Raw genomic sequence first — 57671 nt, forward strand, 5'->3', positions numbered from 1 at the left:
AAACTCAATCGCAAGGTTGATAGCCTTAGCGCGCCTTTGAAGCTCACTCTGTTTCATGTAGTGATAGCTAATCACTACGTGAGAAAGATACAAGCGCTCCTTGTCGGGCGTGTGATGAAATTACAGAAGAATAGAGCAATTAACACGCACGAAACCTTTGGACTATCTGACATGGAATAGTGGAAGCGTTCAATAACGCGGTGTATCACACCGCGTTAAGCTAAGTGGATCTTATTGCGGGAACCACTTGTCGTTAATGGTTTTGTAAGTGCCGTCAGCTTTGATGGCATCCAGCGCTTTATTTAACTTCTCCAGCAGTGCTTTGTCATCGGGGCGAACGGCGATGCCCAGTCCGGTGCCGAAGTATTCTGCGTCAGTCACATGTTCGCCAACCGTTGCCAGTTCAGGGGTCGTCTTGATCCACTCGTTGACGACAGCGGTATCACCGAATACGCCATCAATACGGCCATTCTTCAGATCCAGCACCGCGTTCTGATAGCTGTCATAAGAAACGGTTTGTACTTCCGGATGCTTGTCGTGCATGTATTTCTGGTGCGTCGTGCCGTTTTCCATCCCGATACGTTTGCCTTTCATCGCGGCAAAGTCGCTGAATTTCCCTTTCTGCGCGATAACTACGGCGGAGTTGGCATAGTAAGGCTGCGTGAACGCGACCTGCTTGCTGCGCTCTGGCGTGATGTCCATACCAGAAATCACTGCGTCATAGCGGCGGAATTTCAGCGCAGGGATCAGGCTGTCAAACGCCTGATTGGTGAACGTACAAGTCGCTTGCATTTGCTTACACAGCGCTTTCGCCAGATCCATATCGAAACCGACGATTTCGTTACTGGCATCCAGTGACTCAAATGGCGGGTAGGTGGCTGATGACGCAAAACGGATGGTGTCTGCGGCGGTGGCGCTGAAGGCGATTCCTGCCAGTAACGTGGCGAGCACTAATTTTTTCATTACCTACTCCTGTCTGTTTTTCTTATAGTTCATACCCGTCATACTTCAAGTTGCATGTGCGTTGGCTGCGTTCACGCACCCGAATCACTTACTTATGTAAGCTCATCGGGATGCCTTCTCTTGCCGCCTTCCTGAAACTCGAATTATTTAGGGTATGAATATATGTGCGGAAGGATTCCGACGTCATGGCGATTACCATGCCATTGATTGAATTTATATGCAATTAAAATGATTAATGAGTCGATTTATTGCATGTTTTTACATCAGCACGCCATAAAAAAAGCAGGCTATCAAAGCCTGCTTTCTAAGTGGATAAATGCGATAAGGATTAATTACGGCGTTCGAATGCCAGCGAACGACGCTCGACCCAGCGCATCAGCAGCGTCAGTAACCCGTTGACGCACAGGTAGATAATCCCAGCGGCACCAAACACCATCACATCATACGTCCGACCGTACATTAGTTGGCTGTAGCCCATGACTTCCATCAGCGTGATGGTGTAAGCCAGTGAGGTACTCTTAAACACCAACACCACTTCATTTGAATAAGAAGACAGCGCGCGTTTAAACGCAAACGGCAGCAAAATACGTAATGTTTGCTTCTGATCCATGCCCAACGCTGCACAGGATTGCCACTGTCCGGCGGGAATCGCTTTTACCGCACCATAGAACAGCTGCGTAGTATACGCTGCACTATTGAGCGCCAGCGCCACCATCGCACATAGCCACGGCTGCGAAAGCAGGTTCCACAGCCAGGGGATTTGCTGGATAGAGGTAAACTGTCCGGGTCCATAGTAAATCAGGAAGATTTGCACCAGCAGCGGCGTACCGGTAAACAGCGTAATGTAGCCTTTAGCCAACAGCGATATGACCGGCGTTTTGAGCGTCAGTACGACAGTCAGCAGCAGTGATAACACCAGCGCTACGACGATGGAAACGGCAGTTAAGGTCAGGCTGGTATGCAGGCCTTTTACTAGCTCAGGTAAATAAGCGAGCATCAGGAAGGCCTCCGCTCAAAACGCGTGGTGCGCAGTTCAATGCGTTTCAGCACATACTGACTTAACAGCGTAATAATCAAATAGATCGCCGCCGCGACAACGTACCAGGTGAAGGGCTCCTGCGTTCGTGTCGCAATACTTTTGGTTTGCAGCATTAAATCGTTCACGCTGATCAGCGACACCAGCGCGGTATCTTTTAGCAATACCAGCCACTGATTACCTAACCCCGGCAGGGCGTGACGCCACATTTGCGGCATGATCAGACGGAAAAAGATCGCGGATTTACTGAGTCCCAATGCCTGACCCGATTCCCATTGCCCTTGCGGGACGGCTTTCAGCGCGCCGCGCAGCGTTTGGGAAGCGTAAGCCGCATACAGCAGCGCCAGCGCAATCACGCCGCACAGGAATGGGCTGATTTCAAACATGCCGATATCCAGTTTTACCGGAATCTGCACGATGAAGAGATTCAGAGTAAAACCGTCTGCCAGCATCATCAGCAGTTGAGAAGAGCCGAAATAGATGAACAGCACGACCAGAATTTCTGGCAGGCCGCGCAACAGCGTCACGACGGCGGTTCCCGTCCAGCTAACGGCTTTCCAGCGGACAGTTTCCCAAACGGCAAACAGCATCGCCAGCACGAGGCCGAGCACCAGTGCACAAACGGCAAGGCCGACGGTCATCCCGGCGGCGCTTGCAAGAGGTTGAAATTCAATCATTGAGCGTCAGATTACTGCTGGAACCATTTTTTGTAGATGGTCTCGTAAGTACCATCCTGCTTGATTTTGTTGAGCGCAGTGTCGAATTTCTTCAGCAACTCATCATTGTTCTGGCGCACAGCGATGCCCAGACCGATACCGAAGTAACCTTTATCCGTCACTTTCTGCCCAACGGTTGCCAGCGCATCGTTCTGTTTCAGCCATTCGTTAACCACGGCGGTATCACCGAACACGGCATCCAGACGACCATTTTTCAGATCCAGCACGGCATTCTGGTAGCTGTCGTAAGGCACGGTTTTGATATCGCTATGCTTTTCCATCAGGTATTTCTGGTGGGTGGTGCCATTCTGTACGCCAACGCGCTTGCCTGTCAGCGCGGCGATATCGGCAACTTTCCCTTTCTGGGCAATAAACTGAGCGGAGTTATCGTAGTAAGGCTGAGTGAATGACACCTGCTGCTGGCGTTCCGGCGTAATATCCATTCCCGCGATGACCGCTTCAAAACGACGGAATTTCAGGCCTGGGATCAGACTGTCGAAGGCCTGATTGCTGAACGTACAGGTCGCCTGCATTTCTTTGCACAGCGCATTGGCCAGATCGATATCAAAACCTTGGATCTGGTTATTGGCATCGACAAATTCGAACGGAGGGTAGGACGCTTCGGTCGCGAAACGGATGGTATCTGCGGCGTTAGCAGAGGCGGCACCAACGGCGAATAAGGCTGCAACAATCAATTTTTTCATTATCATTTTCCTGATAGTAATCAATGTGACAAATAACCAGCGAATTCAGGCGTCTGCGGCTGGGTAAAGTGCGTCGCATCCCCTTGTTCAACGATACGGCCGTTCTCCATGTAAACCACACGGCTAGCCGTTTTACGGGCAAATTCAACTTCGTGGGTCACAATCACCTGCGTAATGCCAGTTTCTGCCAATTCACGGATGATGTTGACGACCTGAGCGGTAATTTCTGGATCCAGCGCGGCAGTGGGTTCATCAAATAGCAGAACCTGAGGTTCCATCATCAGCGCACGGGCAATCGCGACACGCTGTTGCTGTCCGCCAGAAAGATGAAGAGGGAAGCGATCGGCAAAGTCATTGAGGCGCAAACGCGTGAGCAACTTGTCCGCCCGCGCTTTCGCTTCTTCTTTACTCAGCCCCAGCACGCGGCAGGGCGCTTCGATAAGATTCTGCACCACGGTCAAATGCGGCCACAAATTATATTGCTGGAACACCATTCCGACGTTCTGACGCAATTCACGGATCGCGCCGTCGGATGGCGTGCGCTGAAAATCAAACTGATTACCGGCGATGGAAAGCTTGCCAGAACGCGGCATTTCCAACAGATTAAGAACGCGTATCAGCGAGCTCTTTCCCGCACCGCTGGGACCAAGGAGCACGAGCGTTTCACCCGCAGGACAATCGAGGGTGATATCAAATAGCGCCTGGTATGCGCCGTAGAAACAGTTAATGCCGTTTAGTTGAATACTCATGCGTAAGAATTGAATAGACATTGATGCGGCGAATGTTAACGTCGGCAGAATAGTTATGCAATCACCGTGGGTTAAAATTTGCCAATAAGCGATTTGTTGGTTAAATAATAGCACAAAATAGCGGCTTACAATCTGGGCGCTTGCTTTCTGATCGCGGGTGCTAACAGTACCGCCGACTTATATTTACGTGTACTTAACATCTATTAGAAAAGCAGTGAAAGGAGACGACATGCAATTATCCACCACGCCAAGTCTGGAAGGTTTCACCATCACTGAATATTGTGGCGTCGTGACCGGCGAAGCCATCCTGGGCGCGAACATCTTCCGGGACTTTTTTGCCAGCATCCGCGATGTCGTTGGCGGCCGGTCTGGTGCCTATGAGAAGGAGCTACGTAAGGCGCGGCAGATTGCGTTCAAAGAGTTACAAGAACAGGCCGAAGATTTAGGGGCGAACGCCATTGTAGGCATCGATCTTGACTATGAAACCGTCGGGAAGGACGGCAGCATGCTGATGGTGACCGTGAGCGGTACCGCGGTAAAAGTTCGCCGCTAGCAGGTTAAAGCATAAAAGTATCTGGCGGAAAATAAGCACAATAGTGGAATAACAATGTTGAAATGGATGGTCTGCATAGCGCTGGGACTGTTGGCGGGTTGCCAATCAGCCTCCTCGTTGAAAGAACAGAATAATTATGTGCTGGAGACCGCAGTGCAGTCGCGGGCGCAGGAGTCCCGTATCCGCTTTCTGGTGATTCACTATACGGCGGAAGACTTTGCCACCTCGCTGAATATTCTGACGGATGAGCATGTCAGCGCCCATTACCTGATTCCAGCACGTCCACCTTTGCAGCGCGGCAAGCCGCTTGCCTGGCAATTGGTGCCGGAATCTCAATCTGCCTGGCATGCGGGAGCCAGTAGCTGGCGCGGATTTAGTCGACTGAATAATTCTTCGATTGGTATTGAGATCGAAAATGCGGGCTATCAGCGCACGCTAACAGGCTATACGTGGGAGTCGTTTACCGCCTCGCAGATTCAGCTCGTGACTGCGATCGCCCGCGATATTGTCGACCGCTACCAGATTGCCCCGCAGAACGTGGTGGCACACAGCGATATTGCTCCACAGCGCAAACAAGACCCTGGGCCGCTGTTCCCCTGGCAGGCGCTGGCGCAAGCAGGCATTGGTGCCTGGCCGGATGCGCAGCGGGTAGCATTTTATTTGAACGGACGACCGACGATGCAGCCGGTGGATGAAGCGGTTCTGCTGGAAAAGCTGGGGCGCTATGGCTACTCGGTGCAAGACACGATGACTGCGCGTGAGAAGCGGCAGGTGATCGCCGCTTTCCAGATGCATTTCCGCCCTGAGAACTATCAAGGCCAGCCCGATGCGCAGAGTGAAGCGATTGTCGACGCGCTGCTGGAGAAATACGGCAGCCGCTAAACCGTTTCCTTCTCTGCCAGTTTCGCAATACGCGCCGCCATACCACGGAAGATAAACAGGTGAGCGGGCATCATTAGGAACCAGTAGACCAGCCCGTTGAACCCGGAAGGGTGCCAGCGGGCGCGGACATCCACGGTTCGGTGAGTGCCTTTGTCCGTGATGGTAAAGTTGAGTTTACCCAGCCCCGGCGCTTTCATGCCGAATAGCAGCACCAACTGACGCTGTGGCTTGATTGAGATAACCTTCCAGCCGTCAATCTTGTCGCCCACTTCCAGCGTCGGACGCTCGGGGCGTCCATAAGTGACGCCGTTGCTGCAGAGATCGTCCAGCCGGGCACGGATATTCCACAGCGTATTCGCGTAAAAATAGCCTTCTTTCCCGCCGACCTGCTGGATGACCTGCCAGAGCGCCTGACTGGAAGCGGGCGTCTCCATCGTATGACCCGCCTGTTTAGGGTAAAAGCCGTAATTGGGCTTCCAGCGCGCGCGAACCTCGGTGTCATCGCCCCAGTCCGCCTGCTGTACGCTCTCCATTTCGCTTTGCAGAGTGAGGCGCACGGCGTCATCAAAGCTCATCAGCGTTTGTGGGATTAATGCCTGCAATTCGCTGCCATCGGCCTGTAAATCGTGTTTTAGCCCCTGAATGAGGGCGCGGGCGATGGAGGGAGGAACCGAGGTCACCAGATGCAAGAACCAGACAGACACCAGATGCGTCGGCATGGGAACGGGGATCAGCAAGCGGCGCTTGCCGCTGATCTGAATGAAACGCTCGAACATGGTCTGGTAGCTGATGTATTCGGGGCCTGCGGCATCCATGATGCGGTTTTCTGTCGCGGGATGCTGCGCGATGCCGATCAGATACACCAGCAGGTTTTCCAGTGCAATGGGGGACGATTTAGAACGCACCCAGCGCGGCGGCGTCAGTATCGGCAGGTTATAGACCATATCGCGCATGATCTCGAACGCCGCCGAACCGGTACCGATAATAATGCCCGCACGCAGTTCTGTGACGGGAATACCGCTGCTGCGTAAAACATCTCCCGTGATCTGGCGTGCCTGCATATGCGGCGAGGTATCGTCTTTCGCCTGAAGCGATCCCAGATAAATAATCTGTTTTACGTTGCTGGAGGCCAGTGCCAACAACAGATTCATGGCGGTCATTCGTTCTCTTGCGACGAAGTCCGCACCGTCACCCATGCTGTGCACCAGATAATAGAGTGTTTCCGCTCCCCACAGACCATCAAGCAGGCTTTCTGGCTTAGCGAGATCAACCTGTTGGCAATCAACGCCCGGCCAATTCCGTGACGCGAGGGATTCGGTATTCCGACCGGCAGCGATGACTCGGTTGCCTTGTTTGCTCAATCGTTCGGTTAAATGGCGGCCAATATAGCCAGTTGCGCCCAGAATCAGGATCGGGGCTGAGGGGGATGTCATGTGCCAGCGGCTCCACAGCAAAATATAACCATGGCTTACTATAATCGCGAAAAGGCAAATCGGGAAAAGACAAATCGGGAAAGGGCAAAAAGCGATGAAAAGTATGAGGTTAATGCTCGCCTGAAACCAAGCGTAATTTAACTCTGCCTACCTGCCCGATAGCCGAGGCTACCGAGCAGAAGGGGGTAAAACGCGGGCGTATCAGGCCAGAACGGTGTCGCCTTGCAGCTGGCAACTACAGGCCAAAACATAGCCCTGTTCGATCTCGGCTGGTGTTAGCGTCATGGTACTGCTGGTGGTGTAATTACCGGATAGCACGCGGGTTTTGCAGCTTCCGCAAACACCGGCACGGCAGGCAGCGACAACCGGCACCTTATTGGCTTCCAACGCGGCCAGCAGACTGATACCTACCGGAACGCGCAGATTTTTCAGCGGGCGACTGATGGTCAGCGTGAGCTGATCGGCGTCTTCATCCAGTACTTCATCTGCCGGGCGGAACTGTTCTTTGAAGATGCGGTTTGAGGCAACGCCAAGCTGCTGACTCAGGGTTTCAATCTGGTTCATATACGGTGCCGGGCCGCAGGTCATCACGGTGCGGCTGGCGATATCCGGCACGTGTTCGATCAGTAGGTCGCCGCTGATGCGTCCAGAGAGGAAGCCGGGCGCAGCGTCAAATTCTGCCATCAGCGTCAGATGCAGCTGTTGTGGATAGCGCTGCACCAGATCCTGCCATTCTTTGGCGAAGATCACCTGTAGCGGATTGCGCACGTTGAAAATAACGTGGATATCGGTTTGTGATTTGTTTGCCAGCAGCCAGCGGCACATCGACATAATCGGCGTGACACCGCAGCCTGCTGCCGCCATCAGGTAGCGATCGCTGACGGCGTTGGCGCAGGTAAACTCGCCCTGTGCATCGGACAGCCACAGATAATCACCGACTTTCAGCGCCTGGGTCAGCCAGCGTGAGCCGACACCGTCGTCGAGCCTTCTTACCGTCAACGTGATAAAACGGCTGAGGCCCGGTGAAGACGAAATCGTATAAGCCCGTAGCGTCTCCGCGCTGTTGGCAATGCTGACTAACGCATACTGACCCGGCTGATACGGATAAAAATCATGATTAACCAGTGAAATCGTCCAGACATCAGGCGTTTCCTGAGTAATCGAGTGTACCTGCATGCGGTTAGAGCAAAGCGGTGTCGGCCCAATCTGTAGTGCGGGCATGGTCATAATCAATCTCCATAACAAACGGGTACGGTGAAGCGTGTAAAAATGGCAGCCCATAAGACCGTGGGCTTAGCGTGAGGCATCAATGCCGACACCTCACGCTGCGTGACGAGGAACGCGCTCCTCCGTCCGCATTGATTCATCAAGCGGCCAGAATGGTGTTCATGTCCTGTTCAACGGTGGTAATCGCCCGCATACCGAATTTGTCGTTCAGAATGGCAAGCAGGTTGTCCGTCAGGAAGCCCGGAGCCGTCGGCCCGGTGTAGATATTCTTCACGCCGAGGGACAGCAGGGTGAGCAGGATGACAATCGCTTTCTGTTCAAACCAGGACAGCACCAGACTCAGCGGCAGGTCGTTCACGCCACAGCCCAATTTTTCTGCCAGTTTCACGGCCAGAATAATTGCCGCGTAGGCGTCATTACATTGGCCGACATCCAGCAGACGTGGCAGGCCTTCCAGCGTACCGAAGTCCAGTTTGTTGAAACGGTATTTACCGCAGGCCAGCGTCATGATCAGGCAGTCTTGCGGAACGTTCAGCGTAAAGTCAGTGAAGTAGCTACGTTCTTCACGGCTACCGTCACATCCGCCAACCAGGAAGACGTGACGCAGTTTTTTCTGTGCAACCAGATCGATGACGGTATCAGCGGCGCTCAGCAGCGTTTCACGACCAAAGCCGACGGTGATCATGTGCTCGATTTCGCTGTATGGGAAACCAGCCAGACCCTGTGCCTGTTCGATAACCGGGCTGAAATCGTCGCCTTCCAGATGGTTCACGCCCGGCCAGCCAACGATGCTGCGCGTCCAGATGCGGTCGCCATAGTTACCCACATTTGGATCGATAATGCAGTTCGAAGTCATGACGATCGCGCCAGGGAATTTGGCAAACTCAGTCTGCTGGTTCTGCCAACCGCTGCCGTAGTTGCCTGCCAGATGCTTGAATTTTTTCAGCTCTGGATAACCGTGTGCAGGCAGCATTTCGCCGTGGGTATAAATATTCACGCCAGTGCCTTCGGTTTGCTCCAGCAGCATGCGCAGATCTTTCAGGTCATGACCGGAAATCAGAATCGCTTTACCCGCAATTGGGCGGACGTTAACGGAGGTTGGCTGTGGATGACCGTAAGCATGGGTTTCGCCATGGTCGAGGATCGCCATAACGTTGAAGTTCATTTTACCGATGCCCATCGCGTTGTTCAGCAGGGTGTCAACATCGGATGGCTGCGTGCCCAGCCATGCCATGAAGGCATGATATTCGGCATAAATCGCGTTGTCATACTGGCCGAGAACGTGGGCGTGTTCCATGTAGGCCGCCGCGCCTTTCAGGCCGTAAAGGTTGAGCATGCGCAAGCCGTGAACGTCGTCACCCACGCTGGCTTTATCGCTGTCCAGCGCAAAATCCGCTGCCTGTTGCAGCAAGGTCGGAATATCGTTGCCAGCCAGTTGCAGGGCTGCCATTGGGTGATCCACGGTCGCGGTGGCATCGTGCAGACGGCAGCGAACAGCCAGAGACTCACGCAGTGTAATGGCTTCCTGTGCGTAGCCAATAATGCGTTGGGAATCGAAGTTAACGTTGGTCAACGTCGAGAAGAAGGCGCGTGGCGCAAAGTTGTCGACATCGTGATCGATGATGTCTAATTCGCGCGCTTTCAGCGCCCAGGCAGAAAGCCCTTGCAGCACAGCAACCAGCAGGTCTTGCAGATCGGAGGTTTCTGCGGTTTTGCCGCACATGCCCTGCGCGTAAGAGCAGCCGTTTCCAACAGGGGTACGAATCGTTTGTTCACATTGCACACAAAACATAATGACTTCCTTTTTTAAGTTGCATTTTAAATGCTTGTTTAAAGCATAGTGTTAGCCGAGGCAGGTAAAAAGGCTTTTTTACTGCAACTTTAGGTAAATTTGATTTAGCGCAAGTTTGGTGATGGGCAATGAAAATCACTCTCAATCACAGCCCATAAACGAGGGGGAAAACGGCGTTTAGTGTGCGCTTATGAAGAAAATAGCGCCATCAATATTGGTGCCGCGAGGCTTAATAAGAAACCGTGTACGATAGCCGCAGGCACGACGTCGATACCCGCGCTGCGCTGCAAAACGGGCAGCGTGAAATCCATCGAGGTTGCACCGCAAAGGCCTAATGCACAGGAGCGATTCCGCTGTGCCAACACGGGAACCAGCATAATCGCCAGTAGCTCGCGAGTCAGATCGTTGAAAAACGCAGTACTGCCGATGACGGGCCCGAGGGCATCGGTTAGCAGAATGCCTGACAGCGAATACCATCCATAGCCGGATGCCATCGCCAGACCGGTTTTCAGCGGCAGACCCAGAATCCACGCAGCCAGCAGGCCGCCACCGAGCGCACTGATACCGACGATGAGCGCGATGACCAGACCGCGACGGTTTAATACGATTTGGCGCAGCGTCATCCCGCTGTTACGCAGTTGAACGCCCACCAGAAAAAGCAGGAAAATCAGGGCATACTCGCTGCCTTTGCTGGCGTAGGTGAATCCCGGCCATTGCGTTAAGCCCAGCAAAAAACCACCGAATACCACGCCACAGAGTTTGAACGATTCAAGGATCATTCGCAGTCTGGACGGCGGAGTCGCGTCTTTGTACTTGCTACGCCATGCGCTGCGTTTTTCCCACAGCCACAGGGCAATGCCGTTTGCCGCGACAATACAGAAGGCGAAGACGGCAGTGTAGCGGAAGATCAGTAACAAATTGCTGCTGAGATTTTCCAGAAAAGCCAGGCTGATGCCCATCAAAAACAGAATAACGTACACCATCCAACTCAGCAGTTGGTTAATCAGCTGTAATCCTTTTTTGCCGCGCAGCGGTACCAGATAGCCAATGATGAGCGGTAATAAAATAATTAATAATCCTGAATACATCACAGAATTGATGTCCTTACGCGAGAAAAACGGCGCTAACCCGTATTTTAGGAGTGGCTGGGGTTGCCGTTGTTAAACCATGAGGCTTTTCTTCTTCAGTTCTACCCCGATAGATATCGACACGGCGGAAACACAAACCGTTCGTTAACAACATCGTCATTAACAATATTGTCATTAACAACATCGTGGGATTCATCGGCTACACTTGGCGGGAAGAAAAACGATAATCTATTAAAATTAAACAAATTATCGGGGTGAGTAAAGCGCTGTCTGGCAGGATATTCTATACGGTGAGCGTTTTTGCAGCAGAAACTCGCAGGCCGCTGCTACAGGAGAGAAGGATGCATCTGGAAAGTATTGAAATCCTAGGGTTTCGGGGAATCAATCGTCTGTCGCTGACGCTGGACGAGAACAATGTACTGATTGGTGAGAATGCCTGGGGGAAATCAAGCCTGCTGGATGCGCTCTCGCTGCTGCTGGCACCGACATTGCCGCTTTATCATTTTGATATGCAGGATTTTCACTTCACGCCGGGGGATGAAAATAGCCGGGAAAAGCATCTTCAGGTTATTTTCACGTTTTGCGAAACGGCACCCGGCCATCATCTATCCCCTCGCTACCGTTCACTAAGCTCCGTTTGGATAGAGGGAAATGAGTCGCTCTACCGCGTTTTTTATCGGCTGGAAGGTGAAGTGGACGAAAGCCAGTCGGTTTTCACCTGGCGCAGCTTTCTGGACGCTGACGGGCACCCGATACCGCTGGATGACATTGATGAACTGGCCAGAGAGATTATCCGCCTGCACCCGGTGCTGCGGCTGCGAGACGCGCGTTTTATGCGGCGCCTGCGTTCCGGGACGCTGGCCGCGACGTTAGATAACAGCAATGAAAAGCTGGCTCAGCAGTTTGAGCAACTGATGCGGGAACTGGTGCAAAATCCGCAGAAGCTGACGGATAAAGAGTTGCGCCAGGGGTTAGTGGCGATGCGGCAACTGCTGGAGCACTATTTTTCCGAGCAAAGCGCCACGGATAATGACCGACGCCATCATCGGCATGCGCGAACGCACAACGGTAAATCGTGGCGATCGCTGGACAACATCAACCGTCTGATTGCTGACCCGAATAGCCGCAGTCGCCGAATTATCCTGCTGGAATTGTTTTCTACGTTGTTACAGGCGAAAGGATCGGTGGCGTTGGATCCCCATGCGCGTCCGCTCTTACTGATTGAAGACCCCGAAACCCGGCTGCACCCGATTATGCTATCGGTCGCCTGGGGGCTTTTGGTGCAGTTGCCACTCCAGAAGATCACAACCACGAATTCAGGCGAGCTACTGTCGCTGGTGCCGATGGAGCAGGTGTGCCGTCTGGTGCGGGAGTCTTCACGGGTGGCGACATATCGCATTGGTCGTCAGGGCATGAACGCAGAAGATAGCCGACGCATTGCGTTTCACATTCGTCTGAATCGACCTGCATCACTTTTTGCCCGCTGTTGGCTGCTGGTGGAAGGGGAAACCGAAGTCTGGATGCTGAATGAACTGGCGCGCCAATGTGGACATCATTTTGAGGCGGAAGGGGTGAAAGTGATTGAGTTTGCCCAGTCCGGGCTCCGGCCATTACTGAGATTCGCACGGCGTATGGGGATTGAATGGCATGTGTTGGTCGATGGCGACGACGCGGGGAAGAAATATGCCGCGACGGCGAAAAGCATGTTAACTGCACAGGATGAGAGCGAGCGCGATCATTTGACCGTCTTGCCCGCATCGGACATGGAACACTACATGTATCGTGAGGGATTCAGTCACGTTTATCACCGCATCGCGCAACTGCCGGAGAAAGTGCCGCTCTCGATGCATAAAATCATCATCAAGGCTATCCATCGTTCATCCAAGCCCGATCTGGCGATTGAAGTGGCGATGGAAGCTGCGGCGATGGGCAGCGATGCCATCCCTCCGCTTATTCGCAGCATGTTCTCTCGCGTGTTGTGGCTGGCTCGCGGGCGTGCGGATTAACGGTATCGACCAATAAAAAAATGCCGTTCGATATGACGAACGGCATTTTGTCGCATTATAGTCGTTTTACTGTTTAGCGTAGCGTGTTCTGAGTAGACGTGTAGGGTGTAGCAGGGGTCAGGATGCGGCCTCGGCGACTTGCGGGACGATCAGGCAGGCATGATTGCCTTTCGGCCCTTGATGAACATCAAACCTGACAACCTGTCCGGCTTTCAGAGTCCGGTAGCCATCCATTTGAATAGTTGAGTAGTGCGCGAAGATATCGTCACCGCCCCCTTCTGGACAGATAAAACCAAACCCTTTGGCATTATTGAACCATTTAACAGTACCTGTCTCCATGCATTGACATCCTTCGCAAGAGTATTCTTTTCAGTAAGGTGTGGTTATTTGGTTACTACGAATACGAATTGATTAAAACCCCATCAATTCATCCGTACACTTTAGTGAAATCGATCCCGGCGTCAAGCGATCCACCGTGCGGTGAGGAGGGCAGTTTGCCAAAGTTTGATGCAGATAACGCTATTGATGAATCCACGATCGCGTTGCGTCATCAAGATATCGGTTACAGGCCTTGAATTTTGCTTTCCGGGAACCATTTAATCCCTCAGGTGGTAAAATAAAAAGCAGACGTGCTACTGTAAATGTAGAGATACCCGTCATCTTTCAAGTCGCAGGCGCTCATTTCCTGCTTCTCGGATCTATTAGGAATAAACAGACCAATGTCGTGAGTCGCGATATTCGTTGCATGATGTGGATAGATAATGGGAAACAACAGTACGTGGTCACAATCTGAGAACCTGACCACTGATAAACAGAAAGAAAAATTGCAGCCGCCTTCCATGTATAACGTGGTGTTGAATAACGATGATTACACCCCGATGGAATTTGTTATTGACGTTCTGCAAAAGTTCTTTTCTTATGATATTGAACGTGCCACGCAGCTTATGTTAACTGTGCATTATCAGGGTAAAGCGATTTGTGGCGTATTCAGCGCTGAAGTGGCTGAGACCAAGGTCGTACAAGTCAATCGTTATGCCAGAGAAAACGAGCACCCGCTGCTCTGTACGCTGGAAAAAGCCTGAAGTCAGGCGATTTATTGGGAGAGGTGCCTATGCTCAATCAAGAACTGGAACTCAGTCTCAACATGGCTTTCGCCAGAGCGCGTGAGCACCGACACGAGTTTATGACCGTGGAGCACCTGCTGTTGGCTCTGCTCAGTAACCCAGCCGCCCGTGAAGCATTGGAAGCCTGCACGGTAGATTTAGCCGCGCTGCGTCAGGAACTGGAAGCGTTCATTGAGCAAACCACACCAACATTACCGCAGAGTGACGACGAGCGCGAAACGCAACCCACGCTCAGCTTCCAGCGCGTACTCCAACGTGCCGTCTTCCACGTGCAGTCCTCCGGCCGCAGCGAAGTGTCCGGCGCCAACGTCTTGGTCGCCATTTTTAGCGAACAGGAATCACAGGCCGCCTACCTGCTGCGCAAGCATGACGTCAGCCGTCTGGATGTGGTGAACTTTATTTCTCACGGCACGCGTAAAGAAGAATCCGATCAGGCACCAAACCCTGAAAGTCCCGTCAATGAAGAACAGGCAGGAGGGGAAGACCGTATGGAAAACTTCACCACCAATCTGAATCAACTGGCTCGCGTTGGCGGTATCGATCCGCTTATTGGCCGGGATAAGGAACTGGAGCGCACGATTCAGGTATTGTGCCGTCGCCGTAAAAATAACCCGCTGCTGGTCGGTGAATCCGGCGTTGGTAAAACCGCGATTGCTGAAGGGCTGGCCTGGCGTATTGTGCAGGGCGATGTACCAGAAGTGATGGCGGAGTGCACCCTGTACTCGCTGGACATCGGCGCGCTGCTGGCAGGCACCAAATACCGTGGTGATTTTGAAAAACGCTTCAAGGCGCTTTTGAAGCAGTTGGAGCAGGATAAAAACAGTATTCTGTTCATTGATGAAATTCACACGATTATCGGCGCTGGCGCGGCGTCTGGCGGCCAGGTTGATGCGGCTAATCTGATTAAACCGCTGCTTTCCAGCGGCAAGATTCGCGTTATCGGCTCGACCACCTATCAGGAATTCAGCAATATCTTTGAAAAGGATCGGGCGCTGGCGCGTCGTTTCCAGAAAATCGATATCACTGAACCGAGCGTGGAAGAAACCATACAAATCATTAATGGTCTGAAGCCGAAATATGAGGCTCACCATGATGTTCGCTATACGTCGAAAGCGGTCCGTGCCGCGGTAGAGCTGGCCGTGAAATACATTAATGACCGTCACCTGCCGGATAAAGCGATTGATGTGATCGATGAGGCCGGTGCGCGCAGCCGTCTGATGCCGGTCAGCAAACGTAAGAAAACGGTCAATGTGAGTGACATCGAATCGGTTGTCGCTCGTATCGCCCGTATTCCAGAAAAAACCGTCTCCGCCAGCGATCGCGATGTGCTGAAAAATCTCAGCGACCGCTTGAAAATGCTGGTGTTTGGGCAGGACAAAGCAATCGAAGCGCTGTCTGAGTCTATTAAGATGAGCCGTGCAGGGCTGGGTCAGGAGCGTAAGCCGGTCGGTTCCTTCCTGTTTGCCGGTCCTACCGGTGTCGGTAAGACGGAAGTGACGTTACAGCTGGCCAAAGCGCTGGATATTGAACTGCTGCGCTTTGATATGTCCGAATACATGGAACGCCATACGGTTAGCCGCTTGATTGGTGCGCCTCCCGGCTATGTGGGCTACGATCAGGGCGGCCTGCTGACAGATGCGGTGATTAAGCATCCTCATGCGGTGCTGCTGTTGGATGAGATCGAAAAAGCGCATCCTGACGTCTTTAACCTGCTGTTGCAGGTGATGGATAACGGTACGTTGACGGACAACAATGGCCGTAAAGCGGATTTCCGCAATGTCATTGTCGTCATGACCACCAACGCGGGCGTGCGGGAAACACAGCGTAAATCCATCGGCATCATCCATCAGGACAACAGTACTGATGCGATGGAAGAAATTAAGAAGGTGTTTACGCCGGAGTTCCGTAACCGTCTGGACGGCATTATCTGGTTCAACCATCTGTCGACCGATGTCATTCAGCAGGTTGTCGATAAGTTTATCGTAGAACTTCAGGCGCAGTTGGATGCGAAAGGTGTGTCGCTGGAAGTGAGCGATGAAGCGCGCGACTGGCTGGCAGAGAAAGGCTATGACAAGGCGATGGGTGCACGACCAATGGCACGCGTGATGCAGGAAAGCCTCAAGAAACCGCTGGCCAACGAACTGCTGTTTGGTTCGCTGGTGGACGGGGGTTCTGTGACGGTGGAACTGGATAAAGAAACGCAACAGCTGACGTATGGCTTCGTGAGTGCGCAGAAGCGAAAAGCAGAAAGCGTTAATTAGTCAATATCGTGTGTTATCTAAGAGGGATGCTGAGGCATCCCTTTTTTATTGGGTCGCCGACCGCTTTGGGTGCGCTATTTCGCATCATGGCCCAGTTAAAAGTACGATTCTTGGATCTTTTCGGATAGGCCAAGATTTTGCACAATCATGACTACCGAGTAGTCGGCCCTGTGCGTTGTCGCAGGCGTGTGGCTGTCTCTCTTCTCTTCCATCCTATCTCGTTTTGGAGTTCACTATGAGCCAACGTCTTGATTACTACAGCAAGTCTCCCGATGCCGCTAAAAAGTATCTGGAGTTCAATAATATTCTGCACAAGAAACCGTTTCTGGCTGAAATAGGCCATCTGGTTACGCTACGCGCTTCTCAACTTAACGGCTGTGCATTTTGCGTTGATATGCACGTTAAAGAAGCCAAGATTAATGGGGAGCGCGAGCTACGCCTGCACCACGTGGCTGTCTGGCGTGAATCACCGCTTTTCTCCTCGCGCGAGCGTGCTGCGCTGGAGTGGACAGAAGTGCTGACTCATCTTCCGCCTCACGGTGTGCCTGACGAGGTATTTACGCGCGTTCGTGAACAGCTGTCAGAAGAAGATCTGGCTGACTTATCTTTCATGATTATTGCAATTAATGGCTGGAATCGTCTGGGCGTCGCGTTTCAGGTCGTTCCCGGCTCCGCAGATAAACTGTACGGCCTGGAAAAAGCCAATCTGAGCTAATTAGCTCCCGTGCTGTTCAAGCTCGGCAAGGATCAACGTGGCAAGCCGCTCTGGTTCTGCCATCGTGGCGCAGTTGGTGAAACTGGCGAGTAGTGCGTTGTCACCGTTTCCTGATACAGCCCAACGTGATAGCGGTTGGACGGCAATCCCCTGAGCCAGCAAGCGGTCGGCAAGCAGCCGATCGTTTATGTTATCCGGCAGGCGTAACACTAAATGCATGCCGCCCGGCTGCGCGTCGATGTGTATACGATCGCCTAAAATACCTTGTAGCGATGTGATGGTAGCGGTGCGGCGCTCGGCGTAAAGGCGTCGTGTACGCTGAATGTGCCGGGCAAAATGGCCTTCAGCGATGAAGCTGGCAACGATAGACTGCGTCATGGTTGGTGATGCGGAAGCGAAGAAAATTCGGCTGATGTGTTCAAAGGTGGCAATCTGCGCCTGCGGTACAACCAAATAAGCCAACCGAATCCCCGGAAATAACACCTTGCTGAAGGTGCCCGCATACAGAACCCGCCCATTGCGATCCAGACTGGCGAGCGCTGGGAGCGGGCGACTGACGTAACGATATTCCCCATCATAATCATCCTCCACTACCCAGGCGTTCTGCTCGGTTGCCCACTGCAATAATGCCTGTCGCCGAGGGAGCGATAACGACATCGACAAGGGACTTTGATGTGCGGGAGTGACAACGGCCATACTGGCGTCATTCGCCAGCGCAATGCCGCGCTCCACGTTAAGTCCTTCGCGATCGACGGTTATCGGAACCGGGCATAAGCCAGATTGTGATAGCAACTGGCGAGTGGGGGGATAGCCGGGATCTTCAACCCAGACGCGCTGCCCGGATTTCAGCAAGGCTAGCGCTGCGAGTTGCAAATTAGCGCGCCAACCTGAGGTGATGAATACCTGATTTGCAGTACAGTCAATGCCACGTGCCACTTGCAGATAAGAGGCGATAGCGTTTCTTAGCGCTGGCAAGCCATAAGGTGCAGGGTAATCCCAATCCGGTAATTGCATGCTGCGAAGATAGCGTGCGCCCAGTCTAGCCCAGAGTTTGCGGGGAAAGGCATCAAAAGCGGGAACTCCCATTTGAAAGGGCAACAGTTGCGATGGACGCCACAGTATGTTCTGTTCATCATCTGGCGCTGAGGGGGATATAGTCGCATCGGTAACGGGCGTTGGCGCTAAGGGTAAATCGGGATTCACAAGCGTTCCTGCTTGCCCGCGTGCCTGAAGATAACCTTCGGCAATCAGCAACGAGTAGGCCTGTTCTATTGTTCCGCGTGCGACGCCGAGCTCTTTTGCAAGCATACGTGCGGAAGGCAGACGGTCACCCGGAGATAATAGGCCTACGCTGATAGCCCGACGCACCCGCTCGTAAAGCTGGCGATAAAGCGGCGTACCTTCCTGAAAGGAAAGGGGGAAAAATAGGGGAGAGTCAGGCTTCATAGGCGGAATCCATGACGAGCAGGCTGTTGACCTTAAAACGGTTGCTCCCCAAAAACAAAAGCCCTTGCCATGAAGGGAAGGGCTGGGGAGGGAGTCACATCCTCATATATCGCTAATAATAGCGATGAGCGAACCGGTTAACGGCTGCGGAAGACAATGCGGCCTTTACTCAGGTCGTACGGGGTTAACTCTACAGTGACTTTGTCACCCGTCAGGATGCGGATATAGTTTTTACGCATTTTACCGGAGATATGAGCGGTAACCACGTGCCCGTTTTCCAATTCAACGCGGAACATGGTGTTGGGCAGCGTATCAAGCACGGTGCCTTGCATTTCAATATTGTCTTCTTTGGCCATCGAATCCTCTAGGTCTAACTACCTTTATTTTTTAACCGCAAGATAATGCCGAAAAACCGACATTATGTAAAGAAGCGTTCACGTTTGGGGCGTTATTTACACGGTTTCCTCTATCACCATGTCGGTTCGGCGAGCTGTTGTGGTAGCCAACAACCGTCATCGACGGCAATATCCTGCCACTGGAAAAGCAGTTGCAGAAAGCGGTCGCGGGGAATTTCACTTACGCCCAGTGACGCCGTATGGGAATTTAACACCTGACAATCAATCAAATGACCGCCGTGGCGAATAAAATGGTGCTGGAACGCCAGCAGTGCATATTTTGAGGCGTTATCCATGCGGCTGAACATTGATTCACCGCAAAATAATCGCCCTTGTTCAATACCATATAACCCACCAACCAGTGCGCCATTGTGCCACACTTCGACGGAATGTGCTTTCCCAACCTGATGAAGCTGGCGATAAGCTGAAATTATGTCTGGCGTAATCCAGGTGCCATCATGATGTTCGTGCGCGCAGGCGTGGATGACATCATCAAATGCCTGATTGAGCGTGGCATGAAAAGTATGACGTTTTAGGAATTTTTTCATGCTGCGGCTGAGATGGAATTCACCGGGAAAGAGAACCGCACGCGGATTCGGAGACCACCATAAGATAGGTTCACCGGGGGAGTACCAAGGGAAAATGCCCTGTCGGTAAGCCGCTTTCAGTCTGGCAACGGAGAGATCGCCGCCAACGGCCAGCAGGCCGTTGGGGTCATCCAGCGCATGATTCGGATCAGGAAACTGAAGTGATTGAGACGATAGCTGGTATAGGCGCATATTTTTCAAAGGTTGTGTTTCACTGAAATTGCCTTAAACGTGTTGGCGGAATTGCCAATAACGACCTTGCTGTGCCATTAAAGCCTGATGGCTGCCCTGTTCGATCACTTTGCCATCGTCCAAAATACAGATGCGATCCATCGATTCTAAGCCGTATAGCCGATGAGTGATGACGATCAGCGTCTTATCGGCACAGTGCTGGCGGAGCAGTTGCAGGATACGCTTTTCGGTTTCTGCATCCAACCCTTCAGTAGGCTCATCCAATAGAACGAGCGGTGCGTCGTGTAATAAGGCACGTGCCAACGCGATACGGCGCTGCTCGCCACCGGACAGCTGTCGACCGCCTTCTCCCAGCCAGGCATTCAGCCCTTCGTTTTCCAGCAGTTTTTCTAACCCAACTTGCTGTAATACCTCGGCCAGTTTTTCATCTCGTGCAGTCGGTGCTGCTAGCAGTAGGTTATCACGCAGCGTGGCGCTGAAAATATGCACGCGTTGTGGCACCACGCTCATCATGGCGCGGAGATCTTCTTCTCGCCAGTCGGCAAGGGGGTGACCATTCAGCGTAATGTCTCCGTATTCACAGTTCCATGCCCGAGTCAGCAATTGTAATAGCGTCGATTTCCCGCATCCGGTACGCCCCAGCAGCGCCAGATGCTCGCCCGGCTGAATGGAAAGAGTAATATTCTGTAGCACGGGCTGGGGTTGACCGGGATACGTGAAACCGACATGTGAGATGTCTAGCGCCGCCTCACGCGAGGTTTCTGGCCCATGCTCTGGGAACGTGACGTCAACGGGCTGGCGAATGATTTGATCGACCCGAGCCGCGGAGGCAATCACTTGTCCCATATGCTGGAAGGCCACCGTGACGGGAGCCAGCGCTTCGAAGGCGGCAAGCGAGGCGAACACAAACAGCGCAATCAATGCACCGGGCTGCGGATTACCACCAACGCCATTGGCTGCCAGCCACAGAATCAAAGTAACGGTCAGTCCGCTGCATAAAATCATCACCGCCTGAGACAGGCCGGTAAGGTTGGCCTGCTGACGCTGGCGACGCAGCCAGTTGATTTCCACCAGAGCCAACTGCTGACGGACGCGACTGAGTGCGCCGAAGACGGTGAGTTCCGCCTGACCTTGCAGCCAGGTCGTGAGCTGAAGGCGGTATTGTGCACGCAGCGCGGTCAAATCCTGCCCGATGCCGTTTCCTGCCCGATAAAAGATAATCGGCAGGCACAGTAGCAGTACTAGCATAATGGCACCCAGCGTCAGAGCCAGTGAGGCATCAATGAAGCTCAGGCCGTAACAGACGATAAGAATGACGGCGAATGCGCTGACGATGGGGGAAATCACGCGAAGATAGAGGTGGTCGAGCGTATCGACGTCCGCCACCAGCCGGTTTAGCAGTTCAGCCTGGCGAAATTGTGCCAGTCCACCCGGAGAGAGCGGCAGAATGCGAGAAAAAGTGAAAACACGTAAGCGCAGCAAAACGCGGAAGGTGGCATCGTGACTGACAACTCTTTCCCCGTAGCGCCCGGCCGTACGGGCGATAGCCGCACCCCGCACGCCAGCGGCGGGCAACATATAGTTAAAGGTGAGCAGCCCGACGATCCCCGCCAGCGCAGCACCCGCCAGAAACCAGCCGGATAAGGCGAGTAGACCAATGCTGGCCAGCAACGTAGCAATGGCCAAGACCACGCCCAGACTCAAATACCAGAAGTGCTGACGATAAAGTGCCAGAAACGGTTTTAATACCTGCATCGTTTTCATCTGAGCCATTACAGCGCCTCCTGTCGTTGTGCCAGTAGCGTCGCGAAGGGACCCGCTTCGGCTCGGAGTGTTTGATAATCACCCTGTTGAACTAACTGAGCGCTGTCCATTACCCAGATCGCGTCATACTCGGCGATCTCGGTGAGCTGATGCGTGACCAGCAGTGTGGTCTGTGAACGTGCCGCGTCGTTCAGCGCCGTCATAACCAGCTCCTCACTATGAGCATCCAGGCTGGCTGACGGTTCATCCAGCAGCAGTAAGTTGCAAGGGTGAATGAGCGCACGAGCAACGGCGACGCGCTGTGCCTGCCCGACAGAAAGGCGTGCCGCACCGTCACCGACTGTCGTTTCCAGTCCTTGCGGGAGCTGCGGTAAAAATTCATGTACATACGCGCGCTCAATCGCATACTGCAATTCCAAGGGACTGGCCTGCGGGTTACCCAGTAGAATATTGCTGCGTAGCGTCTGTTCCGGCAAGTGAGGGTTTTGCCCGACCCAGCTTAACTGCTTACGCCATGATTCAGGCGTTAGCGTGTTCAATGCCTGACCGTTAACGGTGAGTGAACCGCGATAGGGCAGGAATCCCAGCAGGACATTCAGTAGTGAGCTTTTTCCTGCTCCGCTGAGACCGACCAGTGCGATGCGTTCACCTGCGCGAATATCGAACGTCAACGGTTGGGTCAGCGGTGTGCCATTTGGCGCGAGGACAACCAGGTTTTCCGCCCGGATAGTAATGGCGCTATCGCTGCTGAATTCTTGTGTGCCAAAGCCGACCGTCTCGCCTTCCTCTGACAGAAAAGTCACCAGCGATTCTGCTGCGCCGATAGCCTGAGCCTTGGCATGATAGAAGGTGCCCAAATCGCGTAAAGGCTGAAAGAATTCTGGAGCCAGAATCAATACGAGAAAGCCGGCGAAGAGCGTCACGCCCATGCCGTAATGACCAAAATCCAGTTCCCCGAGATAAGAGAAACCGAAATAGACGGCGACAACAGCGATTGAAATGGAGGCGAAAAACTCCAGCACGCCCGAAGAGAGAAACGCCATACGCAGCACTTCCATCGTGCGACTACGGAAATCCTCGGAAGCATGACGGATTTGTTCGGTTTCAGCCTTGCCACGATGGAACAGACGTAGCGTTTCCATCCCGCGCAGGCGATCGAGGAAGTGTCCGCTCAGGCGCGCCAGCGCCAGAAAGTTACGTCGGTTGGCATCTGCCGCGCCCATGCCAACCAGCGCCATAAAAAGCGGGATGAGCGGAGCGGTTAGAAACAGAATCAGACCCGCAGCCCAGTTGAGCGGGAAAATCGTGATCAAGATAAGCAGCGGGATCAGCGCGGCAAGATACATCTGCGGCAGGTAGCGGGCGTAATAATCCTGCATGTCATCAACCTGCTCAAGAATCATCGTTGCCCAACTGCCCGCGGGTTTGCCCTGTACCCAGGCAGGGCCAAGCTGTTGCAATCTATCCAGTACCAGCTTACGAATTTGTTGTCGAACGGCTTGTCCGCAAAGAAAACCAACACGCTCGCGTAACACACTGTTGAGTGCGCGCAGAATAAATGTGGCAATCAGCAGAAGGAAAGGAGTGAGCAGGGATTCGCGCGTGGCATGCTCGATGATCAAGGCATGAAGCAGCGTCGCTAACAGCCAGGCTTGCGCCACGATTAACGCACCGCTCAGGAATCCAAGCAGTAGTGAAATCCGTAGCCAACGTTGCGCCAACTTACTCTGCTGTTTCAGCCAGGCGGTCAGTTCTTGCTGTCGGGTTTTTTTCATCAGGCACCAGTTCGTTATATTGCAGAAACGGGCTTAACAGAAAATAACTCTCATGTAACTGTTAGTTAACAAAATTATCTTCTATCACGCAGAATGAGGCCATGTTACCGCGACAAGGACGCGCTGCAAACGAAAAGGAGAAGGGAAATGGGTGAGGCGATCAATTTTTGTGTTGCGGAAGGAAAACCAGAAGGAAGAAAACGGAACGGCTATTGCCGCTCCGTTATCAGTACACTCTTACTTGTTGACGGTCAGCCCGTCCAGATAGCGTTCAGCATCCAGTGCCGCCATACAGCCGGTACCTGCGGAGGTAATGGCCTGACGGTAGATGTGATCCATGACGTCGCCTGCGGCAAAGACGCCAGGAATGCTGGTCTGTGTCGCATTGCCGTGAATACCGGATTGTACTTTGATATAACCGTTTTCCAGTTCCAACTGACCGCCAAATACGGCCGTGTTCGGGCTGTGGCCGATAGCGATAAACACGCCAGCCAGCTCCAGTTCTTCCGCTGCGTCGCTTTGCGTATCGCGAATACGGACACCGGTTACACCCATGTCATCGCCCAGCACTTCGTCCAACGTACGGTTGGTATGCAGGATGATGTTGCCGTTTTTAACTTTGTCCATCAGGCGGTCGATCAGAATTTTCTCTGAACGGAACGTCTCGCGACGGTGGATCAAATGCACTTCCGCAGCGATGTTAGACAAATACAGCGCTTCTTCAACCGCGGTATTCCCGCCGCCAACGACAGCGACTTTCTGATTACGGTAGAAGAACCCGTCACAGGTTGCGCAGGCAGAAACCCCTTTGCCTTTAAATGCCTCTTCAGACGGCAGGCCAAGGTAACGAGCCGATGCCCCCGTGGCAATGATCAGCGCGTCACAGGTGTACTCGGCGCTATCGCCGAATAAACGGAAGGGACGGTTCTGCAAATCAACACGTTCAATATGATCGAAGATCACTTCAGTATTGAATTTGGTCGCGTGTGCATGCATACGCTCCATTAACCGCGGGCCAGTTAAATCATCGGCATCACCAGGCCAATTTTCTACTTCGGTTGTGGTCGTCAGCTGACCGCCTTTTTCCATACCCGTGATTAATACTGGCTGTAAATTCGCCCGTGCAGCATAAACAGCGGCAGTGTAGCCAGCCGGGCCTGAACCCAGAATCAATAACTTGTGATGTTTAACAGTACCCATGCTTTCCTCATTTCATGACGGCGGATAATGTCCATATGAACGGTCTCTACAACAAACCCGCTTCCTTACTACGAACAGTCTCTACCACGGACAATGCGAACGATTGTAAGGAAATTACAAGAGTAAAAAAAGTATGCAGAAAAGTTGCTGGCTATTTGTTTAATCGTTAATGACGATGAGGATGACAAATCGCTGAAAAATCAGCCACATTCATAAGTAAAATGATTGAAGTCACCTCGGAGAATGGCTCTGGCTTATCCAATCTGGCAGTTTCTTCTGATTTTCGTTGTTTTGCTTTGACAATCGGCTGTGCATTTGCGAAAACATCTGGGTAAGAGGAAATTTTTTGTATGTGAACAGTTAAAAGCTCGGCTTTTTATTCGTTTTTGCGCAGGTAGTAGGCCTTTGGGCCACGGATATGACGTGATGGTCTTTTCGCGGGTGAGCAATACGTGGGGCGAGAACGAGAAGTTAATGACTGTTGATATACAAAATAGGCAGCGTGTCTTCTTTAAGGGTAGCTCTGATACATGAGGTCTATCGGGGTAAAGCGGGTGCAGGGAAAAGTGAAGAGAGACAATAATAATGGTAGACACTAAAAAACGGCCAGGCAAAGATCTCGATCGTATTGATCGTAACATCCTGAACGAATTGCAAAAAGATGGACGTATTTCCAATGTCGAGCTTTCCAAACGTGTTGGGCTGTCGCCAACGCCTTGTCTGGAACGTGTACGTCGTCTGGAAAGACAGGGCTTCATTAACGGCTACACAGCGCTGCTAAACCCGCATTATCTGGATGCGTCACTGCTGGTTTTTGTTGAAATAACGCTAAACCGCGGCGCGCCTGATGTATTTGAACAGTTCAATGCTGCGGTGCAGAAACTGGAAGAAATTCAGGAATGTCATCTGGTTTCCGGTGATTTTGACTACCTGTTGAAAACGCGTGTGCCAGACATGTCCGCTTACCGTAAGCTCCTGGGTGAAACGCTGCTGCGTTTGCCGGGTGTAAACGACACCCGTACCTACGTGGTGATGGAAGAAGTGAAGCAAAGCAACCGTCTGGTCATTAAGACGCGATAAACGTGTGGGTGCAAAACCCGATAAATTCAGCTACACTCCTGTGAATTTATACAGTCCCAGCGCCGGGTTTTCTCGGCGCTTTGTCATAAACCTTACAGGCCCCTGGAGAGACTCTTGAGCCAGGAATATACAGAAGATAAAGACGTTACCCTGAAAAAACTCAGTGGAACACGTCGTTTGCTTGAAGCGATTTTAATCGTTGTGGCACTTTTTGCGGTTTATCTTAGTGTCGCACTACTCAGTTTCAGCCCCTCCGACCCCAGTTGGTCACAGACTGCATGGCATGAACCTATTCACAACCTTGGTGGTGTAGCAGGTGCATGGCTGGCGGATACGCTGTTCTTTATTTTTGGTGTGCTGGCCTACGCCATTCCACCGATTATGTTATCCCTGTGCTGGGCGGCTTTCCGTCAGCGCGATAACCAACAATCTATTGAATATTTTACCTTTTCACTTCGCCTGATTGGGACATTGGCGCTGATCCTGACCTCTTGCGGTTTGGCTGCGTTGAATATTGACGATCTCTACTACTTTGCTTCCGGTGGTGTCTTGGGAAGCCTGTTGAGCAGCTCAATGATCCCACGTTTCAACAGCATGGGCGCGACGCTGATTCTGCTGTGCGTGTGGGGCGCAGGGTTAACGCTGTTTACCGGCTGGTCATGGTTAACGATCGCTGAAAAAATTGGCGCGGGTGTCTTGGGGTGTTTGACGTTTATGTCAAACCGTTCACGCCACGATGAGGACTACCGCGAAGAACACGATCGTGAAGAAGATGAACGTGATGTGCTTAACCTGCGCCACGATGAGGCGTCGGGTGAGGTAGGAACACAACAGCGTGATGATGATGACGTCCTGTTTTCTGCGCCTTACGTGGCTGATGCGGTAAACGACACGGCGTCAGGCACTGAGATAGTTGAGTCATCACCGTTAGCTGAGAACGCGCCGACAGCGACACAACCGGCGATCTCCGCTGAAACGCCAGTGACAGCGTCAACATTGCCTGATGTGGCAACGCCTGATTCCACATTATCAGGAGCCGCATTCTCTGGTTCATCGTCTGGCTCTGGTTCATCGTCTGGCGTTGTGCCGCCCGTTACCCCATCTGCGATTGATTCGACGCCGTCGCTAAATCCACCGCTGTATTCGTTTGAAATCCCTGAAACGCCAGCGATCGCAACCTCTCCTGAGCTCCATAGTAGTGCGTATGTACCTTACGGAAATAGTTACGGAGAGAGTACTGTACCGCCGATTGTCACGGCACCCGTGGTTCAACCGTTTGCTGAGCCACCACAGCTTGCGCGTGATACGGATTCCAATGCGAATAACACCTTTATGCCTGCGTTCAGTGCCGATGGGGATGATAACCCGCAGATTAAACGCGGCGTAGGACCGGAACTGCCGCGTCCTAATCCGGTACGTATTCCTACTCGCCGCGAACTGGCGTCATACGGAATCAAACTGCCGTCGCAGCGGCTGGCTGAAGAGCAAGCAAGGTTGCAGGCGCAGAGCGGTAGTGCAGAAACGGAATTGGCGAATGATGTGTATCAGGAAGAGACGCCGGATGACATCGCCCAGCAGGAAGCGGCATTGCAGCAAGCGTATCTGGATCAGCAACGTCAGCGTTACGGTGATGAGTACCCGTTACAGGAAGACGATGAAGACGCGCGTCTGCAAGCCCAGCTAGCCAGAGACTTCGCTGCACAGCAGCAGTCACGTTATGACGCCAGCGCATTGCAGCACGATGAGGAAATCCCTGCTCCGGTAGCGCCGCCTGTGGTCAGTGCGCCCGTTCAGCCAAATCCTGTCACATCGCATAACGCTTTTTCATTCTCGCCGTTTAGTGCGGAGAGTGAGCGCGAGCCTGAACCGCATACGTTCAGTGAGTCCACCTATTCGCAGCCGTCCTACCGTGCTGAACCCGAGCTTCCGCCGATGCATGCTGGTGAAGATGGGGATGATGACGATGAGCGCAATCCGTTGACGTTTAGTCAGCCAGCGCAACCGACGTCAGCGCCTGTTGAGTCCGTGAAACAGGAAACGGTGGCTACACCAACGCATCATCCGGCAATGGATGGTTTGATTCACCCGTTCCTGATGCGTAACGAACAGCCGTTGCAGAAACCGACGACGCCGCTGCCAACGCTGGATTTGTTGACTCCACCGCCGGCTAGCGAAGCGCCTGTTGATAATTTCGCATTGGAACAGACGGCGCGACTGATTGAAGCACGTCTGGCTGATTTCCGGGTAAAAGCCGATGTGGTCGATCATTCTCCTGGGCCGGTGATCACACGGTTTGAATTGGATCTGGCACCGGGTGTTAAAGCGGCACGTATCTCGAATCTGTCGCGCGATTTGGCACGCTCACTGTCGGTTGTCGCAGTACGTATTGTTGAGGTTATCCCAGGCCGACCTTACGTCGGGCTGGAATTGCCGAACGCGCATCGTCAGACGGTTTATCTGCGAGAAGTACTGGACTGCGATCAGTTCCGGGATAATCCATCACCGCTGTCGATTGTGCTGGGTAAAGATATTGCGGGCGAGCCTGTCGTTGCCGATTTAGCGAAAATGCCACACCTGCTGGTTGCTGGTACGACGGGGTCGGGTAAATCGGTCGGCGTCAACGCCATGATCATCAGTATGTTGTATAAAGCCACGCCGGAAGACGTACGCTTTATCATGATTGACCCGAAAATGCTGGAGCTCTCGGTGTACGAAGGCATTCCGCATTTGTTGACGGAAGTCGTGACCGACATGAAAGATGCGGCCAATGCCCTACGCTGGTGTGTCGGTGAAATGGAACGCCGCTACAAGCTGATGTCAGCGCTTGGCGTACGTAATCTGGCGGGATACAACGAACGGGTAATGACCGCAAATGCAATGGGTCGTCCGATCCCCGATCCGTTCTGGAAGCCGGGTGACAGTATGGATATGACGCCGCCAGTACTGGAAAAACTGCCGTATATTGTTGTGATGGTCGATGAATTTGCTGACCTGATGATGGCGGTGGGTAAGAAAGTTGAAGAACTGATTGCCCGATTGGCGCAAAAAGCGCGTGCGGCGGGGATTCATCTGGTGCTGGCGACGCAGCGTCCTTCCGTTGATGTCATCACCGGGTTGATCAAGGCAAATATTCCGACGCGTATCGCGTTTACCGTTTCCAGCAAGATCGACTCACGAACTATCCTCGATCAAGGTGGCGCGGAGTCGCTATTGGGGATGGGGGATATGCTGTATATGGCACCTAACTCCTCGATACCTGTCCGTGTTCATGGCGCTTTTGTGCGCGATGAGGAAGTTCACGCCGTCGTTCAGGACTGGAAAGCGCGCGGTCGCCCTCAATATATCGATAATATTGTCAGCGGTGGCGACGATGCTGAAGGCGGAAGCCTCGGTCTTGATGGCGATGAAGAACTCGATCCGCTATTCGATCAGGCGGTAGAGTTTGTGGTCGATAAGCGGCGTGCATCCATCTCTGGCGTACAGCGTCAGTTCCGAATCGGTTATAACCGTGCCGCGCGAATCGTTGAGCAAATGGAGGCGCAGGGTATCGTCAGCTCCCCAGGACACAACGGTAACCGCGAGGTATTGGCTCCTCCATCGATGGAATAAGCATGCTGTACTGATTGACGTCACTCCACGATAAGGGCTGCGCGAGCAGCCCTTATGCAAAGAAGCGTAAAAGCGGCAATAAGCAGATAATTCACCTATCACCGTCCGAGTGGGTTCAGATAACATAGATCTATAGATAACGTAGCTCGACGAATAACACCGATCTGTAAAGAACATAGGCGCTAGGCAAAGCGTCTGACCTCGATAGATGAAGGTTCGTTATATTAAGAAATTCAAAGGATTATGCGTATGAAAAAGTGGTTAGCTATCAGTTGCCTGATTGCAGGTGTTACCTCAACCGCTGTCTATGCGGACGCGGCAAAAGATTTGCAGGGTCGCCTTAATAAAGTAAACAGTTTCCACGCCAATTTTAGCCAGAAAGTCACCAGCGCTGACGGTGCAGCGGTGCAGGAAGGGGAAGGCGAACTGTGGTTGAAACGTCCGAACCTATTTAACTGGAAAACCACATCACCTGACGAAAGTACGTTGATTTCTGACGGCAAAACACTGTGGTTCTACAATCCGTTTGTTGAGCAAGTCACGGCAACCTGGCTGAAAGATGCGACAGGAAATACGCCGTTCATTCTGATTACGCGTAACGATGCCAGCGACTGGAATAAATACGATGTGCGTCAGAAAGGCGATGATTTTGAACTTACGCCGAAGTCAGCGAGCGGCAATCTAAAGCAGTTCGCGATTAATGTGACGACAAACGGCACAATCAAGCAGTTTACCGCGACGGAACAAGACGGGCAGCGGAGCACTTATGTGCTGAAGAATCAGCAAAACGGCGCTGTTGATGCCACGCAATTCACGTTTACACCGCCGAAAGGCGTCACGCTGGATGACCAGCGTCAGTGAGGCCAGGGTGAGCAATCTGTCCCTTGATTTTTCCCATAATGAATTCCAACCGCTGGCTGCGCGTATGCGGCCTGCGACGTTGGCACAGTATATCGGTCAACAGCACCTGTTAGGTGCCGGTAAGCCTCTACCACGCGCCATTGAGGCAGGGCAGTTGCACTCAATGATTCTCTGGGGGCCGCCAGGAACGGGAAAAACCACGCTGGCAGAGCTGATTGGGCATTACGGGCAGGCGGATGTTGAACGTATTTCTGCCGTGACGTCTGGTATTAAGGAAATTCGTGAAGCGATTGAGCGTGCCCGGCAAAATCGCAATGCGGGGCGCCGCACTATTTTGTTTGTCGATGAAGTCCATCGTTTCAACAAAAGTCAGCAGGATGCGTTTCTGCCACATATTGAAGATGGAACGATCACCTTTATTGGTGCGACAACCGAAAACCCCTCTTTCGAACTCAATTCCGCGTTGTTATCGCGTGCCCGTGTCTATTTGCTAAAAGCACTTACGGCGGAAGATATCGAACAGGTCTTACTGCAGGCCATGAGCGATAGCGAACGAGGATACGGCGGACAGAATATTGTTCTGCCTGCCGAAACCGTGCGAATGCTGGCCGAATTGGTCAACGGCGATGCCAGACGTGCACTGAATAGCCTGGAAATGATGGCGGATATGGCGGAAATCGACGCGCAGGGTATGCGTGTTCTGACGCCGGCACTCCTCAACGAAATCTCTGGCGAGCGTAGTGCCCGTTTTGATAACAAAGGCGATCGCTATTACGACCTGATTTCAGCGTTGCATAAATCAGTAAGAGGCTCTGCGCCGGATGCGGCACTTTATTGGTACGCGAGAATCATCACCGCCGGTGGCGATCCGCTGTATGTTGCCCGACGACTGTTGGCGATTGCATCGGAAGATGTCGGCAATGCGGATCCGCGTGCGATGCAGGTGGCTATCTCAGCCTGGGATTGCTTCACCCGCGTTGGCCCCGCAGAAGGGGAGCGTGCCATCGCTCAGGCGATTGTTTATCTGGCCTGTGCGCCGAAAAGTAACGCCGTGTATAGCGCGTTTAAAGCCGCGATGCAGGATGCGCGCGAGAGGCCAGACTATGATGTTCCCGAGCATTTGCGCAATGCGCCTACCCGATTGATGAAAGAAATGGGGCTTGGGGCAGAGTATCGGTACGCACACAATGAACCTAATGCCTATGCCGCTGGCGAAAGCTATTTTCCGCCGGAAATGGCCGATACGCACTATTACGCGCCGACCTCACGCGGCCTTGAGGGCAAAATTGGTGAAAAGCTCGCCTGGCTTGCCACTCAGGATCAAAATAGCCCGACAAAACGCTACCGTTGAACTAAGCGTTGCGGTAAGGTTATTGCGGTATTTTCTGAAACCGGCCGCGCAGCGCGCCGTGTAAGCCACCATTTCATTTGATAATCATAAGCACAGGATTAGCATGCTCGATCCCAATTTACTGCGCAATGAGCTAGACGCAGTCGCCGAAAAGTTACTGGCTCGCAGAGGCTTTAAGCTGGATGTTGAGACCCTGCGTAAGCAGGAAGAACGTCGTAAAGTATTGCAGGTAGAAACTGAAAACCTGCAGGCAGAGCGTAACTCCCGATCGAAAGAGATTGGTGCAGCGAAAGCACGCGGTGAAGATATCGAGCCTTTACGTCGTGAAGTTAACACATTAGGCGAAAAACTGGATGCCGCGAAAGCCGAGCTGGATCAGTTGCAGAATGAAATTCGCGATCTGGCGTTAACGATCCCGAACCTGCCGGACGACTCTGTGCCGCTTGGAAAGGACGACACGCAGAATCAGGAAGTGACTCGCTGGGGTGAACCGCGTAAATATGATTTCCCCGTGCGCGATCATGTTGAACTCGGAGAGATGGCTGCCGGGTTGGATTTTGCCGCTGCGGTGAAATTAACCGGTGCGCGTTTTGTCGTGATGAAAGGACAGATTGCCCGTTTGCACCGTGCGCTTGCCCAGTTCATGCTGGATTTGCACACACAGCAGCATGGCTATCAGGAAGCGTATGTCCCTTATCTGGTAAACCACGCCACGTTATATGGTACAGGCCAACTGCCTAAGTTTGGTGAAGACCTGTTCCATACTACTCCGCTGAGCGAAGAAGCGGAAAGCAGCAGCTATGCACTGATTCCGACGGCTGAAGTGCCGTTGACCAATCTGGTGCGTGACGAGATTCTTGATGAAGAATCCTTGCCGTTGAAAATGACTGCACACACGCCGTGCTTCCGTTCAGAAGCGGGCTCGTATGGTCGTGATACGCGTGGGTTGATTCGTATGCACCAGTTTGACAAGGTTGAACTGGTACAAATCGTCCGCCCTGAAGATTCCATGCAGGCGCTGGAAGAATTGACGACTCACGCTGAAACCGTGCTGCAACTGCTGAAATTACCTTATCGTAAGGTCTTGCTGTGTACGGGTGATATGGGCTTTGGCTCCACCAAAACTTACGATCTGGAAGTCTGGTTGCCGGCGCAGGACACGTACCGTGAAATCTCTTCCTGCTCAAACATGTGGGATTTCCAGGCGCGCCGTATGCAGGCTCGCTGCCGCAGTAAGTCCGATAAGAAGACCCGACTGGTTCACACGCTGAACGGTTCTGGTTTGGCAGTCGGTCGTACACTGGTTGCCGTTCTGGAAAACTACCAGCAGGCTGATGGCCGTATTGAGGTTCCAGAAGTGCTGCGTCCATATATGGGCGGGCTGGAATTTATTGGCTAATTGCGGTTACCTGAATAAAGCGCCTAAGGGCGCTTTTTTTACGGTATAGGTTCGGTAATATTTTTTCATCGTAAAAATAATTACTCTCCCTTAAACACCTCGCGTTACTGAAATTTTAAGTTAAAACTTATTTAAAATCAGTGGAGTAGTGGTTTTCTGTTTTTAAGCGTAGCGGGCTTCCTATTTGTGTTGATTAATTCTTTCAATCCATAATTTGAGAAAGGACTTTTAGCACTTTTTGCCCGGATTGACTTTTATATACGCAGTGGCATGATGCGCTCACTCTTCTCCGGTTGTTTGGTTATCCACTTCGCTATGTCTGCTTATTCCCGCCCAGTGCTGTTATTGCTCTGCGGACTTTTGCTGCTGACGGTTTGTATTGCGGTATTAAATACCTTGGTACCACTGTGGCTGAGTTATCAATCTCTTCCTGTCTGGCAGGTTGGCCTTGTTGGTTCATCCTACTTCGGCGGTAATCTGGTTGGAACGTTATTAGCCGGTAAGTTAATCAAACTTTATGGATTTAACCGTAGCTATTATTTTGCGGCTTTATTATTTGGCATCGCAATCGTTGGCCTCGGTATTTCTGGGGATATCGGTAGCTGGCTGTTCTGGCGCTTCCTTGCCGGTATCGGCTGTGCATTAATCTGGGTCGTGGTTGAAAGCGCTTTGTTATGTAGCGGAACGCCGACGCAGAGAGGGCAGTTGCTGGCTGCCTATATGATTGCCTATTACCTCGGTAGCGTAGTTGGACAGCTTCTGCTTGGCATATTGCCGAGCGCATTACTGAACGTGCTGCCGTGGATGGTCGCGTTAGTTATTTTGGCGGTATTACCGCTGCTGTTTACTCGTCTCCCTACGCCGCCAGAGCAGCAAGAAAAGCATGTCAACATGTGGAAAATGCTGACGTACCGCAGTGCCCGTTTAGGCGTTCACGGCTGTATTATTTCCGGCGCAATTTTAGGATCGCTGTATGGTCTGATGCCGCTGTATCTCTCCCATCAGGGAATGAATGATGCGCAGGTTGGATACTGGATGGCGCTGCTGATCAGCTCCGGGATTATCGGACAATGGCCTATTGGACGTATGGCCGATCGTTATGGCCGATTGCTGGTTCTGCGGGTATTGGTCTTTGTGGTGATTATTGGCTGTATTGCTATGTTAAGCATTAGCCACTATGCCATGGCACCGTCGCTGTTCCTGCTGGGATGTGCAGGGTTTACGCTGTATCCCGTTGCCATGTCTTGGGCATGTGAAAAAGTGCGCCCTGACGAACTGGTCGCGATGAATCAGGCCTTGCTCCTCAGCTACACGCTTGGCAGTCTTTGCGGACCAAGCGTTGCTGCGGTATTGATGCAGAGCTATTCCGATCGATTGCTGTTTGTTTTGATCGCTGTTGTTGCCATGATCTACCTGATGATGCTGCTCAGGAAGGCCGATCACCACCCAACGCCATTAGCTGCTGCTTGAGCTAACAACATCGAGGCTGGCCAGCGAACTTTGTCCCGCTTCCACCATGTTATTCCACAGCGCTTCGGCCACTGGGCTAAGGCGCTGTTTCGCGTTTCGCACCAGATAAAATATGCTGGTGAGCTTTAAACGGTCTGGAGCGACTGCAGCAAGCTTTCCTTTTTCAACCCAAGCGTTGGCATAATGATCGGGAAGAAAACCAATATGCGTTCCTGCCAGCAGAAGCAGTAGGCTTCCCTCAAGATGCCAGGCTGTTTGGTGGAAACCTTGCTTTGATACAGGACCTAACTGTTTAGATATTTCGTTGAAGGCATGCCCACCGATTAGCAGTCGACGAGGATTTAATTCACCATTGATCCATTCACGTTCTATAGTTTCAGCATTTTCTGCTAGTGAATAAAAGTAACTGTGTTCAACAAATACAGGCTCATAAAAAATGTCTGAGGGAATATCATCGGGCAGGGCACTGAGAACAATGTCGAGATGTCCGTTTTTTAGCCGCTCCATGAGTGGAAGGTATTCCATAATTTCAAGTTCGACATTAACTTCTGGGCTTTGGGCATAAAGGTGGGTTATCGCCTGAGACACAACATTATTAGGGTGGGTTGCAATGTTATCCAGACAGCCTAATTTGACTTTACCTATAAGCTGGTGCTTGATACGGGCTAGTCTGTTAGCAAAGTCATCAAGTGTGGAAATGACAGATTTTGCCTCCTGATAGACGACCTCACCTTCGGTTGTTAAGGCAAACCCACCACGGCCACGTTCGCACAAGACAAGCCCGAGCGTATCCTCGAGGCGAGACAGGTAGTGACTTAGTACAGGCTGACTTAAGCCTGTTGCGGCTTGTGCGTTAGTAATTCCTTTTTTTTCAACAATTTTACAAAAAAGCTTTAACCAGCGGATCTCCAGTTTATCTAAGCGCATAGCATATCCTTCGCATACATTACATATCTGAATGTTAACATCAAAATATATCTGTATTAATCGATATGAAACCCATTTATCTTATTGTCACGCCACATCACTGATGTGGTTACCACAAATAGTGTGGTTTTATGCGTCACATCAGGGTCTCTCATAAGCACAATGGTGTTGTTAGCTTGCTGACGGCACCATTGTTCTATACGCCGCCAGGCAACCTCTATAAAATATCACAACGATACAATAATTATTTGCTGCTTATTTAATGGAGGAGTTATGTCTCAAGGGAAAGCTGTACCTGAAAAAGAACAACAGGAGCGGCAAATTTATGATTACGAATACGAAAAAGTTCCTGTCGAAGCAAGAAAAAGTTGGTATGTCATTGCCTTGATATGGCTGGCTATAGGGATCGATATCTCTGGTCTATTTCTCGGGTCTTTTCTAAGTAGTGGATTACCATTCTCTCAGGCCATCAGTGCCACGCTTATTGGCTCAGCCTTACTCGGTGTTCTTGCCGCATTATGTGCGAACGTTGGTTATGGCTGTGGGCTATCAACAACGCTACTGAGTATCTCTGTTTTTGGGCGACTAGGTGGGAAAGTGATAGGCGTATTCTCCGCTGTTTCACTGGTTGGATGGTTTGCCTTTCAACTCGATTTCTTTGGTGTGATGTTGCAAAAAGCACTGTCACATTATCAACTGGAACCTGGTCGCTTTTTTATCCTACTTTTTGGTATGGCACTAATGGCATCGACGGCCATTTGGGGCGTTAGGGCGTTAGGGAAACTAAGCGCATTAAGTGTCCCGCTAATGCTTATACTCATCGTCTCAGGAATATATCTCGCCGCTGACGGTCATTCTTCTCCTGCTGAAGTTGTCATTAAAAAGCCGATAAGTTTAGGGAGTGCTATTTCTTACGTTGTTTCTATCTGGATCGTGGCAGCAAGTATCATGTCGCCTGATATCGCTCGTTATTCCAGAACGCGTAAAGATGCCATATTAGGCTCAGGTTTGGGGTTCTTACTGGGAAACAGCGCAACGATTCTTGTCGCACTCATATTGACCCGCATGGTTGGTAGTGACGATTTGGTTGAAATATTTTTCACTATAGGGCTCGGTGTTTCAGCGATTGTGATTTTAATTTTTGCGCAATGGACAACGAATAGTTCTAATTTAATTTCAGCCTCATTAGGCCTCTCTGTTGTTGTCAGAGCGATATCTCGGCCAATACTCGTTGTGTTGATGGCATTTGCGGGTCTGCTTCTGGCTTATAACGGCATGATTAATAACTTCACCCAGTTTCTGTCGTTACTCGGTGTTCTGATTTCCCCTATTGCAGGGGTTTACCTTGCTGAATATTACTTTTTTGATTCCTCGCGTCTAAAGCAGGATGCATCACAACCACCTTTACTGAATATTTGTGCCTCTATCGCATGGTTATGCGGCAGTTTTGTAAGCTTATTAACAGCTACAGATTTCTTTGATTTGTTTACGATCACATCCGTTTCTACATTGGATGGCATAATAATCAGCCTAGTGATGTATATCGCTATGCGGAAAATGTTCCCGCAGTTGGCAGAGTCTGCCCATTCGTTCTCTAAATCCTAGGTTGTTCAGTGGTTATTGGATAAGTAATGGTCCGCTATATTGATTTTGAAATGATAGATGATATCGCTCTGGGAGCTTCAATCCTTGGCACCGGCGGTGGTGGGGATCCTTATTTAGGATCGCTAATTGCGAAAAATGCTTTGCGCCATGGAAAGCCTGTAACGTTGTGCAATCTGGATGACGTAAAGGATAGCGAGCTTTTTATCCCGTGCAGTACGATGGGTGCACCGACGGTTTCCGTAGAAAAAATCATTTCACCGCGGCAAATTCTTCTGGCATTTGAAACAATGGAGAATTATCTCGCTGAATCAGCATCTGGGACTTTTTCTATCGAAGTCGGCGGCATCAATTCACTCATACCATTAGTGGTTGCGGCCGCAAAAGGGTTACCTGTTATCGACTGTGACGCAATGGGGAGAGCCTTCCCCGAAGCGCAGATGGTGACCTTTTTTCTCGATGATTTAACCTCTGCGCCAAATACATTGGCAGATGAGAAGGGCAATGCAGTCATTCTTAATCCTATAGATGGTATGTGGTCGGAACGGTTGGCCCGCGCGATTGTTGAACAAATGGGCGCTGCTTGCGCGATGTGCGATTACCCCTTACGCGGTAGCCAACTTAAGCGTAGCGCTATCAAAGGCACGCTGACGCTGGCGCAGGATATCGGAAGAATGCTACGTCAGGCTCACAAGTCGGGCAGTCATCCAGTACAGTCTCTGCTTACTGTGCTGAATGGCCATATCGTTGCATCAGGGAAAATTGTTGATGTAGCACGGCGCACAACCGGTGGTTTTGCTCGGGGTAAAGTGGTGCTGGATGGTATGGGAAACGACAAAGGCGAGTCGTTTACGGTACTTTTCCAGAATGAACTCCTGCTGGCTTATCGTTCTTCACAGACAACAGAACCTACACAGGATAATCTGCTGGCTGTTGTGCCTGATTTAATCTCCATAGTAGATAGTGAAACCGGACGTCCGATCATCACGGAACATTTACGTTATGGGCAGCGAGTCGATGTGATTGCCTATCCGTGCAATGACAAGTGGCGAACGCCAAAAGGGATTGACGTTGCGGGACCGGAGTATTTCGGTTATCCGGTGCAGTATGTACCGATAGAACTGCTTGCGAATCGCTGAGGCTTTCCCGATGTTACATAAAAATGATTACCGACTCGGGATTGATGTCGGCGGCACCAACACGGATGCGGCAATTTTAGATGCTGATCTACGCTGCATCGCGACGGCCAAATTTCCTACCAGTCTGGATATCTACAGCGGCATCGAACGGGTGATTGCGGAAGTATTGGCGCAGTCTGGCATCGCACCGCAGCATATTCGCTATGCGATGTTAGGTACAACCCAATGTACCAATGCCATTGTTGAGCGGAAAGGGCTGGATCGCGTCGGATTATTGCGCCTGAGCCTGCCAAGTAGCGATAGCGTCCCGCCGCTGTTTGGCTGGGATGACGAGTGGCAAAGGACATTAGGCGAGCATTTCTACCAGATTCACGGCGGCTATGAATTTGATGGTCGAGAGATTCATTCTGTACTGCGGGATGAAGTGCTGGCAGTTTGTGACAAGATGCGCGGCCATGTCGATAGCCTGGCCATTTGTGGCGTATTTTCCCCCGTAAATAATGAGCAGGAACTGCAGGTTGCCCAGTGGGTGAGTGCGGCATTGCCAGAGGTTTCCGTGTCGTTATCCCACCGGATAGGCAGCACGGGATTATTGGAAAGGGAAAACGCGACGATCCTGAATGCATCGTTGCAAAGCACCGCGAACCGCTTTGTTAACGGCTTTACGCAAGCGCTAGTTCGGCACGGCATTAAGGCTACGCCCTTTTTCGGGCAAAACGATGGCACATTGATGTCCGAGAGCATGGTGAAGCAATATCCCATTTTGACGATGGCTTGCGGGCCAACGAACTCGATTCGCGGGGCGTGTCACCTTTCTGGACTGGATAATGCGCTGGTTATCGATGTTGGCGGTACGACGACAGACATTGGCGTGTTGGTGAATGGCTTCCCGCGTGAGTCAGCAATTGCCGTTGAAGTCGGCGATGTGCGGACGAATTTCAGAATGCCAGACATTATTTCTATCGGTATTGGTGGCGGAACCTGCGTGCGACAGTCTCAGGACGGGAAACTCACCCTTGGGCCGGATAGTGTCGGTTATCGCCTGCTTGAACAGGGAGTCAGCTTTGGCGGGGAGACGTTAACGCTCAGCGATATCATGCTGCAACTTCATCGTGAGAGATGGGTTACCGCTCTTCCTCATCCGCTGCCCGAACTGGATAACACATTTTGCCAGCAGGCTTATTGCCAGATGATTGAGAAAGTGGAAAGTGCTATCGATCGGATTAAATCGTCAAGCGCGGCTATTCCGGCCGTGCTTGTGGGCGGTGGCAGTATTTTACTCCCTGACGTTTTATCCGGTGTCAGTCAGGTCATGCGCCCGCAGAATTTTGATGCGGCAAATGCGGTTGGTGTGGCGTTAGGGAAGGTGGGCGCACAGATCGAGCGCGTAGTTAAAATGCCGGATAACGATCGTGAGAAGATAAAAAGCGAATTGCAGCAGCAAACCATTTTTCTTGCAGAAGAGATGGGAGCCATGCCGGGCAGCGTTGAAATCATCGACTATCAGGACATTCCGTTGGCTTATCTGCCGGGGAATGCGGTACAGGTGAAAATCAAGGCGGCAGGGAACTTGGCTTAGCGCAGCACATTAACGTTGCAGAGATTGTTTACCCGCCAAAATGAAAATAGCGCGCCCTGAGCGCGCTATTTTTCCAGAAAGCGTCAGAGGCTAGTACATGACCTTGTGACCGTAGCTTTCAAGAATCGATTTAACGCGATCCATCGTATCGGCTTTTGGCGGTTTAACGCCGTCTAATTTGTACTCTTCACCCATCGCAATCCACTTGTGTTTGCCAAGTTCATGATAGGGGAGAAGCTCAATTTTCTCGATGTTCTTCATATCCTTGGTGAATTCGCCCAGTTTGTGTGCGGACGCATCATCGTCAGACCAACAGGGAACGACGACATAACGTATCCAGGTACGCTGGTTGCGCTTTGCCAAATAGCGAGCGAAATCCAGAGTACGGTGATTGGATACGCCAACTAAATTCTGGTGTATGTCGTCATTCATTTGTTTCAGATCGAGCATCACTAAATCGCTGACGTCCAATAGCTCGTCAATGACGGGATCGTAGCGGCGCACGAAGCCATTGGTGTCCAGACAGGTGTTGATGCCTTCTGCCTTACAGGCACGGAACCAGTCGCGCACAAATTCGGCCTGGAGAATGGCCTCACCGCCGGATGCTGTTACGCCACCGCCGGATGCATTCATAAAGTGGCGGTAGGTCACGACTTCTTTCATGAGTTCTTCAACCGTCACTTCCTTGCCGCCGTGCGTATCCCAGGTATCACGGTTATGGCAATACAGGCAGCGCATCAGGCAGCCTTGAAAGAAGATGATGAAACGGATGCCTGGGCCATCGACGGTGCCACAGGATTCAAAAGAGTGGATGCGACCGATTACTGACATTGCGAGGTTTTCTCCAAATTTGACCGGACAATAGCGGTCTTTATGAGCGCAGTCATAAGAAAGCAAGTATCGATCTGACAGGGATTACTGACAGAAGAACACCGTGTGACAGATGCTGCGTCGAATCTGTTTTGCGAGCCATCCACATGAAGGAAGCAACATAGCGGGCTGGCAAAACAGGCTAACAATCTGAACGACAAGCGAGGGTGAGAAAAAGGCCCCACTGACGTGGAGCCTTTATTTTACGCCTTTTCAGACAGTCATGGAAATTACATTGACTGAGTGAAAGTACGGGTAATGACGTCTTGTTGCTGTTCTTTCGTCAGTGAGTTGAAACGCACTGCGTAGCCAGATACGCGGATAGTCAACTGCGGATATTTCTCTGGGTTTTCCATCGCATCAAGCAGCATTTCACGGTTCATGACGTTGACGTTCAGGTGCTGACCGCCTTCGATGCTAGCTTCGTGGTGGAAATAACCATCCATCAGGCCGGCAAGGTTAGCTTTACGCACGTTGTCGTCTTTGCCCAACGCGTTAGGGACGATGGAGAAGGTATAAGAAATACCATCTTTCGCGTAAGCAAACGGCAGTTTGGCAACAGAAGTCAGAGAAGCAACGGCACCTTTCTGGTCACGACCATGCATTGGGTTAGCACCTGGTCCAAATGGCGCACCTGCGCGGCGACCGTCTGGCGTGTTACCCGTTTTCTTACCATATACCACGTTAGAGGTGATGGTCAGAACAGACTGCGTTGGTGTTGCGCCACGGTAGGTATTCAGTTTCTGAATTTTCTTCATGAAACGTTCAACCAGGTCACAAGCCAGTTCATCTACGCGAGAATCGTTGTTACCGAATTGTGGATATTCGCCTTCGATATCAAAGTCGATAGCCAGGCCATCTTCATCACGAATTGGTTTAACTTTGGCATATTTGATGGCAGACAGGGAGTCAGCAGCAACAGACAGACCCGCGATACCACACGCCATAGTACGGAACACATCACGGTCATGCAGTGCCATCAGCGACGCTTCGTAGCTGTATTTGTCGTGCATGTAGTGAATGATGTTCAGAGAGGTGACGTATTGTTTAGCCAGCCAATCCATGAAGTGATCCATACGATCCATCACTTCGTCGAAGTTCAGAACGTCGCCTTTGATTGGTTCTGATTTCGGACCAACCTGCATTTTCAGTTTTTCGTCCACGCCGCCGTTAATCGCGTACAGCATGGTTTTCGCCAGGTTTGCACGGGCACCGAAGAACTGCATTTGTTTGCCAACGATCATCGGGCTTACGCAACAAGCAATGGCGTAGTCATCGTTGTTAAAGTCAGGACGCATCAGATCGTCATTCTCATATTGCAGAGAAGAGGTATCGATGGAGACTTTAGCCGCATAGTTTTTAAAGCTTTGTGGCAGTTTTTCAGACCACAGAATGGTCATGTTTGGCTCTGGAGACGGCCCCATGGTGTACAGGGTGTTCAGGAAGCGGAAGCTGGTTTTGCTCACCAGAGTACGACCATCCAGACCCATACCGGCCAGAGATTCTGTTGCCCAGATTGGGTCACCAGAGAACAGCTCATCATACTCAGGCGTACGCAGGAAACGCACCATACGCAGTTTCATGACCAGATGGTCAATCATTTCCTGAGCTTCTTCCTCAGTGATTTTGCCTGCTGCCAGATCGCGCTCAAGGTAGATATCCAGGAAGGTAGAGACACGTCCGAAGGACATTGCCGCACCATTCTGTGATTTCACCGCTGCCAGGTAGCCGAAGTAAGTCCACTGCACGGCTTCCTGAGCTGTCGCTGCTGGGCCAGAAATGTCACAGCCATATTTAGCAGCCATTTCTTTAATTTGGCTCAGTGCATGATGCTGATCGGCAATTTCTTCACGCAGACGGATTGTTGCTTCCAGATCTTCGCCGTTTTCCAGTTTGGATTGCAGAGAAGTGAACTGGGCAAACTTGTCTTTCATCAGATAGTCGATACCGTACAGCGCAACGCGACGGTAGTCACCGATGATACGGCCACGGCCGTAGGCATCTGGCAGACCAGTCAGAACGCCTGATTTACGACAACGCAGGATGTCTGGAGTGTAAACATCGAACACGCCCTGGTTGTGCGTTTTGCGGTATTCGGTGAAGATTTTTTTCAGTTGAGGATCCAGTTCACGACCGTAAACTTTGCATGAACCTTCAACCATTTTGATGCCGCCGAACGGAATTAACGCACGTTTCAGCGGAGCGTCAGTTTGCAGACCAACGATTTTTTCCAGACCTTTGTTGATGTATCCCGCGTCGTGAGACGTGATAGTTGCAGCAACATTGGTATCAAAATCAACAGGTGCGTGAGTACGGTTTTCCTGTTTGATGCCTTCCATGACGCTGTCCCACAGCGCTGAGGTCGCTTTGGTTGCGCCAGCCAGGAAAGACTCATCACCTTCATACGGCGTGTAGTTTTTCTGGATAAAGTCACGAACGTTGACGTTATCCTGCCATTCACCTTTGCTAAAGCCTTGCCATGCATTGGCCAATTTTTCATTCAGCTCGGTCATTTTACACCTACCTTTGATATGGATTTCTTAAAACCCGACGTTGCGGCCGATTGCACCTTAGTGGTGCTTGTCTCCACCGCGCAAATAAATTACCCAATATGTCAAACCGACCATTACGCCGCCGCCGATGATGTTCCCCAGGGTGACGGGAATCAGATTATCGGTAATAAAGTGGCTAACGGTTAAATGTTCAAACTGAGACGGCACCATGCCAATGGCATTCCAGAATTCCGGGGCCGCAAAATTTTTGATAACGATGCCCATAGGAATCATGAACATGTTGGCGATACTGTGCTCAAAGCCGCTGGAAACAAACATGGCGACAGGCAGAATCATGGCAAACATTTTGTCGGTAAGCGTACGGCCGGAATAGCTCATCCACACGGCCAGACAAACCAGCAGGTTGGCCAGAATCCCCAGACACAGCGCTTCAACGAACGTGTGTTCAAGTTTGTGTTCAGCTGTTTGCAGGACGTTAAGCCCCCACGCACCGTTTGCGACCATGTGCTCTCCCGAGAACCAGATAAGCCCAACGAAGAAAAGCGCGCCAATCAGGTTACCGACATAGACATTTGCCCAGTTACAGGCTAGTTGCTTCCAGGTAATACGTCCACTGGCTTTGGCAATCACGATGAGAACGGTTGAGGTAAACAAGTCCGCACCGCAGACGACAACCAACATGAGGCCAAGGGAGAAACAGATACCACCGATCAACTTCGCGATGCCGAAAGGAATCGTCGCGGTCCCTGTGGTAGCCGTAATATAAAAGACGAAGGCGATCGAAATAAACACACCCGCAGTGATCGCTAAATAAAACGTCGTACACGGTTGTTTTGTAGCTTTATAGACTCCGGCGTCTTCAGCAACTTTTGCCATGGCGGCCGGGAGTAATAGAGTAAAGGGGTTGTCAGCTTTCACACTAACTCTCTCTTAAAAATTATCAGCGTTGAGATACTAACAAAGCAGTATACGGTAAAATTTGACGTGGATCATATTGCAAGAAATTAACAGGTTGGTAAGTAGGGTGGGATACGGTGATTTTATGGTTAATTTATTGAATTTTATAATAAAAAAATATTTTAAATTTTATAAAAAGAGTTGAATGGTATACGTTAAACCTACCGATTTAGCGTTAATAAAAATCATGTTTTGTAGAATTTCAGTACCACCTTGTCGATGCAATTTAATTAAAATTTCACCATTCAATAACAATGTTCTGATTATGCATTACGAATAATAAATATTGCCCTCTGGATAATAAAATAGCCCTTTAAGATAAAGGGCTATTGGTCGGTGGCTATTTGCACTCGAACGCACTCATCGATATAAGACGCGTGCTGACTTCATCATTCTGGCATTATTTTGCTTGCCAATAACGACGTTTCGCCTGTTGCAGTTTTTCATAGGCTGCCAGCAGCGACTGGTGCGCAGGTAAAGAAGTAAAGGTGTCATCCACGGCAAACAGACCATAGAAGCATGCTTCGCCAGCAACCGCAGCGCTAGCGGCATCGACGGTCTCACTGCCGTACATTTTGGTGAAGGCATCGTAATATTCTGCCGGATCGCGCTCAGGCTCTTGTGCCAGTAACAGCAGGGTCTGTAGGCAACGGTAGTAGTTGCTGCGCTGTGCCGTAAAGACGGAATCGTTGAAATCCTGCGTCCACTCTGTCCAACTTAACGCCTGATCCAGATCGCCGCCGGCCAGTGCCAGCATGGCTTTTAGTTCGCCAACGCGCAGAGTAAACCAGCCATTATCTTTGCCGGTGGCAATGCCGAGCAGCTCGCGTACGCGGGTGAAGTCATCCAGCCCTTCGTCATCCAGCTGCTGCAACAGCGTCAGATAGTCTTCTTTTTCCCATTTGCTGTCAGGCAGCGCCAGCAGCGTGTCACGCAGATGAGCGCCCATGCTGTTATTGGCTAACAACAGATCGTCGGCAGGGTAGATGTCCGACATTCCCGGCACAATGATGCGGCAGGCATAAACAGCCAGATGCTCATAGTCAGCAATGTAGACTTCTTTATCTTCCTGCTTGAAGATCGCCATCAATGTAGCGAATTCTTCTTCCGTCGATCCTTTAAAGCTCCAGTCGGCAAATTCATAATCCGCTTGCTTCTTGAACATATCCCAAGAGATCAGACCGCTGGAATCGATAAAGTGGGTTTCCAGATTAGCGTGCTCGGCAACTTCTTCATCATCGAACGTCGGTGGGGTGAACACGTCCAGATCTTTCAGGCCACGGCCTTGCAGCAGCTCGGTAACGGTACGCTCCAGCGCCACGCCGAAGTCAGGATGTGCGCCGAAGGAGGCAAAGCAGGTGCCGTTAGCGGGGTTAAACAGCACCACGCAGATAACCGGATATTTCCCGCCCAGTGAGGCATCGTAAGAGAAAATCGGGAAACCTTCTTTTTCCAGCGTTGCAATCGCTTCGACCACGCCCGGGTAGCGGTTCAGCACCTCTTGCGGAATTTCTGGCAGGCTGATGGATTCGGCAATGATACGGTTCTTGATGCTGCGCTCAAACACTTCAGACAGCCCCTGAACGCGGGCTTCATTGGCGGTGTTACCTGCGGACATCCCGTTAGAAACGTACAGGTTACCGATGATGTTCATCGGAATATAGACAGTTTGCTGATCGGACTGACGCGTAAATGGCAGCGCGCAAATGCCTCTGTCGGCATTGCCGGATTGCAGATCGATCAGATCGCTGGCGCTCAGTTCCTGCTCAGGATCGTAAAACTGGTGCAGACGGGCATCCAGAATACCTTCCGGTAGCGCATCATCTTCCGGAATAGGGAACCATTTTTCATTCGGGTAGTGAACGAAATCGCTGTTAGCGATGCTTTTGCCGAGATAGAAGTCAGCAAAGAAATAGTTGGTGGACAGACGCTCGAAATACTCACCTAACGCAGAGGCCAGTGCCGCTTTCTTACTGGCACCTTTACCGTTAGTGAAGCAAAGCGGGCAATCGCGGTCTCGAATATGGACAGACCAGACGTTTGGCACCGGGTTCAGCCATGACGCTTCTTCGATGTTAAACCCCAGGTCCTGGAGCTGTTGTTGAAAACGGGCGATGGAATCTTCCAGGGCGGCGTCTTTGCCTGGGATAAACGTTTGAGTCATGGTGTTCACTCTTATCGAGATTAGCGGAAGCGGCATGATACGGATTTTTCTGTTCAGACTCTATTTATTCATAACAGATCGGCAACAGTGAAAAAGAACAGGCTGCGTAACGTGCCGTTTTGCATAATGAAAGCGCAATAAGCGTTGCAGCCGCGATTGACGAGTGATAAAACCGATAGCAGGGTAAAAGTAGTGTGGTTATGGCGGTTGTTCCGTTATAACTACTATCTTGTAACAGCGGTATTTTTATAACCGTCAGGTTTATAAAAATGGTATTTGTAACAACGGTGATAAAAAGAGCCGCTATTTTTCAGGTGTGGTGAGGGGAAATGACTCAGATTTTTAATTTTAGCGCCGGTCCAGCAATGCTGCCGGTTGAAGTACTGCGTCGTGCTGAACAGGAATTGTGTAATTGGAATGGCCTGGGTACATCGGTCATGGAAATCAGCCACCGCAGTAAAGAGTTTATGCAGGTTGCCGCTGAATCCGAACAAGATCTGCGTGATTTGCTGAAAATCCCCTCCAACTACAAAGTGCTTTTTTGCCACGGTGGTGCGCGTGCGCAATTTGCGGCAGTACCGTTAAATCTTCTGGGCGAACGCTCAACTGCTGACTACATCGACGGTGGATATTGGGCACACAGCGCAATCAATGAAGCAGAAAAATACTGCACACCTAACGTGATTGACGTGAAAACGCGCGTAGGCGATCTGCGCGGCATTAAGCCGATGCGTGAATGGAAATTGTCTGATGACGCGGCGTTTGTACATTACTGCCCGAATGAAACTATTGACGGTATTGCGATCGAAGAAGAGCCGGACTTTGGCGATAAAATTGTGGTCGCCGACTATTCTTCCAGCATCCTGTCTCGCCGTATTGACGTTAGCCGTTACGGCGTGATCTATGCTGGCGCACAGAAAAATATCGGCCCGGCCGGTCTGACGCTGGTCATCGTGCGTGAAGATTTGCTGGGCAAAGCGCGCCGTGAGCTGCCATCGATTCTGGATTATCAGGTTCTGGCGGACAATGACTCCATGTTTAACACGCCGCCAACGTTTGCCTGGTACCTGTCCGGCATGGTCTTCAAATGGCTGAAAGAGTACGGCGGTCTGGCTGAAATGGAAAAACGTAACCAAGAGAAGGCCGACCTGCTGTATAGCGCGATTGACGGTAACGATTTCTATCGTAATGACGTCGCGGTAGCGAACCGTTCTCGCATGAATGTGCCGTTCCTGCTGGCGGACTCTGCGCTGGATAAAGTCTTCCTGGAAGAATCAGTCGCTGCAGGTCTGCACGCGCTGAAAGGCCATCGCGTAGTGGGCGGCATGCGTGCTTCTATCTACAATGCGATGCCGCTGGAAGGCGTGAAAGCGCTGACAGAATTTATGGCTGACTTCGCGCGTCGCCACGGTTGATTAAGACCGCCCCTCGATACATTTTGATCAGCCCCGGACTTTCCGGGGTTTTTATGTCCACGTTGAAAGAATAGGCTTTACATGCAGGAATCCCTGACGCTACAACCCATCAAACTGATTAACGGTACCCTTAACCTTCCTGGCTCAAAAAGCGTCTCTAACCGTGCGCTTTTGCTAGCGGCCTTGGCTGAAGGAAAGACCCGGTTGACTAACCTGTTAGACAGTGACGATGTTCGCCATATGCTTACCGCTCTAACGGCGCTGGGCGTGGAGTATCATCTGTCGTCTGACCGGACGGTGTGTGAGATTACGGGTCTGGGTGGGGCGTTTACGGCATCGCAACCGCTGGAACTGTTTCTAGGGAATGCAGGTACAGCGATGCGCCCACTGGCTGCCGCGTTGTGTCTGACAGATGGCGATATTGTACTGACGGGCGAGCCGCGGATGAAAGAACGCCCGATCGGGCATCTAGTCGATGCACTGCGTCAGGGCGGAGCGAAGATTGACTATCTGGAGCAGGAAAACTACCCACCGCTTCGTCTGCACGGCGGTTTTCAGGGCGGTGAAATCAGCGTAGATGGCAGCGTATCAAGCCAGTTCCTGACCGCGCTGTTGATGACTGCGCCTCTGGCTAAGCAGGATACGCAAATCAGCATTCAGGGCGATCTGGTTTCCAAACCGTATATCGATATCACGCTGCATATGATGAAAGCGTTTGGTATTGAAGTACGTCATGAAAATTATCAGCGATTCTTCGTTGCGGGTCGCCAGCAGTATCGTTCACCGGGGGATTATCTGGTGGAGGGCGATGCGTCATCGGCTTCTTACTTCCTGGCCGCAGCGGCGATTAAAGGCGGTGTGGTGCGTGTGACCGGCGTAGGCCGTAATAGCGTACAAGGCGACATTCGCTTTGCTGATGTGTTGGAAAAAATGGGTGCGACCGTGCGCTGGGGTGAGGATTATATCGAATGCGAACGTGGTGAACTGCACGCGATCGACATGGATATGAATCACATTCCTGATGCTGCGATGACTATCGCGACGGCGGCGCTTTTCGCTCAAGGTGGCACCACTACACTGCGTAATATCTACAACTGGCGCGTGAAAGAAACCGATCGTCTGGCGGCAATGGCGATTGAACTGCGTAAAGTTGGTGCGGAAGTGGAAGAGGGTAATGACTACATTCGCATTACGCCGCCGACCACACTGAAAGCGGCAGAAATCGGCACGTACAACGATCACCGTATGGCGATGTGTTTCTCGCTGGTCGCGTTATCGGATACGCCAGTTACGATTCTGGATCCGAAATGTACGGCTAAAACCTTTCCTGACTACTTTGAACAACTGGCGCGTCTCAGCGAGCTGGCTTGATTCCTCTCTAAGGCACGGTTTCCGTGCCTTTTTCCTTTATCGATTTCCCCGAGTTACGCTCAACTTTTCTTCTGAAATTGCGCACCGCGTTCAGAGAATGCCTTATTTTTCCCGCCATTCCGGCATTGGGGTAACCTTTCTCTGTATTGATGCGTATAATGAGGCTCCGTGATGCCATAAAACGGCATAAGCGGAACTTCCCAGTATTAAAGGAGAGAGAAATGACGGTGATGGCACCGGTAATTACGGTTGACGGACCGAGCGGCGCAGGCAAAGGTACTTTGTGTAAGGCATTGGCTGAAGCTTTACAATGGAACCTGCTGGACTCGGGGGCTATCTATCGTGTTTTGGCTCTGGCGGCATTGCACCACCATGTGGATATCGGTTCGGAAGACGCGCTGGTTCCGTTAGCCTCTCATCTTGATGTGCGCTTTGTTGCAGAAGACGGGCAACTGAAAGTCATCCTGGAAGGTGAAGACGTTAGCCATGAAATTCGTACTGAAGCGGTAGGCAACACGGCGTCTCAGGCCGCAGCTTTCCCTCGCGTTCGTGAGGCATTATTACGTCGGCAGCGCGCATTCCGCGAGGCTCCGGGGTTGATTGCTGATGGTCGAGACATGGGAACGGTAGTCTTTCCTGATGCGCCAGTGAAGATTTTTTTGGATGCCAGTGCGGAAGAACGTGCACAACGTCGCATGCTACAGTTGCAGGGGAAGGGCTTTAATGTTAACTTTGAACGTCTTTTGTCTGAGATAAAAGAACGGGATGAGCGCGATCGCAGCCGCCCCGTTGCGCCGTTAGTGCCTGCTGCCGATGCGTTGGTGCTGGATTCAACGGAAATGACAATCGATGAAGTGATAGCGCGCGCGTTGGCTTATGCCCGCGAAATTTTAGCGTAATCACAGAAAACTGAATTTTTACCTCGCTGTAAGGATGCACAGCGGGGCATGTTAAACAACCCCATCGAGCAGGATGCCAGATGGACGTTAAATTGAAACCCTTAAGATTATCAAACATGACTGAATCTTTTGCTCAACTCTTTGAAGAATCCCTGAAAGAAATCGAAACCCGTCCTGGTTCCATCGTACGTGGTGTTGTTGTTGCTATTGATAAAGATGTCGTACTGGTTGACGCCGGTCTGAAATCTGAATCTGCCATTCCGGTAGAGCAATTCAAGAACGCACAGGGCGAACTGGAAATTCAGGTTGGTGATGAAGTTGACGTTGCTCTGGACGCTATCGAAGATGGCTTCGGTGAAACGCTGCTTTCTCGCGAAAAAGCTAAACGTCATGAAGCATGGCTGACGCTGGAAAAAGCCTACGAAGAAGCTGCAACTGTTACCGGTATTATCAACGGTAAAGTTAAAGGCGGTTTCACTGTTGAGCTGAACGGCATTCGTGCGTTCCTGCCAGGTTCTCTGGTAGACGTTCGTCCGGTTCGCGATACGCTGCATCTGGAAGGCAAAGAGCTTGAGTTCAAAGTTATCAAGCTGGATCAGAAACGCAACAACGTTGTTGTTTCCCGCCGTGCAGTTATCGAATCTGAAAACAGCGCTGAGCGCGATCAACTGCTGGAAAACCTGCAGGAAGGCATGGAAGTTAAAGGTATCGTTAAGAACCTTACTGACTACGGTGCATTCGTTGATCTGGGCGGCGTTGATGGCCTGCTGCATATCACTGATATGGCTTGGAAACGTGTTAAACACCCAAGCGAAATCGTCAATGTGGGCGACGAAATCACTGTTAAAGTGCTGAAGTTCGACCGCGAGCGTACTCGTGTGTCTCTGGGCCTGAAACAGCTGGGCGAAGATCCATGGGTCGCTATCGCTAAGCGTTACCCAGAAAGCACGCGTCTGACTGGCCGCGTGACCAACCTGACTGACTACGGCTGCTTCGTTGAAATCGAAGAAGGCGTTGAAGGTCTGGTACACGTTTCTGAAATGGATTGGACCAACAAAAACATCCACCCATCCAAAGTTGTTAACGTTGGTGATGTAGTGGAAGTTATGGTTCTGGACATCGACGAAGAACGTCGTCGTATCTCTCTGGGCCTGAAACAGTGTAAATCCAACCCATGGCAGCTGTTCGCAGAAACTCACAACAAGGGCGACCGCGTTGAAGGTAAAATCAAGTCTATCACTGACTTTGGTATCTTCATCGGTCTGGACGGCGGCATCGACGGTCTGGTGCACCTGTCTGACATCTCCTGGAACGTGGCTGGCGAAGAAGCCGTTCGCGAATTCAAGAAAGGTGATGAAATCGCCGCTGTTGTTCTGCAGGTTGACGCAGAGCGCGAGCGTATCTCCCTGGGCGTGAAACAACTGGCTGAAGACCCGTTCAATAACTACCTGTCTGTTAACAAGAAAGGTGCTATTGTTACTGGTAAAGTTACAGCAGTTGACGCCAAAGGTGCTACAGTTGAATTAGCAGACGGTGTTGAAGGCTATCTGCGTGCTTCTGACGCTTCACGTGACCGTGTTGAAGATGCAACTCTGGTACTGAGCGTTGGCGACAGCGTTGAAGCGAAATACACCGGTGTTGATCGTAAAAACCGCGTTGTTAGCCTGTCTGTTCGTGCGAAAGACGAAGCTGACGAGAAAGATGCAATCGCAACTGTTAACAACAAGCCGGAAGAAAACAATTTCTCCAGCGCGATGGCAGAAGCGTTCAAAGCAGCTAAAGGCGAGTAATCACTACGGTGGAATGAGCAACGTAAGTTGCTCATTCTTGTAACGGTAGTCAGTTATCCTGGTTATTGATAACCGCACTTGGAGGAGCTATGACCAAGTCTGAACTTATTGAAAGGCTTGCTGGACAGCAATCTCATATCCCAGCCAAAGTGGTTGAGGATGCAGTGAAAGAAATGCTCGAACAAATGGCTTCTACGCTAGCCGAAGGCGACCGTATTGAAATCCGTGGGTTTGGCAGTTTTTCACTTCACTACCGTGCACCGCGTGTAGGTCGTAATCCGAAAACGGGTGACAAAGTTGAGTTGGAAGGTAAGTACGTCCCTCACTTTAAACCGGGCAAGGAACTCCGCGACCGCGCTAATATTTACGGCTAATCGTTAGTCTTAAATACCAGCCTTATAAAAGCACCCATCTTGGGTGCTTTTTTACATTTATGGTCAGCATCTTCTCCGTACTTCCGTCGATATGACGCGGTTATCTGACAGCATATGGCTATCCCGCGTTATCAACGACTGATAACGCGGGGAACAGGTTTACTTATTGTGACGTTCTTTCAGGCGATTGATGATGGTCGCCAGATCTAAATCCTGATCCTGCAACAGCACCAGCAGGTGGTACATCAAATCTGCGGCTTCGTTGGTCAGCTCTTCGCGGTCATGCACCGTGGCCGCTAATGCCGCTTCCAACCCTTCCTCACCGACTTTCTGCGCAATGCGCTTGGTGCCGCTGGCATATAGGCGCGCAGTGTAAGAGCTATCTGGGTCAGCATGCTTACGCTCGGCCAGCAGTTGCTCTAACTGATAGAGGAACGTCCAGTCGCTGGCAGCAGGCGAGAAGCAGCTGCTGGTGCCAAGGTGACAGGTTGGTCCGATAGGGTTAACCAGAATCAGCAGGGTGTCGTTATCGCAGTCCGGCGTGATAGAGACGACATTCAGGAAATGGCCGGAAGATTCGCCTTTCGTCCACAAGCGCTGCTTGGTCCGCGAGAAAAACGTGACTTTGCCACTCTCTTCCGTAGCCTGCAACGCGTCCTGATTCATGTAGCCCAGCATCAACACTTCACCGGATACCGCATGTTGCACGACAACCGGCAGCATACCGTCCGTTTTTTCCCAATCGAGTTGGTTTCGTTGTTCGTCGTTTAGAAAAATTGCTTCGCTTAACACACTCGAATCTCCACACCCTGTTGCTTAAGATATTGTTTCAGCTCGCCAATATTAATAATTTGCTTGTGAAACACCGATGCTGCCAGCGCGCCATCAACGTGGGCGGTTTGGAACGCATCCAGAAAATGTTCCATGGTGCCTGCGCCGCCGGAAGCAATGAGTGGGACATGACAGACATCACGCACCAGATTTAACTGGTGTAAATCATAGCCGTTACGCACGCCGTCCTGATTCATCATATTCAGGACAATCTCACCTGCGCCACGTTTTTGCACTTCTTCAACCCATTCTAACGTTTCCCAAGTGGTGACCTTGGTGCGCGCTTCATCACCTGTGTATTGATTGACATGGTAGCGGCCCGTCGCAGCATCGTGCCAGGTATCAATCCCAACGACGATGCACTGCACGCCATAGCGGTCAGCCAGTCGGGTAATCAGCTCTGGGTCGGCCAGCGCTGGTGAGTTGATGGAGATTTTATCCGCGCCGAAAGAGAGGATCTGACCGGCTTCTTCCACGCTTTTAATGCCGCCCGCCACGCAGAAGGGAATATCAATCACTTCCGCGACGCGGGATACCCAGCTTTTATCGACTACACGGCCATCGGAAGAGGCGGTGATATCATAAAAAACTAACTCATCGGCCCCTTCCTGCGCGTAGCGCTGCGCCAACGGGACGATGTCGCCGATGATTTCGTGGTTGCGGAACTGTACACCTTTGACGACCTGACCGTTACGCACGTCCAGGCAGGGAATTATCCGTTTTGCCAGCATGAAATAGCCTCCGCGACGTTGAATTTACCTTCCAGCAGCGCACGACCCACGATCACGCCCTGCACACCGCTGCCGCGCAAATTGGCGATATCCGTCAAGTTGCCGATGCCGCCGGATGCCTGAAAGGCAATCTGCGGGTAGCGCTGGCTGATTTCACGATAGAGCTCGACGTTGGAACCGCTCAGCGTACCGTCACGAGAAATGTCAGTGCACAGCACATGCTTCAGACCGAACGGCAGATATTGTTCAACGACCTGCTCAAGCGTGGCGTTTGAATTTTCCTGCCAGCCGCTGATGGCGACGAACTTCGTGCCGTTGGCGTCGATACGAACGTCCAGCGCCAGCACCAGCGCTTCTGCACCGTAGCGGGTGAACCATTGTTGAACGAGTTCCGGCTGCTTAACGGCGGTGGAGCCGATGACGACACGGCTGGCTCCGGCTTTTAATAACGCTTCCACGTCCTGTTCGGTACGGATGCCGCCGCCAATCTGAACGGGGACGGTAACGCCAGCCAACAGCGTCGTTAATAACGGAATCTGGCGGGCAGAGGGATCTTTTGCACCGGTCAAATCCACCAGATGCAGCACGCCTGCGCCTTGTTGCTGGTAATCCTGCAAGCGGGGGAGCGGATCGCTACCGTACTGGCGCTGTTGGCCATAATCACCCTGATGCAGACGGACAACCTGCCCATCAATCAGATCTAATGCGGGAATAATCATGACGCTCTACATCTCCAGAAAGTTTTTCAGCAGTTGCGCGCCCGCCGCACCCGAACGCTCAGGGTGGAACTGCACGCCAAAGAAGTTATCTTTTTCCAGCGCAGCGGTGAAGGCTTCGCCGTAGTTGGCTTGGGCAATCGTGTTTTCGCAGACCGGCATGGCATAGCTGTGAACGAAATAGAAATAGGCACCGTCATCGATATCGCGGAACAAACGATGTCCGGCCTTCGGAATGACCTGATTCCAGCCCATATGCGGCAGCGGTAAGCCGTGGTCAACCATCTTTTTCACCGGTGAATCAACAATGCCGAGCGTGGGAATGCCGCCATTTTCGTCGCTGTTTGTGCCCAGCAACTGCATGCCGAGGCAAATACCGAGAACGGGCTGGGTACAGGCTTTGATCAACGCAATCAGGTCGCGCTCTTCCAGTTGATTCATCGCAGTCTGTGCGGTGCCAACGCCCGGCAGAAACAGCTTGTCCGCTTGCAGGACAATCTCGGCCTCGCGGCTTACCACGGGCGTATACCCCAACCGCTGCACGGCGTAGGTCACCGAAGAGAGGTTAGCGCAGCCGGTATCAAGAATGACGACCTTCATCAGAGCACTCCTTTCGAGCTCGGCAGCGTATCACCCTCGACGCGAATTGCCTGACGTAGCGTGCGCCCGAAGACTTTAAACAGGCTTTCCACACGGTGATGATCGTTACGCCCTTTAGTTTTCAGGTGCAGCGTACAGGCCATGGAATAAGACAGAGAACGGAAGAAGTGTTCGACCATTTCTGTACTCAGGTCGCCAACACGCTGGTAGCTGAATTCCGCTTTGTATTCCAGGTGCGGACGTCCAGAAATATCCAGGGCACAGCGTGCCAGACACTCATCCATCGGCAGAACAAAGCCAAAACGGCCAATACCGCGTTTGTCGCCCAACGCTTTATTCAGGGCTTCGCCCAGCGCCAGACCGGTATCTTCTACCGTGTGGTGATCGTCGATGTATAGATCGCCTTTCACTTCAATGTTCATGCGGAATCCGCCGTGGGTGGCGATTTGATCCAGCATGTGATCGAAGAAGCCGACGCCGGTGTTGATTTTGCTGCCACCTTCCTGATCCAGCCAGACGTTCACATCAATCGCAGTTTCACGCGTGACGCGGTTGACGTGCGCATGGCGGTCACGCTTGGTCAACTGGTTGGTAATCGCTTGCCAGTTTAGCCCGCCACGTTGATAGAGCAGCCCGGTTATGCCCATGTTCTGTGCCAGTTGAATATCGGTCTGGCGGTCACCGATGACGTAGCTATTCGCCACATCCATCAGGCCGTTGTTCAAATAGGCAGTCACCAGCTCGGTCTTGGGCTTGCGACAGGTGCAGTTATCCGCGGGTAAATGCGGGCAGATCAGCACTTGCTCAAAACGGATGCCCTGCGATGTTAGAATCTGCATCATCAGGTTGTGCGGTGGATCGAAGGTTTCCTGCGGAAAGCTCTCGGTTCCCAACCCATCCTGATTCGTAATCATCACCAGCGTATAACCGGCTTTTTGCAGCGCCAGCAGCGAGGGAATGACATCTGGTTCCAGCGCCAGTTTATCCAGACGGTCAACCTGAAAATCTTCAGGCGGTTCAGCAATCAATGTTCCGTCACGGTCGATAAAGAGGTATTTCTGGCCCACGTGAGCTCCTTAAAATTAAGCGTTGATGCCCGGCAATGATTGTAATGCAGCAACAACGCGTTCACATTCGTAGCGGTTGCCGATAGTAATGCGCAAACAGCCTGCGAGGCTCGGTTGCTTATTTTGGTCACGCAGAATAATGCCTTGATCCCACAGCGTTTTAAATACAGAAGGGGAGGCGGTAAAGCGCACCAGCAAATAGTTACTCTCGCTGGGGAAGATTTCTTCAATGCAGGGAATGTCTTTTAAGGCATCGCTCAGCCAGCGGCGAGCGGAGGTAATCTCCTCAACATTCGCCTTCATTTTGGCGATCCCTTCGTGACTCAGCGCCTGCGCGGCGATATCCGCTACGGGAGTGGACAGCGGATAAGGGGCAATGACCTTCAGCAGAAGCTGAATGACCTCAGGGTTTGCCAGCGTGAAGCCACAGCGCAATCCAGCGAGTGAAAAGGCTTTGGACAAGGTACGCAGAATCACCAAATGTGGGAATTCGTCCAGCCAGACCGAGGTGGTCGCCTGCGGACAGAATTCAATGTAGGCTTCATCAATAACGACCAGCGCTTTTCCCTGTGCCAGCGTGAGTAGCTGACGCAAATCCTCCCGTGCGATCAGGTTGCCGGTTGGGTTGTTCGGGCTACATACGTAAATGACCTTAGTGCCGTCCAACTGTGCTTCAATCGCGTCGAGATCCAACTGCCAGTCTGATTTGCTGGCTACGGTACGACGTTCCACGCCAAATGTCTCGGCGCTGACGGCGTACATGCCGTAGGTTGGTGGGCAGAACAGGATGGCATCTTTTCCCGGTTCGCAGAACGCGCGGATCAGCAGCTCGATACCTTCGTCGGCACCGCGGCTGACCAGAACCTGCTCCGGCGTTACGCCAGCATACTCGGCGTAACGGCCGATCACCGTGACTGGCTGGCATTCCGGGTAGCGGTTCAGCGTCTGTGACGTTAACTGAAATGCTGGTGCTTCAGGGTATTCATTGGCATTCAGCCAGACATCGCCGTTACCGCCCAGACGACGGGCAGATTGGTACGGCGTCAGCGCACGGACATTGGCGCGTGCCAGTTCTTCAATGCTGCTCATGCTTGCTCCTTCAGTGCTGCAACACGCAGGGTAACGGCGTTTTTGTGGGCGGTCAGCTGTTCGGCCTGTGCCAATATTTCTATGGTCGGCGCCAGTTGCAGTAACCCCTGCGGAGTGAGCTGCTGTACGGTCATGCGTTTCTGGAAATCGGCCAGTCCCAGGCTTGAATAGGTCGAGGTATAGCCATAGGTCGGCAGAACATGGTTAGTGCCGGAGGCGTAATCGCCCGCGGATTCTGGTGACCAGTCGCCAAGGAAAACTGAACCCGCGCTGGTGATGCTATCAACCAGTGATTCGGCGTCGCGCGTCTGGATGATTAGGTGCTCTGGACCATATTGATTGCTGATTTCAATGCACTGCGCCAAATCACGCGCAACGATGACGCGGCTGCTGGCAAGCGCCTGACGCGCGATGTCCGCACGGGACAATTGCGTGAGCTGTTCTTCAACGGCGTCCGCCACGGCCTTAGCCATTGCTGCGTCAGGCGTGAGCAGAATGACCTGTGAATCCGGACCGTGTTCTGCCTGCGACAACAGGTCGGAGGCGACAAACGCGGGCGTCGCGCCGCTGTCGGCGATCACTAATACTTCGGATGGCCCAGCGGGCATATCAATGGCCGCGCCATCGAGCTGCTGACTAACCTGACGCTTAGCTTCCGT

General features: G+C 51.8%; 49 protein-coding genes (1 of these 49 running past the window's edge). 21 read left to right on the plus strand and 28 right to left on the minus strand.

Features of this window, described 5'->3' with window-relative positions; translation table 11 throughout:
• A partial coding sequence (locus tag BUB06_RS22190; RefSeq protein ID WP_214607466.1) for a hypothetical protein occupies positions 1-180 on the plus strand: 180 nt, incomplete at its 5' end.
• Between the two features lie 51 nt (positions 181-231).
• On the opposite strand, the gene artJ (BUB06_RS00010) is transcribed toward BUB06_RS22190, so the two are convergent.
• From artJ (BUB06_RS00010) to artP, 5 genes are all read right to left on the minus strand, one after another.
• Complete coding sequence (artJ, locus tag BUB06_RS00010; RefSeq protein WP_039472654.1) at positions 232-963, minus strand: arginine ABC transporter substrate-binding protein; 732 nt, start codon at positions 961-963, stop codon at positions 232-234.
• 328 nt (positions 964-1291) lie between these two features.
• Positions 1292-1960 (minus strand): arginine ABC transporter permease ArtM, encoded by a 669-nt coding sequence (gene artM / locus BUB06_RS00015; RefSeq protein WP_010277266.1) that lies wholly within the window; start codon positions 1958-1960, stop codon positions 1292-1294.
• Positions 1960-2676: an arginine ABC transporter permease ArtQ gene (artQ, locus tag BUB06_RS00020; RefSeq protein WP_015839956.1), complete on the minus strand. Its 717-nt coding sequence runs from the start codon at positions 2674-2676 to the stop codon at positions 1960-1962. The genes artM and artQ overlap by 1 nt, the downstream gene beginning before the upstream one ends.
• An 11-nt stretch (positions 2677-2687) precedes the next feature.
• Positions 2688-3419: an arginine ABC transporter substrate-binding protein gene (artJ, locus tag BUB06_RS00025; RefSeq protein WP_039472655.1), complete on the minus strand. Its 732-nt coding sequence runs from the start codon at positions 3417-3419 to the stop codon at positions 2688-2690.
• A gap of 20 nt (positions 3420-3439) precedes the next feature.
• The gene (gene artP / locus BUB06_RS00030) at positions 3440-4168 is read right to left on the minus strand and encodes an arginine ABC transporter ATP-binding protein ArtP (RefSeq protein ID WP_010306417.1); all 729 of its coding nucleotides are present in this window, start codon (positions 4166-4168) and stop codon (positions 3440-3442) included.
• Positions 4169-4397: 229 nt separating this feature from the next.
• Between artP and BUB06_RS00035 the strand changes: the two genes are divergently transcribed.
• Both BUB06_RS00035 and BUB06_RS00040 read left to right on the plus strand, forming a co-directional pair.
• Entirely contained in the window at positions 4398-4721 is a 324-nt protein-coding gene (locus tag BUB06_RS00035) for a heavy metal-binding domain-containing protein (RefSeq protein ID WP_010306414.1), read from the plus strand.
• 54 nt (positions 4722-4775) lie between these two features.
• Positions 4776-5603 (plus strand): N-acetylmuramoyl-L-alanine amidase, encoded by an 828-nt coding sequence (locus tag BUB06_RS00040; protein WP_039472657.1) that lies wholly within the window; start codon positions 4776-4778, stop codon positions 5601-5603.
• Here BUB06_RS00040 and BUB06_RS00045 read toward each other — a convergent pair.
• The 4 genes from BUB06_RS00045 to BUB06_RS00060 all read right to left on the minus strand — a co-directional run bounded on the left by BUB06_RS00045 (position 5600) and on the right by BUB06_RS00060 (position 11143).
• Positions 5600-7036, minus strand: coding sequence for a DUF2867 domain-containing protein (locus BUB06_RS00045; RefSeq protein ID WP_039472658.1), 1437 nt, complete (start codon positions 7034-7036; stop codon positions 5600-5602). The two genes, BUB06_RS00040 and BUB06_RS00045, sit on opposite strands and share 4 nt — an antisense overlap.
• A gap of 201 nt (positions 7037-7237) precedes the next feature.
• Positions 7238-8263 (minus strand): NADH oxidoreductase, encoded by a 1026-nt coding sequence (gene hcr, locus BUB06_RS00050; RefSeq protein ID WP_039472659.1) that lies wholly within the window; start codon positions 8261-8263, stop codon positions 7238-7240.
• Between the two features lie 139 nt (positions 8264-8402).
• On the minus strand, positions 8403-10055 hold the full coding sequence (gene hcp, locus BUB06_RS00055; protein ID WP_039472660.1) for a hydroxylamine reductase: 1653 nt from the start codon (positions 10053-10055) through the stop codon (positions 8403-8405).
• Between the two features lie 188 nt (positions 10056-10243).
• Positions 10244-11143: a LysO family transporter gene (locus BUB06_RS00060; protein WP_039472661.1), complete on the minus strand. Its 900-nt coding sequence runs from the start codon at positions 11141-11143 to the stop codon at positions 10244-10246.
• Positions 11144-11484: 341 nt separating this feature from the next.
• On the opposite strand from BUB06_RS00060, the gene BUB06_RS00065 reads away from it, so the two are divergent.
• Complete coding sequence (locus BUB06_RS00065) at positions 11485-13149, plus strand: ATP-dependent endonuclease (protein ID WP_039472662.1); 1665 nt, start codon at positions 11485-11487, stop codon at positions 13147-13149.
• A 117-nt stretch (positions 13150-13266) separates the two neighbouring features.
• Here the strand turns inward: BUB06_RS00065 and cspD are convergent, their stop codons facing one another.
• On the minus strand, positions 13267-13488 hold the full coding sequence (gene cspD / locus BUB06_RS00070; RefSeq protein WP_010277240.1) for a cold shock-like protein CspD: 222 nt from the start codon (positions 13486-13488) through the stop codon (positions 13267-13269).
• 422 nt (positions 13489-13910) lie between these two features.
• Between cspD and clpS the strand changes: the two genes are divergently transcribed.
• The 3 genes from clpS (at position 13911) to BUB06_RS00090 (ending at position 17249) form a co-directional block, all read left to right on the plus strand.
• Positions 13911-14231, plus strand: coding sequence for an ATP-dependent Clp protease adapter ClpS (gene clpS, locus BUB06_RS00080; RefSeq protein WP_010306375.1), 321 nt, complete (start codon positions 13911-13913; stop codon positions 14229-14231).
• Positions 14232-14260: 29 nt separating this feature from the next.
• Complete coding sequence (gene clpA, locus BUB06_RS00085; RefSeq protein ID WP_010306371.1) at positions 14261-16534, plus strand: ATP-dependent Clp protease ATP-binding subunit ClpA; 2274 nt, start codon at positions 14261-14263, stop codon at positions 16532-16534.
• A gap of 235 nt (positions 16535-16769) precedes the next feature.
• Positions 16770-17249 carry a carboxymuconolactone decarboxylase family protein gene (locus BUB06_RS00090; protein ID WP_039472663.1) on the plus strand — a complete coding sequence of 160 codons (480 nt, stop codon included), beginning with the start codon at positions 16770-16772 and terminating at the stop codon, positions 17247-17249.
• Here the strand turns inward: BUB06_RS00090 and pdxR are convergent, their stop codons facing one another.
• The 6 genes from pdxR to trxB all read right to left on the minus strand — a co-directional run bounded on the left by pdxR (position 17250) and on the right by trxB (position 24608).
• Entirely contained in the window at positions 17250-18695 is a 1446-nt protein-coding gene (gene pdxR / locus BUB06_RS00095) for a MocR-like pyridoxine biosynthesis transcription factor PdxR (protein ID WP_039472664.1), read from the minus strand.
• Between the two features lie 137 nt (positions 18696-18832).
• On the minus strand, positions 18833-19051 hold the full coding sequence (gene infA / locus BUB06_RS00100) for a translation initiation factor IF-1 (RefSeq protein WP_002211347.1): 219 nt from the start codon (positions 19049-19051) through the stop codon (positions 18833-18835).
• 113 nt (positions 19052-19164) lie between these two features.
• A complete protein-coding gene (gene aat / locus BUB06_RS00105) occupies positions 19165-19869 on the minus strand; it encodes a leucyl/phenylalanyl-tRNA--protein transferase (protein WP_039472665.1) in 705 nt (234 codons plus the stop codon).
• A 33-nt stretch (positions 19870-19902) separates the two neighbouring features.
• Entirely contained in the window at positions 19903-21624 is a 1722-nt protein-coding gene (gene cydC / locus BUB06_RS00110) for a heme ABC transporter ATP-binding protein/permease CydC (RefSeq protein WP_010308113.1), read from the minus strand.
• 17 nt (positions 21625-21641) lie between these two features.
• Positions 21642-23408: a heme ABC transporter permease/ATP-binding protein CydD gene (cydD, locus tag BUB06_RS00115; protein ID WP_039472666.1), complete on the minus strand. Its 1767-nt coding sequence runs from the start codon at positions 23406-23408 to the stop codon at positions 21642-21644.
• Between the two features lie 237 nt (positions 23409-23645).
• A complete protein-coding gene (gene trxB, locus BUB06_RS00120; RefSeq protein WP_039472667.1) occupies positions 23646-24608 on the minus strand; it encodes a thioredoxin-disulfide reductase in 963 nt (320 codons plus the stop codon).
• 585 nt (positions 24609-25193) lie between these two features.
• On the opposite strand from trxB, the gene lrp reads away from it, so the two are divergent.
• From lrp to BUB06_RS00150, 6 genes are all read left to right on the plus strand, one after another.
• The gene (lrp, locus tag BUB06_RS00125; protein WP_010277211.1) at positions 25194-25688 is read left to right on the plus strand and encodes a leucine-responsive transcriptional regulator Lrp; all 495 of its coding nucleotides are present in this window, start codon (positions 25194-25196) and stop codon (positions 25686-25688) included.
• Between the two features lie 114 nt (positions 25689-25802).
• Positions 25803-29297, plus strand: a complete 3495-nt coding sequence (locus BUB06_RS00130; protein ID WP_039472668.1) for a DNA translocase FtsK 4TM domain-containing protein — start codon at positions 25803-25805, stop codon at positions 29295-29297.
• A 249-nt stretch (positions 29298-29546) separates the two neighbouring features.
• Positions 29547-30158, plus strand: coding sequence for an outer membrane lipoprotein periplasmic chaperone LolA (gene lolA, locus BUB06_RS00135; RefSeq protein WP_039472669.1), 612 nt, complete (start codon positions 29547-29549; stop codon positions 30156-30158).
• A gap of 7 nt (positions 30159-30165) precedes the next feature.
• Complete coding sequence (locus tag BUB06_RS00140) at positions 30166-31509, plus strand: replication-associated recombination protein A (protein ID WP_010301094.1); 1344 nt, start codon at positions 30166-30168, stop codon at positions 31507-31509.
• 103 nt (positions 31510-31612) lie between these two features.
• On the plus strand, positions 31613-32908 hold the full coding sequence (gene serS, locus BUB06_RS00145; protein WP_010277199.1) for a serine--tRNA ligase: 1296 nt from the start codon (positions 31613-31615) through the stop codon (positions 32906-32908).
• Between the two features lie 315 nt (positions 32909-33223).
• Positions 33224-34378, plus strand: coding sequence for an MFS transporter (locus BUB06_RS00150; protein ID WP_010301091.1), 1155 nt, complete (start codon positions 33224-33226; stop codon positions 34376-34378).
• Here the strand turns inward: BUB06_RS00150 and BUB06_RS00155 are convergent.
• Positions 34364-35305 (minus strand): LysR family transcriptional regulator, encoded by a 942-nt coding sequence (locus BUB06_RS00155; RefSeq protein WP_010301088.1) that lies wholly within the window; start codon positions 35303-35305, stop codon positions 34364-34366. The genes BUB06_RS00150 and BUB06_RS00155 overlap by 15 nt on opposite strands.
• 273 nt (positions 35306-35578) lie before the next feature.
• Between BUB06_RS00155 and BUB06_RS00160 the strand changes: the two genes are divergently transcribed.
• Genes BUB06_RS00160 through BUB06_RS00170 form a run of 3 tightly spaced genes read left to right on the plus strand, consistent with a single transcriptional unit; the run spans position 35579 to position 39625 of the window.
• Positions 35579-36910, plus strand: a complete 1332-nt coding sequence (locus tag BUB06_RS00160) for a cytosine permease (RefSeq protein WP_010301085.1) — start codon at positions 35579-35581, stop codon at positions 36908-36910.
• Between the two features lie 26 nt (positions 36911-36936).
• Complete coding sequence (locus tag BUB06_RS00165) at positions 36937-38046, plus strand: DUF917 domain-containing protein (protein WP_010301082.1); 1110 nt, start codon at positions 36937-36939, stop codon at positions 38044-38046.
• A gap of 10 nt (positions 38047-38056) precedes the next feature.
• Positions 38057-39625 (plus strand): hydantoinase/oxoprolinase N-terminal domain-containing protein, encoded by a 1569-nt coding sequence (locus tag BUB06_RS00170; RefSeq protein WP_039472671.1) that lies wholly within the window; start codon positions 38057-38059, stop codon positions 39623-39625.
• 90 nt (positions 39626-39715) lie between these two features.
• Here BUB06_RS00170 and pflA read toward each other — a convergent pair whose 3' ends face one another.
• The 4 genes from pflA to ycaO form a co-directional block, all read right to left on the minus strand.
• Positions 39716-40456 carry a pyruvate formate lyase 1-activating protein gene (gene pflA, locus BUB06_RS00175; protein ID WP_039472672.1) on the minus strand — a complete coding sequence of 247 codons (741 nt, stop codon included), beginning with the start codon at positions 40454-40456 and terminating at the stop codon, positions 39716-39718.
• 269 nt (positions 40457-40725) lie between these two features.
• A complete protein-coding gene (pflB, locus tag BUB06_RS00180; protein ID WP_039472674.1) occupies positions 40726-43008 on the minus strand; it encodes a formate C-acetyltransferase in 2283 nt (760 codons plus the stop codon).
• A 57-nt stretch (positions 43009-43065) separates the two neighbouring features.
• Positions 43066-43926: a formate transporter FocA gene (gene focA / locus BUB06_RS00185; RefSeq protein WP_010277178.1), complete on the minus strand. Its 861-nt coding sequence runs from the start codon at positions 43924-43926 to the stop codon at positions 43066-43068.
• Positions 43927-44365: 439 nt separating this feature from the next.
• A complete protein-coding gene (ycaO, locus tag BUB06_RS00190; protein WP_039472679.1) occupies positions 44366-46129 on the minus strand; it encodes a 30S ribosomal protein S12 methylthiotransferase accessory factor YcaO in 1764 nt (587 codons plus the stop codon).
• Between the two features lie 329 nt (positions 46130-46458).
• Between ycaO and serC the strand changes: the two genes are divergently transcribed.
• The 5 genes from serC (at position 46459) to ihfB (ending at position 51978) form a co-directional block, all read left to right on the plus strand.
• Positions 46459-47544, plus strand: a complete 1086-nt coding sequence (gene serC / locus BUB06_RS00195) for a 3-phosphoserine/phosphohydroxythreonine transaminase (RefSeq protein WP_039472681.1) — start codon at positions 46459-46461, stop codon at positions 47542-47544.
• An 81-nt stretch (positions 47545-47625) separates the two neighbouring features.
• On the plus strand, positions 47626-48915 hold the full coding sequence (gene aroA, locus BUB06_RS00200) for a 3-phosphoshikimate 1-carboxyvinyltransferase (protein ID WP_039472682.1): 1290 nt from the start codon (positions 47626-47628) through the stop codon (positions 48913-48915).
• 221 nt (positions 48916-49136) lie between these two features.
• The gene (gene cmk, locus BUB06_RS00205; protein WP_010277170.1) at positions 49137-49814 is read left to right on the plus strand and encodes a (d)CMP kinase; all 678 of its coding nucleotides are present in this window, start codon (positions 49137-49139) and stop codon (positions 49812-49814) included.
• 116 nt (positions 49815-49930) lie between these two features.
• Positions 49931-51604 carry a 30S ribosomal protein S1 gene (gene rpsA / locus BUB06_RS00210; protein WP_010277167.1) on the plus strand — a complete coding sequence of 558 codons (1674 nt, stop codon included), beginning with the start codon at positions 49931-49933 and terminating at the stop codon, positions 51602-51604.
• Between the two features lie 89 nt (positions 51605-51693).
• Complete coding sequence (ihfB, locus tag BUB06_RS00215) at positions 51694-51978, plus strand: integration host factor subunit beta (RefSeq protein WP_005967571.1); 285 nt, start codon at positions 51694-51696, stop codon at positions 51976-51978.
• A gap of 159 nt (positions 51979-52137) precedes the next feature.
• On the opposite strand, the gene hisIE is transcribed toward ihfB, so the two are convergent.
• The 7 genes in view from hisIE to hisD are tightly spaced (at most 15 nt apart) and all read right to left on the minus strand, a layout consistent with a single transcriptional unit that may run on beyond the window.
• A complete protein-coding gene (gene hisIE, locus BUB06_RS00220) occupies positions 52138-52755 on the minus strand; it encodes a bifunctional phosphoribosyl-AMP cyclohydrolase/phosphoribosyl-ATP diphosphatase HisIE (protein WP_455769228.1) in 618 nt (205 codons plus the stop codon).
• Positions 52756-52763: 8 nt separating this feature from the next.
• Complete coding sequence (hisF, locus tag BUB06_RS00225; RefSeq protein ID WP_010301049.1) at positions 52764-53540, minus strand: imidazole glycerol phosphate synthase subunit HisF; 777 nt, start codon at positions 53538-53540, stop codon at positions 52764-52766.
• Positions 53522-54259, minus strand: a complete 738-nt coding sequence (gene hisA, locus BUB06_RS00230; protein WP_010301046.1) for a 1-(5-phosphoribosyl)-5-[(5-phosphoribosylamino)methylideneamino]imidazole-4-carboxamide isomerase — start codon at positions 54257-54259, stop codon at positions 53522-53524. The genes hisF and hisA overlap by 19 nt, the downstream gene beginning before the upstream one ends.
• Before the next feature lie 6 nt (positions 54260-54265).
• Positions 54266-54856: an imidazole glycerol phosphate synthase subunit HisH gene (gene hisH, locus BUB06_RS00235; RefSeq protein WP_039472684.1), complete on the minus strand. Its 591-nt coding sequence runs from the start codon at positions 54854-54856 to the stop codon at positions 54266-54268.
• Complete coding sequence (gene hisB / locus BUB06_RS00240) at positions 54856-55923, minus strand: bifunctional histidinol-phosphatase/imidazoleglycerol-phosphate dehydratase HisB (RefSeq protein WP_039472685.1); 1068 nt, start codon at positions 55921-55923, stop codon at positions 54856-54858. The genes hisH and hisB overlap by 1 nt, the downstream gene beginning before the upstream one ends.
• A gap of 15 nt (positions 55924-55938) precedes the next feature.
• Entirely contained in the window at positions 55939-57012 is a 1074-nt protein-coding gene (hisC, locus tag BUB06_RS00245; RefSeq protein ID WP_039472688.1) for a histidinol-phosphate transaminase, read from the minus strand.
• A protein-coding gene (hisD, locus tag BUB06_RS00250; RefSeq protein WP_029368343.1) for a histidinol dehydrogenase crosses the window boundary here: on the minus strand, positions 57009-57671 show its final stretch. It continues 666 nt past the right edge of the window; 663 of the gene's 1329 nt are visible here — the last part of the coding sequence; the start codon falls outside the window, past its right edge; its stop codon occupies positions 57009-57011. The genes hisC and hisD overlap by 4 nt, the downstream gene beginning before the upstream one ends.

Source organism: Pectobacterium carotovorum (assembly GCF_900129615.1).
Classification (GTDB): Bacteria; Pseudomonadota; Gammaproteobacteria; order Enterobacterales; family Enterobacteriaceae; genus Pectobacterium; species Pectobacterium carotovorum.

Coding starts and splice junctions, on each gene's coding strand:
- artJ (WP_039472654.1), bottom strand. CDS start 963: ATGAAAAAATTAGTGCTCGCCACGTTACTGGCAGGAATCGCCTTCAGC.
- artM (WP_010277266.1), bottom strand. CDS start 1,960: ATGCTCGCTTATTTACCTGAGCTAGTAAAAGGCCTGCATACCAGCCTG.
- artQ (WP_015839956.1), bottom strand. CDS start 2,676: ATGATTGAATTTCAACCTCTTGCAAGCGCCGCCGGGATGACCGTCGGC.
- artJ (WP_039472655.1), bottom strand. CDS start 3,419: ATGAAAAAATTGATTGTTGCAGCCTTATTCGCCGTTGGTGCCGCCTCT.
- artP (WP_010306417.1), bottom strand. CDS start 4,168: ATGAGTATTCAACTAAACGGCATTAACTGTTTCTACGGCGCATACCAG.
- BUB06_RS00035 (WP_010306414.1), top strand. CDS start 4,398: ATGCAATTATCCACCACGCCAAGTCTGGAAGGTTTCACCATCACTGAA.
- BUB06_RS00040 (WP_039472657.1), top strand. CDS start 4,776: ATGTTGAAATGGATGGTCTGCATAGCGCTGGGACTGTTGGCGGGTTGC.
- BUB06_RS00045 (WP_039472658.1), bottom strand. CDS start 7,036: ATGACATCCCCCTCAGCCCCGATCCTGATTCTGGGCGCAACTGGCTAT.
- hcr (WP_039472659.1), bottom strand. CDS start 8,263: ATGACCATGCCCGCACTACAGATTGGGCCGACACCGCTTTGCTCTAAC.
- hcp (WP_039472660.1), bottom strand. CDS start 10,055: ATGTTTTGTGTGCAATGTGAACAAACGATTCGTACCCCTGTTGGAAAC.
- BUB06_RS00060 (WP_039472661.1), bottom strand. CDS start 11,143: ATGTATTCAGGATTATTAATTATTTTATTACCGCTCATCATTGGCTAT.
- BUB06_RS00065 (WP_039472662.1), top strand. CDS start 11,485: ATGCATCTGGAAAGTATTGAAATCCTAGGGTTTCGGGGAATCAATCGT.
- cspD (WP_010277240.1), bottom strand. CDS start 13,488: ATGGAGACAGGTACTGTTAAATGGTTCAATAATGCCAAAGGGTTTGGT.
- clpS (WP_010306375.1), top strand. CDS start 13,911: ATGGGAAACAACAGTACGTGGTCACAATCTGAGAACCTGACCACTGAT.
- clpA (WP_010306371.1), top strand. CDS start 14,261: ATGCTCAATCAAGAACTGGAACTCAGTCTCAACATGGCTTTCGCCAGA.
- BUB06_RS00090 (WP_039472663.1), top strand. CDS start 16,770: ATGAGCCAACGTCTTGATTACTACAGCAAGTCTCCCGATGCCGCTAAA.
- pdxR (WP_039472664.1), bottom strand. CDS start 18,695: ATGAAGCCTGACTCTCCCCTATTTTTCCCCCTTTCCTTTCAGGAAGGT.
- infA (WP_002211347.1), bottom strand. CDS start 19,051: ATGGCCAAAGAAGACAATATTGAAATGCAAGGCACCGTGCTTGATACG.
- aat (WP_039472665.1), bottom strand. CDS start 19,869: ATGCGCCTATACCAGCTATCGTCTCAATCACTTCAGTTTCCTGATCCG.
- cydC (WP_010308113.1), bottom strand. CDS start 21,624: ATGCAGGTATTAAAACCGTTTCTGGCACTTTATCGTCAGCACTTCTGG.
- cydD (WP_039472666.1), bottom strand. CDS start 23,408: ATGAAAAAAACCCGACAGCAAGAACTGACCGCCTGGCTGAAACAGCAG.
- trxB (WP_039472667.1), bottom strand. CDS start 24,608: ATGGGTACTGTTAAACATCACAAGTTATTGATTCTGGGTTCAGGCCCG.
- lrp (WP_010277211.1), top strand. CDS start 25,194: ATGGTAGACACTAAAAAACGGCCAGGCAAAGATCTCGATCGTATTGAT.
- lolA (WP_039472669.1), top strand. CDS start 29,547: ATGAAAAAGTGGTTAGCTATCAGTTGCCTGATTGCAGGTGTTACCTCA.
- serS (WP_010277199.1), top strand. CDS start 31,613: ATGCTCGATCCCAATTTACTGCGCAATGAGCTAGACGCAGTCGCCGAA.
- BUB06_RS00150 (WP_010301091.1), top strand. CDS start 33,224: ATGTCTGCTTATTCCCGCCCAGTGCTGTTATTGCTCTGCGGACTTTTG.
- BUB06_RS00155 (WP_010301088.1), bottom strand. CDS start 35,305: ATGCGCTTAGATAAACTGGAGATCCGCTGGTTAAAGCTTTTTTGTAAA.
- BUB06_RS00160 (WP_010301085.1), top strand. CDS start 35,579: ATGTCTCAAGGGAAAGCTGTACCTGAAAAAGAACAACAGGAGCGGCAA.
- BUB06_RS00165 (WP_010301082.1), top strand. CDS start 36,937: ATGGTCCGCTATATTGATTTTGAAATGATAGATGATATCGCTCTGGGA.
- BUB06_RS00170 (WP_039472671.1), top strand. CDS start 38,057: ATGTTACATAAAAATGATTACCGACTCGGGATTGATGTCGGCGGCACC.
- pflA (WP_039472672.1), bottom strand. CDS start 40,456: ATGTCAGTAATCGGTCGCATCCACTCTTTTGAATCCTGTGGCACCGTC.
- pflB (WP_039472674.1), bottom strand. CDS start 43,008: ATGACCGAGCTGAATGAAAAATTGGCCAATGCATGGCAAGGCTTTAGC.
- ycaO (WP_039472679.1), bottom strand. CDS start 46,129: ATGACTCAAACGTTTATCCCAGGCAAAGACGCCGCCCTGGAAGATTCC.
- serC (WP_039472681.1), top strand. CDS start 46,459: ATGACTCAGATTTTTAATTTTAGCGCCGGTCCAGCAATGCTGCCGGTT.
- aroA (WP_039472682.1), top strand. CDS start 47,626: ATGCAGGAATCCCTGACGCTACAACCCATCAAACTGATTAACGGTACC.
- cmk (WP_010277170.1), top strand. CDS start 49,137: ATGACGGTGATGGCACCGGTAATTACGGTTGACGGACCGAGCGGCGCA.
- rpsA (WP_010277167.1), top strand. CDS start 49,931: ATGACTGAATCTTTTGCTCAACTCTTTGAAGAATCCCTGAAAGAAATC.
- ihfB (WP_005967571.1), top strand. CDS start 51,694: ATGACCAAGTCTGAACTTATTGAAAGGCTTGCTGGACAGCAATCTCAT.
- hisF (WP_010301049.1), bottom strand. CDS start 53,540: ATGCTGGCAAAACGGATAATTCCCTGCCTGGACGTGCGTAACGGTCAG.
- hisA (WP_010301046.1), bottom strand. CDS start 54,259: ATGATTATTCCCGCATTAGATCTGATTGATGGGCAGGTTGTCCGTCTG.
- hisH (WP_039472684.1), bottom strand. CDS start 54,856: ATGAAGGTCGTCATTCTTGATACCGGCTGCGCTAACCTCTCTTCGGTG.
- hisC (WP_039472688.1), bottom strand. CDS start 57,012: ATGAGCAGCATTGAAGAACTGGCACGCGCCAATGTCCGTGCGCTGACG.